We start from the raw sequence: 57,671 nt of genomic DNA on the forward strand, positions 1-57,671 counted from the left end.
CTTTTGTGGTTGATATTTTTTTGACCACGGATTGCACGGATTTTCACAGATGTTTATGGGTAATTATCCTGTAAAGAATCTTTGATTTTTTTAAGAACTTATGTGAGCTTTTTATACATGAAGCTTTAAGCTTAAAAAGCCACAGTGTTAAAAACTTTTGTGCCTTTTGTGGTTGTTTTTCTTACGGAGTTTAATAAATAATGAATTCGTACGGACTATCGGACTTACTTTTCTTTGCGGAGTTGCTTATAATAAGTTTTCTTGTGCAAATCGAGCTTTTCTGTCGCGTAAGAAAATGTAATTGCAGGCATTGTTTTCACATATTGATAGAGAAAACGGTATAGCCTTTCAGGATCTTTTTTTCCGGCTTCTCGTATCCAGCTTCCCACCGCTTTATTGACCAGTTCATGCGGATCGTGAACAAGGAGTTCAGCCATTTTAAACGTATCATCAATATCATTTTTCCGGATAAAAGCATGGGTACTCACGATGGCCGTTCTTCTCTCCCACGGATCATCGGATTCTGCCAGCGTGTATAAAATATCTCTAGGCTTGTCAACTAAATATTCTCCGATGATATTCCGGGCTCCGCGGTCTACAAAATCCCAGTTATTCAAACGGTCATGTCGTTTCAGATACAAATCAAAAAGCGCTTTTCTTCTTTCTTCTCCCGTCTTTTTATTGCCGGCCTGAAAATCCATGATACTCACTGCACCCATTCTTACTTCATAAAAATCACTGTCCAGAAGCTCATTAATTTCCTCCAAAGACATCGAAGAAAACTCTTTTGCTGTATTGAACACATCCCCAAATTTCACTCCGAAAGGTTTTGTAACGCCATCATTTCCCTTGAAAAATCTTTCAACCTTATCCATTTCTTTATCATTCCTGAAAGTAGATAGCTTCTCTATGAATTGTTGTGCAGTCATGGTTTTTGATTTACGGTGAAAAAAAATCCCGCAGATTAAACAGGTGAAAAATAATGTTCAACGGTCTGATCTGCGGGAGCGCTTATATTAAATATCTGCTACAGCTTTCAGCATTTTGTCTTCCCATTCAGGATCTTTCGGATCAAAGAACAGTCTTTTTCCTGTATCTAAAGAGCGAACGGTGTTCATCTCATCTTCTGTCAGCTCAAAATCAAATACATTAAAGTTTTCTTCAATTCTGGAAGGAGTTACCGATTTTGGAATCACCACAAAGCCTTCCTGAAGATGCCATCTTAAAATGACCTGGGCTACTGTTTTACCGTATTTTTCAGCCACTTTTTTTAATTCCGGATTCTCCAGAAGGGCTGCGTTTCCGTTCCCAAGAGGGCTCCAGGGCTGTGTGATGATTGTATTTTCTCTGTTGTATACCTGAAGTTCTTTCTGCTGGAAAACCGGGTGAAGCTCAATCTGGTTGATCACCGGAAGCACCGTTGAATTGGCTTTTAGTTCTTCCAGTTTCTCTACGGTAAAATTACATACCCCAATGGCTTTAATTTTCCCTTCATTATAAAGTTCTTCCAAAGCTTTCCAGGTTCCCAGGAAATCTCCGTAAGGCCAGTGAACAAGATACATATCCAGATAATCCATCTGAAGCCTGTCCAGCGTTCTCTGAAATGCTTTTTTTGTTTTTTCGTAACCATGATCCTGAACCCAAACTTTTGAAGTAATAAACAGCTCATCTCTGTTGACACCACCTTCTTTTACAGCCCTACCCACTGCAGTTTCATTCTGGTAAATAGCTGCTGTGTCTATCATTCTGTATCCGGTTTGAATGGCTTTTATTACCGCTTTTTTGCATTCATCCAGATTTTCCATCTGCCATACTCCAAATCCCAAAGCCGGGATATCTACTCCGTTATTTAAAGTTACTACAGGCTGCCCCGAGTACGTTTTCTTTTGCATAATTCTTTAATTTAATTTTTATGATCAATGTAAAGTCTAACAAATTTGCGATAAAAAAACGGGATTTCTGCTTACCATTTTTACTGTTTTTAAACTTATTTGAAGCTTTTGCTCATATTTTTACCACCCCGCCTTTTTACCATGCAAAAATCGCTCTAACTTCTAACCTCTAATTTCTAATCTCCAATTTTCCCTATTTTTACAGAAAATATCAAAACAATGTCATATTCCATCCGGTTAGCTCAGGCAGAAGATTACAACAGAATTATGGAGGTCTGGGAATCTGCTGTAAAGGCAACCCATAATTTTCTTGCTGAAGAGGATTTTAATTACTTTAAAGAAGTTATTCCGAGAGATTATCTTCCGAATCTGGAGGTGTATTTAATTACGAAAAACAATAGAACGGAAGGTTTTGCTGCCGTAGCTGAAGGCAATCTGGAAATGCTTTTTATTCATAATGATGTGCGTGGAAAAGGCTACGGCAGGCAGCTTTATGAGTTTATGAAGGAAAAAACGGGCTTAACGAAAGTTGATGTCAATGAACAGAATCCTCAGGCTTTAGGGTTTTATGAAAAAATGGGCTTCAGGCAGACTGGAAGATCGGAAAAGGATGGTTCCGGAAAAGAATATCCGATTATTCATATGAGTCTTTAGGATGAATCCGTTTACTTTTGAAAAAACAGCCACTGGTTCAGCCATTCCGTATGATCTTTTATTGCTGGCTGATGAAACCCGAGAAGCTATTGACCGGTATATCTTTAATTCAGAGATCTATCAGTTATATGATGATACAAGGGCTATCGCAGTGATTGCATTGCACCCCAACAGCACTACGGAGCTGGAAATTAAGAATATGGCTGTTGTTGAAAATTACAGAAACCGGGGAATCGGCAGTATTCTTATTGATAAAGCCAAAGCAATTGCTCAACAGAATGGTTTTACAATGCTGGTTGTAGGCACTTCGGATACGGGATTTCAGCAGCTCCGATTTTATGAAAAGAACGGTTTTGCAAAAAAGGGAATGCGTAAAGATTTTTTTATAGAAAATTACCCACTCCCTATTTATGAAAACGGATTACAGATGCGCGACATGATCGTTCTTGCTCATGACCTTTCTGAATAATCCTTTGATGTGATCGATCTCGGATTGGTAGTTTGTTTTTTTTCTGCACCCGAAATACAGGGTATTTTCCAGTATTTTCTCTCCTTCCCAGATCAGCTGGAGATCTCCGCTTTCTATCTCGTTTTTGCACAGAAAATCGGGAACCACGGCCAGCCCGCTTCCGCCTTTCAGACAGCGTATTATAGAATTTAAGTTCGGAACGATATAATTGGGGCGGAAATTCGGTTTATGCCCGAAATTCATGATCCAGAACTGAAACAGATGTTCCATATCACCTGTAGTTCCGTACCATTTTTCCTGCTTCAACCATTCTTCAATATGCTGAATTTCTTTTGTCTTAACGGTTTTTCTGAAGCTTTCTATATCTACATCTTTTCCTCCTACCAGAATAATTTTCTCGGAAGAAAATGCTTCATGTTCAATATTGGGTGAAACTCCTTTTTTGGGTGTAATGATCAGGTCCAGAATCCCTTTATCCAGCTGATCCAACATTTCGGGATATTCTCCAAAGCTGATAATCAGATTAAAAGGTAATGTAGACACATACTGTTCCAAAGTGGTCTGAAAGGTCTCGAAACACATTCCCACACTGATGGTCGGTGTAAGTTTTTCTGTGGATTTCTGAAAATTCTTCTCTACATCCTCCAGTCGGGCAATGGGTTCGCAAACGGCATTAAATAAAACTTTTCCTCTTTCGGTCGGGATCATTTTCCTGCCGGTCCTGTCAAATAATTTATAGCCTACATAAGCTTCCAGCGAGCTTAAATGAAGACTTACGCCGGGTTGTGAAATAAACAGGGAATCTGCAGCGCCCGTCAATGTTCCGGTTTTGTATATCGCTTTAAAAGTGCGGTACCATTCTAGATTGACCATAACTTTAATTATAAATATTCTGATACAAAATTACAAAATAATTATTATCCTGATATATTTTTAAATATTTCACCGAGCATGTCCTGCATATCTTTTGGTGTATTTTTACCACTTTGATTCGTAATGATGAAGACTCCGAGATGATGTTCAGGGATGATGTATATAAAGCATTGTGAACGATAAATACCGCCGTGATGCCTGTAAAAGATCCCTAATTTATCATCTTTAAAGATTCTCCATGCGTACCCGGAATTAGTTCCATTTTTCAGTTTGATCAAAGACCGGTGAGACTCCTGTATTTCAGCATTATTTTTGAGCTGATACCGGATATATTTTACCATATCTGGAAGTGTAGTCTTCACATTGGCAGAAGAACCCCACGGCAATTGCGGAGATCTGGGTGCAATGGTCTGGTTCTCGATATGATAGCCAACTGCCAGATTCTCTTCTTCCTTTTTGGGCAGATTCAGTTCAGAATGGTTCATTTTAATAGTTCCGGAAAGATAGTCTTTCAGTAAAACCTCAAACTTCTTATGGTATGCCTTTTCCAGAGCTGAAGCCAACAACTCTATTCCTGCGCTTGAATAGGAATATTTGTACCCCGGAATCGTATCTATTTTTACCGCATGTAAATCTCTTAGAAAATCCTTCTGCTTATAATTTTTCAAAGCCATGTTCACGCTTTCAGGCATTTTTTCATTGGCAAAATCTTTAAAAATTTCGTTTATATCTAATGGCAGCATATTGGGCAATCCGCTTGTATGCGTTACCAGATCCTTTATACGAACAGGATGGCCATTAAATTTTAAATTAGGATAGTCTTCGGATAAATACTTTTGGACGGGATCTTCAAGATTCATCTTTTTCTCCAAAACAGCTTTGGCCACTAAAGTTCCGGTCATCGTTTTACTGAGAGAACCAATTTCATAGACCGTTTGATCAGTAGGTGCATTTGATTTTCCTTTCTCCAGCTCCCCATAATGTCCGATAAATTCTTGTCCATTGTATACGATTCCTATTGACACAGCATTGATCAACGGTTTTTCAATCATTTTATTTGCCGCATTGTCAACGATGGATTTAAGATTGATATCTCTTTTAAATGAATTTTGAGCTGAGCAAAAGACCGACAATAATGATATAATGATGAGGCTTGTATTTTTCATGGTTTCTATGTTTTAATTTAATTTGGATGTATTATTCCAGGGTTTTGATGATATTTTTTTGAAACTCTTCCGGTTCGTCCTTATGGATCTGGTGCCCTGAGTTTTCAAAAAGAAATAAACCTTTCTTCGGTGCTTTTACTATTTCAAAATATTTTTTTGTAATAGGCGTGGAGGTCTGGATATCGTTTTTCCCCACGAAGAAATAAATAGGACAATTCACTTTCTTTAAGGTCTTTGGAAGATCCATTTTCATCACTTCGCCCCACGCCGTTGACCAGGTTTTGGACCATTGAAGGAAGCCTTTTTTGAAATCTTCACTGGTTACATTCTTTTTACCGTCTTTATAAAAAAGCCATTTTCTTAAATAAAACAGATCTTCATCCATCGTAAAAGGAATATGTACACTCGCCAGTTCTTTGCTGGCCACGGCATCGTCTTTAAAGTGATTTTTCAAAATAGAAAGCAATTCCTTTTCGCTTGCTAATTGGCTCACAACCGGATTTACAGCATAATAGGCGTGTAAAAGTTCAGGATGATTCCGGACCATATAGAATCCCAGCGCATTTCCCCATGAGCTTCCCAGTAAATAGATTTTTTCCTGCTTGAGCTGTTTTCTTAAGAAATTTATCACCTCATAAGTATCTTTACCCATCATCTCCACAGTAGGTGTAGCAGGCGAAGGATTTAATTCCAGTGTTTTTCCGGCATCTCTCTGGTCCCACTGAACAATGGTAAATTTATCCTTTAAAAGATGAGTAAATGAGTTCGCACTTTTCATCATCGAACTTCCGGGGCCGCCTGATAAAAAGAGAAGTACAGGTTTAGCGGAATTATCTGTTTTGATTTCTATGGCTTGCTTTATTCCTCCGATTTCAGGAGTAAGAAGGGTATCTATTTTTACGGTCTTCAATTGGGCAAAACAAAATGCTGATAATAGTAAAAAGAGAAGAAGGTTTGTCTTTTTCATGATTTCTAAATTTTAATTGGACTTAAATAATCTGATACAAATATGCTTCAGAGAATCCTCAGAAAAGACTGAATAAAAAAAGTCGTACTGATTTTATCTTATCAATGAGTACGAGTCGTTACAAACCTAAGTACGAATATTTACAAACAACTATAAAACAATGGCTTACAATTGAAATACGGCATTGATTTTCACAATCCTGCAGCGCTGTTTTGATTTATTTTTTGCTTGAAAAGAAGAAAAAAACTTCTTTTTTATGATAAGATTGTCTTTTCATTCTTTAAAAAATTGGCATAATAGTCAGGGATTCCACTTTCGTAAATTCCCCGGACCGTTTCTTCGGTGGGATAATTCAGTTGAATAATCTCAGGAGTCATCTTTTCTTCATCCAATGTGAGAATCAGGTAGGAAGCCATACGGTTTTCTTCTTTGGAACGGCCAACCGAACCGCAATTGATAGCCCATCTGCTATGATCAAGAGACTTTTTAAAAGATAAATGAGTATGCCCCATTACTATAATTTGAGATTGAGATTCCTTCAGCATATCCATAAAAACATTGTCATTCTCAGATTCATACAGATACATATCATTGCTGGAAAGATCCGAATGCACAAGCTGAATATTCCAATGCTTCTTCCCTATTTTATAGTTTAATTTTAAATGAAAAGGAAGTTCGGATAAAAATTGTTTGTTCGCTTCTGAAATATGTTTTTTGGAATGATCAATAGCAATGAATCTTGCTTCTGTTTCTTCTTCAGAATGTTTGGATAAAGGAACCACAGGAAAATCAAAAGCAATTCTTTCATCGTGATTTCCCATAAGGCAGGAAATATTCAGGTCTCTTATTTTTTCAATGACCTCATTTCCCCACGGAGCAAAATCCACCAGGTCTCCGAGACAGAATTTCTGCCGTATACCTCTCTTTTTCATATCTTCAAGTACTGCATCCAATGCCGGAAGATTTCCATGTACATCACTGAAAACCGCTATCTGTATCATATTCACTCAATTTTGGGCTTAACAAATTTACAAGAGAAGCCGGACAACCTACCAGTAAACCTTATGACATTTTACATGAATAGCAAAATTTAAACTATCATTATTATAATAGCTAATTATAATTCATACTATTTTTATTATAGAATAGCGCGACCTAACTTTGCATCATAAAATTTAAACAATCATCAAAAATGAAAAAAGTATTAATCATCAACGGAGGACAGAATTTCGGACATTCCGGAGGAAAATATAACGACACCATCGCAGAAAACACATTAGAAGTACTTAAAAAATTCGAAAATATAGAAGTAAAAACCACTCAGGTTTCCGATGGTTTCGACAAAGAGGAAGAGGTGAAGAAATTTGTCTGGGCAGATTACATTATTTACCACACGCCTATCTGGTGGTTCCAGCTTCCGAACGGCCTTAAAAAATATATAGATGAAGTTTTCACGGCTGGCCACGCCAAAGGAATTTATATGAGCGACGGAAGAAATGCTGAAAACCCGGAAATCAATTACGGAACCGGAGGAATGCTGGGCGGAAGAAAATACATGGTAACCACAAGCTGGAACGCTCCCGAAACCGCTTTTACCCTTCCCGGAGAATTTTTCAACGAAACAAGTGTAGATAACGGACCATTGTTTGGTTTCCACAGAATGAATGCCTTCGTTTCTTTAGAAAAAATGGAAAGTTTCCACTTCCACGATGTAGAGAAAAATGCCAATATAGAACGTGACATGAAGCTTTACAGAGAACATATTGAACATGTTTTTGAACAGGAATTAAAACCACAGCTGGTCTGATGAAAAATATATTAATAACCGGAATTACAGGATATATCGGCGGAACCGTCGCAAAAAAGCTTCTTGAAAAAAATTATACGGTTACAGGATTGGTTCGCAATGATACCCAAATAAAAGAACTGGAATCATTGGGAATACGATGGATAAAAGGAAGCATACATGATGAGGATATTTTAAAGTCTGCGATTGCTGATACCGATGCCATTATTCATACCGCAGATTCTGCTGATGACGCCTATGCTGCAGACAGTATAATCTCAGCATTGGAAGGAAGCAGCAAAACGTTTATTTTCACGTCTGGTTCAGCGATTTTCGGAGGAAAAGAAAACGGCGAAAAAAACGATTTTGTTTACACAGAAGACATTCCGCTTAATCCAAGACTCGAAATGGCTTCAAGGGTACTCATCAATCAGCATGTACTTCAGTCTGCCAGAAAAAATATAAGAAGCATTGTTATTGTTCCTACTATGGTTTACGGAACAGGTTTGGGACTGAAAAAAGACAGTATACAGCTTCCCGCTTTAATCAATTTTTCTAAGGAAAAAGGTTTTGGAACCTATTTTGGAAAAGGAGAAAATATCTGGTCCAATTTACACATCGAAGACCTTGCGAATCTTTATGTACTCGCTTTGGAGAAAGCAAAAGCAGGCTCGCTCTATTATGCAGAAAACGGTTCTTCCAACCTTAAAAATCTGGCTGAAAACATAAGTGCAAAGTATGATTTGAGGCCTGCACAATCAGTAAGTGTACAGGAAGCTGTCAACAAATTTGGTCCCGCAGGCGGTTATTTTGGATTTTCTTCAAACAGTCTGTGCAATGCAGACAAAGCCAGAACCGAGCTGGGATGGAAACCTCAGAATCACGCTATCGAAGCATTTATTTAACCTTAAAATTAAACGTATGAAAATATACCTTACAGCCATTATCAAAGCCAAAGAAGAATACAGAGACGAAGTTCTTGAAACGCTTCAGAATATGGTACAGCAAACCCGGAAAGAAGACGCCTCCGAGCTCTACAGCCTTCACCAGGGAATTGAAGACAAAAACCAGTTTATCTTCTATGAAATCTGGAAAAGTGAAGAAGGACTGGCACAGCATAACCAGCAGCCTTATATCCAGGCTTTTGGCGCTATTGTTGATGAAAAACTACAGGAAAAACCACAAATCTACACCACTCATATTCTTTAACATGAAAAAATTAGCCCTATTATTTTTAAGTCTGTTTGCTATAGGACTTATCCAGGCACAACACCAAAAATCCAAACCTATGAAAAAGAAAATTTTATTTGTAGTCACAAGCCATGATAAAAAAGGAAATACCGGAGAAGATACCGGTTATTATCTGGGTGAAGTTTCCCATCCCTGGGAAGTTCTTCACAATGCAGGATATGAAATTGATTTTGTAAGCCCAAAAGGCGGAACTCCTCCGGTAGATGGATTCGACTTAAAAGATCCTGTGAACAAAGAGTTTTGGGAAAATAAAGAATACAAAAATAAAATAGATCACTCATTCCAGCCGTCTCAGGTAGATCCAAAAAATTATACCGCTATTTTCTATGCAGGAGGCCACGGAGCCATGTGGGATCTGGCTGATAATACGGAATTGGCCAATATTGCTTCAAAAATTTATGAAAACGGAGGTATTGTTGCCGGAGTATGCCACGGTCCGGCGGGACTTGTCAACATTAAGCTTAACAATGGTACCTATTTAGTAGACGGCAAAAAAATCAATGCCTTTACCAATGAAGAAGAAGCCGAAGTAAAATTAACCAATGTAGTTCCTTTCCTTCTGGAAGATAAACTGAAAGAAAGAGGAGCGAAATTTGAAAAATCAGGACTTTGGAAAAATCATGTGGTAACGGACCAAAGAGTCATTACCGGGCAAAATCCGCAGTCTGCAAAAAGTGTGGGAGAAGCCATTTTAAAGGAGCTCAGTAAATAATTTTTTTTAACCACAAAAGTCACAAAAGCTTTTAACACCTTAGTTTTTTAAGATGAAAAATTCATGTATAAAAAGCTCACATAAGTTCTTAAAAAATCAAAGATTATTTACCGGATAATTACCCACAAACATCTGTGAAAATCTGTGCAATCTGTGGTCAAAAAATATCAACCACAAAAGGCACAAAAGCTTTCAATACTTTAGTTTTTTAAGATAAAAACTTAATGTATAAAAAGTTCACATAAGTTCTTAAAAAATCAAAGATTATTTACAGGATAACTACCCATAAACATCTGTGAAAATCTGTGGTCAAAAAATATCAACCACAAAAGGCACAAAAGCTTTCAATACTTTAGTTTTTAAGATGAAAACTTCATGTATAGAAAGTTCACATAAGTTCTTAAAAAATCAAAGATTATTTACTGAACATAAACATCTGTGAAAATCCGTGGTCAAAAAAATATCAACAAACATTCAAAACAAAAAATGGAATACAGAAAATTAGGAAATACAGAACTGGAACTGTCTGCAATTACTCATGGAGCATTTGCTATCGGAGGAAATATGTGGGGCGGCAATGAAAAAGAAGATTCTATCAATTCAATTCACGCTTCTTTAGATCATGGTGTAACCTCCATTGATACCGCTCCGTTTTATGGATTCGGACTTAGTGAGGAGATGATAGGAGAAGCCATTAAAGGGAAAGACCGTTCAAAAATTCAGTTATTAACCAAATTCGGTTTGGTTTGGGACGGCAGCAATAACGGAAAAGGAGAATTCTTCTTTGATGCTGAAGATGAAGGTAAAATTCTTCCGGTTTATAAATATGCGTCAAAAGCAAATGTCATCAAGGAAGTGGAAGAAAGTCTAAAAAGGCTGGGAACAGATTATATTGATCTTTTACAGCTGCACTGGCCGGACAGCACTACTCCAGTCTGCGAAACAATGGAAGCAATGGAACTACTTATTCAGCAGGGAAAAATTCGTGCAGCGGGAGTCAGTAATTACTCGGTTCCGCAGATGCAGGAAGGTAACAGAACACTCCATCTGGCCAGCAATCAGGTTGCTTACAGTATGCTGAACCGTTCTATTGAAACTGATCTGGTTCCTTACTCAGTGGAACACAATTCAGGAATAATTGTGTACAGTCCTATGGAAAGAGGTTTATTAACAGGTAAATACTTCAAAGAAGGCCAATTAAGGGACAATGATCACAGAAACGGATATTTTTCTCAGTTTGATTTAAATAAAGTAAAAACATTCCTTGAAAAAATAGAACCTGTTGCTCAGGAAAAAGGAGCTACTCTTTCACAACTGGTATTGAAATGGACTGCCATACAACCGGGAATTACAGTCGTTCTGGCCGGAGCAAGAAATGCACAGCAGGCCATTGAAAATGCCAAAGCAATGGCGATTGAAATTTCTCAGAACGAATTAGATTTCATTCATTCTGAATTATCAAAACTTGGTTAGGATATCTTGCGTCATTACAAACAAATCATCAATTTCTCAATCAACAAAAAGAGCTCTTCATAAACTGAGGAGCTCTTTTTAGTAAACAAGTTTAAACAGAAAACTATTTGGCAATAGGCAGATGCGTACTTACCGCAATTCTGTTCCATGCATTAATCGTTACAATCGCCATAATGATCTGTGCGATCTGTGCATCATCAAAGAACTGTTTTGCTTTCTGGAAAGTTTCTTCCGTAAGTCCGTTGTGGCTGATCAGCGTGATCTCTTCCGTCATAGCCAAAAGTGCCTGTTCTTCTTCTGTAAAAAACTCCTTCGCTTCTCTCCATCCTTCAAGAATAAAGATTCTCTGAGTGGTTTCTCCATATTTAAGAGCATCTTTTGTGTGCATATCAAGACAGAAAGCACATTTATTGATCTGTGAAGCTCTGATTTTGATTAATTCCTTTTGAATGTGGTTTAATGAAATGGTCTGAAGATATCCTTCCAATCCCATCATAGCTTTGTAAGCAGCTGAATCTACTGTGGCAATATTTAATCTTGCGCTCATACTATTATTTATTTTTGTTGGTTAAATGATCGATACTAAAAAAATACTTCGACTGAATGGCCAGCAAAAATGCTCCTGCACTTCCTACCCAAACAGAATAATCCAATGGAGCCTTCACTCCTAATGCCATAGTCATAGACAAAGCAAAGATCAGGAGAAGAAATCCCGCTCCGTAAGCTCCAATTCTGGTTTTCCAGCCCACAAGAAGCATCAGAGGAAAAAGTATTTCAAAAAAAGTTGCCATATAGGCGGAAAATATACTTAAACCCTCAGGAAGAAAAAAAGTAAGTTTTCGGGTATAAATTTCAAAATTCTCCCAATTTCCCCAGGCGGCATCTTTTCCCCAGAAACCGAATCTGTCTGCCACTGCGGAAAGCATAGTCACAGAAATGGCAAGTCTTAAAAATAATTGTGGAAACTGAACATTTTTATCTGTCATGATACTGGTTTTTAATAACATGACAAATCTCCGACTTTTAAACTGTAAAAATCTTAAACTGGTTTAAGAACGTAATTTCGCTCTTATTTCACTCAGATATTCCGGGGTAAGATTTAAGAAGGAAGCAATTAAATACTGAGGAATTCTTTGAATAAACCAGGGATACAACGTACTGAAATGTACATACAACTCTTCTCTTGACATTTCATACAGATAGCGGATCCGTCTTTCCGAAGCGGCATAAGCCCGCTGATAAATCATTCTGAAATACCTTTCCATAACCGGATGTTTCTGCAATAAAAGCTCCTGCTGCTGAAGATCAATCACAAGAACCGTGGAGCGTTCTACCGCCTGAATACAGAAATCTGACCGGATCTCTCTTTCGTAAGCAAAAGTATCCGTAATCCACCAGTTTTCTATTGCGAATTCGGTAGTCTGCTCTGCTCCTTTTTCATTCACAAAAAACTTTCTCAGACAGCCTTCGGAAACGAAGTACATACATCTGCAGATTTCTCCGCTCAGCATCAGACTCTGCTTTTTTTTCACTTCTATCTCTCTGAAAAAAGAAAATATGGAAGTGAATTCTTCATCGGTAACCTTAATAAATTTATCTAAATGTGCTTTAAAACTATCCATATTTGCGATTGAATACCCAAACTTAACTTTATTTTTTTAGTTTTACAATTACAAAATAGTAAATCATGGAACTTGTTGCTAAAATTCTCATTGCCCTTGTTGCACTGGAACATATTTATATCCTGTGGATGGAAATGTTCGCCTGGGAAACCAAAGGAAAAGAAGTATTCAAAGCTGCATTGCCGGCGGAAATGTTTAAACCTACAAAAGGTCTTGCTGCCAATCAGGGACTTTATAACGGATTCCTTGCGGCAGGACTCATCTGGTCTTTTTTTATAGAAGATCCGAAATGGCAGACCAATGTTTCACTGTTTTTCCTGAGCTGTGTGGCTATAGCCGGAATTTACGGAGCGATTTCTGCAACTAAGAAAATATTTTTTGTACAGGCATTGCCCGCAATATTTGCTATTATTGCTGTGCTTTTGAAATAATTTTATATTTCCCCATTCATCAACGCTCAATATATGGGATTCGAATTAATAGATTATAAAAATAAAGGATTTCAAACTTCTGATATTTTTATGCAGCTGGCTATATATTATATTAACGAAGAGTTTAAAAAGGAACAGTATATCTTTACGAATAAACATTCCCTTGAAGAATATCACAAAAGTGTAATAAACGGTCAAATGGCGGGTTGGTTTGCTTTCCTCTGGGATTTATATATAGCCAACGCTTCAGAAGAAGAGACCATGATTCAAATTCTTCAGGCTGTAAAAACCATTATTCATCACAAAGAAAATTATATTTCTGTAAACGAATTACAAGCTATCCCAACAGCAGACGGAGATTTTAAAATATTTTACAGAAAACCTTTCCAAACGGCAGAGTTGATCCGTATACTGGATGCTTTAATACAAATGCTTCAGGGAACCTGGAATGATACCAACTACGATATGGATATTAATTACCGATATTCAATAGATTAAAAAAAGGGACCTCCCAGATTATATTTCTTGAAGAAAAGAAGTAGACCCAAAAATCTTTCAATTTTTTAATCTTTCAACCTTTCATTTTTTTAAGTCCCTAACTCATCGACTCCCTAACCTTCTCCCTATGAATAATCCCCCATTTCACAAGGGTTTCCGTCACCGGAAAAACTGATTTTCCGTACTCTGTCACCGCATAAGTTACTGTGATTGGCTTTGTATCCTGAATAGTTCTTGTGATGAGAAGATTGATTTCCAGCTCTTTCAGTTCTTTGCTGAGCATTTTTGCAGAAATTCCTGTAATGCCGCGCTGCAATTTTTTGAAATGGATTTGCTGATCGGTTCTGTTTGTCAGATACCGGATAATCATCAATTTCCATTTTCCGCCCAAAACATCAAGACTGTCCCGCATAGCAAACAATTCTTCCGTACAGCTTGCTTCTCTTTCCACTCCGTTTTCTATAATTTTAGCCATAATAGTTTCATTAAGGTAACTGGTTACCAATTGTTAACTAGTAGCAAATATAAACTATTCCCGTTTTACATTTGTCTATCAAATTATTCTTATGAAAGCGATTGTATTAAACGAAAATTTCCGGCTTGAAGAAGCCGTGATTGAAAAGCCCCAACCCAAAAAACATGAAGTTGTAATCCAAATAAAAGCCAGTGGATTCAATCCAATTGATTATCAAATGATTGAAAATGAACTGGAACGTAAACTCATCAGTTCTCCTGTTCTAGGGCGTGAGTTATCAGGAATCATTGTTGAAAAAGGGAAAGATGCCCATCAGTTCAGTATCGGAGACGAAGTGTACTCCGGTAGTGGATCTATGGGAAGTAGCGGCACTTACACCGAATATATTTCCGTACCTGAAGCTATTGTTGCCCGCAAACCTAAACATATTCCTTTTGAACAGGCGGCAGCTATTCCTTCTGCAGGTCTTACCGCACTTCAAACCGTCCGGCGTTTAAAACTGAATCATGACAATAGCGTTCTGGTAACCGGAGCAGCGGGTGGAGTTGGTTCTTTTGTTATTAAATTTTTAATAGCCGGTCATTTTCAAAATATTACCGCTACGGTAGGAAGTGAAGAAAACAGACAGATTCTCCTCGGATTGGGTTTAAAGGAGCATCAGATTATTAATTATAAGCAGGAAAATCTTGCGGCAGCCCTTTTAAATGCTAATAATAATCAGCCTTTTGATTTTGGAATTGATCTCGTAGGAAATTACATGTCGGAAATTACAGCAGATGTCCTAAAAATCAATGGAACCTATGCGGATGTCACCGCACTTATCACGAAAAATGCTCATGAAATTCTTTTTAATAAAGGAACCGTGATTATGAATATTTCCAATTATTCCTACAGCATGAACAAAGATTATTCCTACTATAAAGGAAGCTTGGAGGAAATTTCGAAGCTTATTGAGGCCGGGACCATTACTGCGCCAAATTATAGAACAATAGGAGATCTTTCTCTCGAAACAGTTCTAAAAGCCCATTCTATACTTAAAAACAATCAGACCCAGGGTCATAAATTAATCATGAAACATTAATATACTCTATGAATACAATACCCAGACGCATCGTCACCGGAACTAAAAATGGAAAATCGGTTATTGTGGAAGATCAGCCAACAGAAAATGTTGTGGAACATCTTCCGGGCTTAATCATTTCAGACATCTGGAATACAAAAACAATGCCTGCAGAGCTTGATTTCGAAACCAGAATTCCCAATACCGGATTTCCTCAGACTCCCCAAAATGGCACCTATTTTCGTTATGTAGTGATCCCGCCGGATAAAGAACTCGGTGTCGAATTCAAACCCGGAGAACCACACCCAATGATGCACCAGACCCAAACGCTGGATTACATTATTATCCTGTCTGGAGAGCTGTATCTGATTATGGAAGAAGGAGAAACCCTTTTAAAACCGGGGGATATTGTTATTCAAAGAGGAACCAACCATGCATGGAGCAACCGCTCGAATGAACCGTGTATTCAGCTGGCGGTGCTTATTGATGCTAATGGCGGATGATTGAAAGATTAAAGGATTAAAAAATTGAAAGATTTTTGGGTCTACTTCTTTTTGTGAAAGGATCAAAATCCGCTTGATCTGAATAATCTGCGAGAGTTTTTTATATAAGCTGCATAAACGCAAGAAAGACATCAACTATAAAGCGGAAATCTCCAAAAGTTTCCGCTTCATGAGTTCAGGTGTTACCATTCCTTCATGGTAATATACCAGTTTCTGGTCCTTATCCAGAACAATCCACAAAGGATAAACCGGCTGATTTTTATTTTTAGACAAAGCCAGTGCTAATTCATGAATTCCCGAGCTTCCGTTGGACATATATCCAAAATCCCGGCCCTGAAAATGAATTTTCTCTTTCGTTTTTTCCGCTTCGAAATTGACCATATAAAAATGTTCATTAATCAGATCAACTGTTTCCCTGTCTTTATTCAGCGCATGCTTTTCCATTTTACAAACCGAGCACCAGTCCGTATAGAGATGGATAATAATAGGTTTCGGATCTTTTTTCATAGAGCTTTCAAGATCAGAAAAAGTGCCTGTCTTCATCTGAGACAGATAAAAACAGGGCACTAACATTAAAAATAAAATAAAAGTTTTCATTTCAAAGTATATTTTACGCCCAGAAAACCTCTGATTCTCTGCATCGGTGCATAGCCGTAAGCAGTATCAAAAGTATAATGGTTGGGATTGCTTATTGGATCATCCACATATTTATCAAACGGGTCAAACGGTCTCATCAAAGGATCTTTTGGCGTAAAGTTGAACAGATTCTTGATTCCGCAATACACCTCAAAGCCGGATCTGAAACTTTTCGAAACCTGAATATTGGCCAATGAATAGAACGGCGAATATTCCGGGCGGTAATCATTAGACAGTACCGGAAGTCGCATAGGTCCGTAGAACTGCCCTGTGAAATCTACGGTAAGATCATTCGCAAATTTATAGGAAAGATTGTAAGTCCCACTCCATTTCGGAGCATGAAGCTGTTGTGATTTCTCTCTTTCGTCATCAAATTTCTGATAAACATCCAGATAGGTTACTCCTAAATTGACACTCAAAGGAAAACTGAAGTTGAAATCCACATTCAGCGAAGCACCTCTTGAAATTCCGTATCCGTGGAGGTTGTCATAGATAATCTTATCCGGATCAGTTTCAAAATCTCCAACAATTTTATTGCTGAAATACGTATAAAAAGCAGAGGCATCTAACTGCAGCAATCTGCTACCCACAGGAATTTTCCAGATGTAATTTAAATTTCCGTTAACCGATTTCTCAGGCTTCAGATCTGATTTGATCAATACTTCCCGGGAACCTGTGAGTGCAGCGTGATCTTCCGTAAATAAGTTCACCACTCTGAATCCCGTTCCGAAATTGAAACGCAATGTATGATAAGGATTCGGTGAAAATTTCCACGCCAATCTTGGCGAATGAACTTCATGATGAATCTTGTCGTAATCAAAGCGATAGCCAACCAAAAGGGTATTTTTATCATTTATTTCCCATTGATCCTGTACAAAAACACCCCAGATCGGAGACTTCATCGGCGCATTGGTGATTCCGTCCGAAGATAAAGTGCCGGGAGTATTGTCATCATAAAATGTTCTTTTAAATGTAACACCTCCCGTAAGATCATGCTTTCCGAGTTTTTTACTCCAATAGGTTTGCGCGAAAGCCACTTTCTGAAGGGCATCATACGGATTGCTTCCATAGAAAGAATTCTGATCGTGATAATTGTAAGAGAATTGGGTAACAATGTATTCCTTTAATGGCCACTGATACAAGCCAAAAGCTTCAGCACGGTTGGTATAAATACTTTCTCCATACACATCTCCGCTTCCACGGTGAGACCTGTCCCACTGCATTTCCCCACCAAAACGGTCCTCATAAAGATACCTCAGGGCAAAACTGGCCTGGCGGTTCTCCTTTCTCTGAAAATTCCATTTATTAAAAACAGAAACCCTGCTCTGCAACGCACTATCTGTAAAATTGTCTTTATTCTGATCAATCTTTTCTTTAAAACTGAAATAATTTAAACTTAATAAGGAAGCTGCATTCTTCCCGACATTAAATTTCGTTGAAACATCAAAATTATTTTCACTCCAGGTACTCGTCATCAGATCAACGCTCAGTTTTGGAGCTGTCAAGGCATTTTTGGTAATAATATTAATCACACCTCCCATTGCTTCAGAACCATAGATAGAAGAAGCCGGACCTTTTACCACTTCAATTCTGTCGACAAGGCTGTTAGGAATTCCGCTCAGTCCGTATACAGTGGAAAGTGAGCTTACAATAGGCATTCCGTCAATCAGGATCATCGTATAAGGACCTTCCAGTCCATTGATATGAATATCTCCGGTGTTGCATACCGAACAGTTCAGCTGAGGTTTTACCCCGTTCACCATCGCAATGGCTTCAAAAATACTCGGTGTGGGATTCTTCTGAAAAAATTTCTGAGTGTAAACCTCTACGGCAACAGGACTTTTTGATCTGCTGAAAGGCTTTATATTTCCGGTAAGGACTACATCATCAATACTACTTGTTTTGATTTTTGCTTTTGAAACTGCTGAGGAATCGGTTTTTATATTTTGCTGTAAACTCAGGCTGTCGGTCTCCTGAGAAAAACAATAAGAGGATAAAAGGGTAATAGAAAATAATATTCGCTTCATGAAATTAAAATTGTTAGACAAATCTAACAATTATTTTTGAATTACAAAACACCATGATAAATGTTGTTGAAATCAATTCGTGAAAAATGACTAAATTTGAGAAACTACATATAAAAGTAAAATGAGATATCATCAAGCGGGAAACATCCCACAAAAAAGACATACGATCTTCAAATCTCCTGAAGATAAATTTTACTATGAACAGCTTTTCGGAACGGAAGGCTTTCACGGAATTTCATCACTGCTTTACCATACTCACCGTCCAACGCAGATCAAATCCATCGGGGAACCGAAAGATGTAACTCCGAAAATTGCTGTGGAAAAAAACATTGCTCCAAGAATGTTTAAAGGAATGAATGTAACTCCTGAAGACGATTTTATGGACAGCCGAAAGATTCTTCTGATGAACAATGACCTGAAAATGGGATTGGCCAAACCCAGAAAATCTATGGATTATTTCTACAAAAATGCGGAATGTGACGAACTTTTATATGTTCATCAGGGAACCGGAATTCTGAAAACTTTTGTAGGAGACCTGGAGTTTGTAACCGGGGATTATCTTATTATTCCAAGAGGAACTATCTATCAGGTAGAATTGAAATCAGATGACACCGTATTTTTTGTGCTTGAAAGCCACTCTCCTATTTACACGCCGAAGCGCTACAGAAATGAATTCGGGCAGCTTCTGGAACATTCTCCGTTCTGCGAAAGAGATATGATTGCACCTGTTTTCAAAGAACCAAAAGACGAAAAAGGAGAATTTTTAATCAAAGTAAAAAAAGAAAACCAGATCACAGACTTCATCTACGCAACACACCCGTTTGATGTGGTAGGATGGGATGGCTATTTTTATCCTTATAAATTCAATATCAAAAACTTTGAGCCTATCACCGGAAGAATTCATCAACCGCCTCCGGTACATCAGAATTTTGAAGGCCACAATTTCGTAGTCTGCTCGTTCTGTGCCAGAATGTACGATTACCATCCATTGGCTATTCCGGCTCCATATAATCACTCAAACATTGATTCTGATGAAGTTCTATTCTATACGGAAGGCGACTTTATGAGCCGTAATCACATCGATCTTATGGACTTTACCCTACACCCGGGAGGCATCGTACACGGACCTCACCCGGGAGCTATGGAAAGAAGCATCGGTAAAAAATTCACCGAAGAATATGCGGTAATGGTAGATCCTTTCCGTCCTTTGAAAATTACCGAAGAAGCTCTGAAAGTGGAAGACCCTTCCTACAAAACTTCGTGGCTGGAAGAATAAACACAGCCAAAAAAACATTCTCTGGAATAAAAACATTCATAAAAAAATTTCATTATGTACAATTATATAAGTGCAGAAGAAGCAATATATACTGTAAAAAGCGGAAACCGCGTATTTTTCCACGGAAGCGCATGTACTCCGAATTATCTTATTGACGAGCTGGCAAGACAGTCTCACCGTCTGGAAAATGTAGAAATGGTTTCCATTACCCAGCAGGGCAATGTGGAAATTGCAAAACCTGAATACAAAGACAAGTTTTTTGTTAATTCCCTATTTGTATCTACGCCTGTGCGTGATGCCGTCAATTCTGACAGAGGAGATTTCGTGCCCGTTTTCCTGAGTGAAATCCCTATTTTATTCAGAAAAAACATACTGCCTCTTGATGTGGCACTGGTAACAGTTTCTCCACCGGACAAACATGGTTTTTGTACTCTGGGAACTTCAGTAGATATAGCAAGATCTGCCGTAGATACTGCCAAACTCATTGTAGCCATCGTAAATCCTTTGATGCCCAGAACCCACGGAGACGGAATGATCCACATCAGCAGAATTCATAAGCTGGTATGGCATGAGGAAGAACTTCCCACTGTAGATTATGGCGCAAAAGTAGGCCCGGAAGAAATGCTTGTCGGGAAAAATGTAGCAGAGCTTATTGAAGACAGATCTACCATTCAGATGGGTATCGGAACCATTCCTGATGCTGTTCTGAAATGCCTGAACAATCATAAAGATCTCGGTATTCATACAGAAATGCTGAGTGACGGAGTCATAGACCTGATCCAGAACGATGTCATCAATAATAAATACAAAGGTTATAATGATAACAAAACGATCACAAGTTTCTGTTTCGGAACAAGAAAGCTGTATGATTATGTAGATGACAATACGGTTTTTGCATTCAAAGACGTAAGTGATGTGAACTTCCCGATCAATATCATGAGGAACAAAAAAATGGTAGCTATCAATTCTGCCATTGAAATTGATCTTACAGGACAGGTATGCGCGGATTCTATCGGAACATTGCAGTACAGCGGTATTGGCGGCCAGATGGACTTTATGCGAGGAGCTGCTTTGAGCGAAGACGGAAAGCCTATTATTGCCATTACCTCAAGAACGAAAAAAGGAATTTCCAGAATTGTTCCTTATCTTAAACAAGGGGCCGGTGTAGTGACCACAAGAGGACATATTCATTATGTGGTGACAGAATATGGTACTGCTTATCTGTATGGGAAAAATCTCCGTCAGAGAGCGCAGGAGCTGATCAGTATTGCACACCCGGATGACAGGGAAATGTTGGAAAGAGCTGCTTACGAACGTTTTAAACATTAAAAAAATAATTGAAAACTGAAAGAATAGCTTTTTTCTCTAAGTGAAATAAAAATATTCCTAAATAAAACAAAGTAAATCTTATAAAAGCTTTAACATTTTGGCAATGTTTTTGATAAACTCATTCAAAACCAAGGAAATTGAAAACTATATATAATTCAATACGTGAAGAAGTTGGAAAGCATTCTAAAGTAAAGAATTCTGTTTTGGGGAATGTGAATGAATGGAAAAGAAGCCATTATATAATTCTTTCCGAAATTATTAAAGACGAATTATCTGAAGCTGAAGAGCTAAAAGGCGGAAAAAAATTCGAAATAGGAAATACGATATCACACGTTACACTGCAACGATTTTTTGAGAACGATTATCAGGATAAAACCCACAATGATCTCAGATTTCTGAAAACCTTAGATAAAATATGCATTTTTCTGGGGTACAAAGACTTAAACGATTATATACAATCTGCAAAGTTTAACAATCAGGAAAATGAACCGGAAGACGGTCTTGAATTTCTTACGAAAATGGTCTACGATTACTGTGCTACCGCATTTAATTTTTACAAACATTTTCCGGAACATAAAACAGAAATATTTAAAGAACTTGTATTTGACGGTTCTCCGTTTTTGGAAAGAACTTCACAATTCAGCAGAGAATTGTGTGAGAGGGATTTTCAGCTGGTAACAAAAAACAACCGGTCAAACTATGAAGTTTTTGATATTCATCTTGTTACCGACGAGCCAGACAAAAAAATTCTGGAGACTCAGGAATTCTGGAATCTTTTATTCAAAGTGGGTGAAACCGGCGAGGAGCATTTTGTAAACCAGCTTAATACCCAGATCTATTTTATCCGGAAGATAGACGATACGTGGAAAATCTGGGACAACTACAATCCGGATGCCGGAAGACTGAACAAAAAAGTCGAAATACTATAAATAAGAAAGCCGCAGATGATTCTACGGCTTTCCTGTGTCGAAAATATTTTTTTTTTCACTTGTTCTTTGTGTAACAAATGTAGACATCCCATTTCATTATAAATAAACTTAACTATACTTAAATGAACTCTTCTTTAATATTATGTTAAGTATATGCAATGAATCCTCATGAATGTTTTCGCTATTTACAAGATTTTTGTAATTTGCATACCATTAAAATAAAAGTAAAAATAGAAATATGTCAACACTTACATTTGCCGAAAAAATTGCTCAAGCTGAGAATTTTTTACCGATCAACGGTACAGATTACATTGAGTTTTATGTAGGAAATGCTAAACAGGCTGCCCATTATTACAAAACCGCTTTCGGTTTTCAGTCTGTAGCATACGCGGGTCCTGAAACAGGAGTAAGAGACCGTGCTTCTTATGTTCTTCAACAGGGGAAAATAAGATTGGTATTAACAACAGGGCTTAAATCCGATTCACCTATCAGCGAACACGTAAAAAAACACGGTGATGGAGTGAAAATTTTGGCACTTTGGGTAGATGACGCGTACCAGGCTTTTGAAGAAACTACAAAAAGAGGTGGAAAGCCTTATCTGGAGCCTGTTACTTTAACAGACGAAAACGGTGAGGTAAGAATGTCCGGAATTTACACATACGGAGAAACCATCCACATGTTTGTAGAAAGAAAAAATTACAAAGGAGCTTTTATGCCAGGGTATGAAAAATGGGAAAGTGATTACAATCCGGAAGAAGCAGGGCTATTGTATGTAGACCACTGTGTAGGAAATGTAGACTGGAACAGAATGATTCCTACGGTAGAATGGTACGAAAAAGTAATGGGCTTTGTCAACATCCTTTCTTTTGACGACAAGCAGATCAATACTGAATATTCTGCATTAATGTCTAAAGTAATGTCAAACGGAAACGGATACGCCAAATTCCCTATCAACGAGCCTGCTGAAGGAAAAAAGAAGTCTCAGGTAGAAGAATATCTTGATTATTACGAAGGAGAAGGTGTACAGCATATCGCAGTAGCTACCAAAGATATTATCCACACGGTGACTGAACTGAAGAAGCGTGGTGTAGAATTCCTTTCCGCTCCACCGGAAGCTTATTACGACATGGTTCCTGAAAGAGTTGGCCATATTGATGAAGATATTAAAAAATTACAGGCTTTAGGCATCCTTATTGATCATGATGAAGAAGGATATCTTCTTCAGATCTTTACGAAGCCTGTGGAAGACCGTCCTACCCTATTCTTCGAAATCATTGAAAGACACGGTGCACAGAGTTTTGGTGCCGGAAACTTCAAAGCATTATTCGAAGCACTGGAAAGAGAGCAGGAAAGAAGAGGAAATCTTTAATAGTAACATAAAGTATAAGTTTTGTCAGGATGAGAAGTCTTGACAAAACTTTTTTATAAAAACACATTATATGAGAAAAATTTTAATTGGGATTTTATTTTTTGGAACACTGGGGCTAAAAGCTCAGTATGGAACCCTTAATGAAATCCTTAACCGATTGGAGGAAAGAAAAGGAATCAACCAGAATCTTGAAAACGTAAACATAGACAACAAAAAGTTTGTCTTCATTAAAGATGCAGAAGACCACACGGAAAGAGATTTTATCATCATCAAAGGAAACCAGGCTACCTATGTAGAAGTTTTTGATGACAAAGCAACCGGAGAAAGCAGTTCCAATGTTTTTACCGGAGATATTGTCAGAAAGAAAAATATGGTTTCCCTGCGGGCAGACAAGCTTGAAAATAAAAAAGTCCCGCTTCCTGTAACCAAAACTTTACTGCTTACCAGGCAGAAAGACATCCTGTACCTTATTGACGTCAACACAAGAGACAGATGGATAGATGAAGCCTCTTATTCCAAAAAGAAATAATTTCCCACAGACATTAAACAGGGATAGCAAATTGTAATAGATTCGTTATCTTACCTCTAATTTAATTACAAAAAATTATGAAATCATTTGTAGAATATTCTTCGGATTCAGACTTTTCTATACATAATATTCCTTTTGGAGTAACCGTTTTTAACAAAGAATACATCGGATGCTGTACAAGGATCGGAGATCAGATAGTAGATCTTGCGACCCTGTATGATCTTGGCTATTTTGAAGATATTCAGGGATTAGACGATAATGTCTTTGAAGCCTATACCATCAACGAATTTATCGAACTGGGAAAACCTGTAACCAATGCAGTACGTACCAGAATTCAGGAACTTCTTCAGGAAGGCTCAACCTTGTCAAAAGATGAAAAAACAATTGAAGATGCGTTTTATGATCTCGACAAAGTAAAAATGATGATGCCTGTACACATTCCTAATTATACCGATTTTTACAGCAGCATCGAACACGCTACCAACGTAGGAAAAATGTTCCGCGATCCGGAAAATGCATTACTTCCTAACTGGAAACACCTTCCCGTAGGCTACCATGGAAGAGCCTCTTCCATTGTAGTTTCAGGAACGGAAATCAACCGTCCGAAAGGCCAGACAAAACCTGCAGATGCAGAAAAACCTCTTTTCGGACCTAGCAAACAACTGGATTTCGAACTTGAAATGGCATTCATCCTCAACAAAAATACAGAGATGGGTGAAAGTATCTCTACAAAGGATGCCGAAGACGCTATCTTCGGAATGGTGGTATTCAACGATTGGTCTGCAAGAGATATACAGGCTTGGGAATATGTTCCGCTAGGACCTTTCCTTGCCAAGAATTTTGGCTCGTCTATTTCTCCGTGGGTAGTTACCCTTGAAGCACTGGAACCGTTCAGAACAGCTTCTCCAAAACAGGATCCTGAAGTATTAGACTATTTAAAATTTGAGGGTGATAAAAATTATGACATCAACCTTGAAGTCTATATCCAGCCTGAAAACGGAGAACAAAATCTTGTTTGTGAAAGCAACTACAAACACATGTACTGGAATATGACGCAGCAACTTGCTCACCATACCGTAAACGGATGCAACGTAGAAGTTGGAGATCTGTATGCCAGCGGAACTATCTCAGGAAGCGATCCCAAATCTTTCGGATCTATGCTGGAACTTACCTGGAGAGGACAAAATCCTTTACAGCTAAGCAACGGCCAGGAAAGAAAATTCATTGAAGACAACGATACCGTTACCATGAAGGCCTGGGCTGAAAAAGATGGTGTGAGAGTAGGCTTTGGTGAAGTTTCCGGTAAAATTATTCCAACGGTTTAATATATTTAAACACTTTAGTTTTAATTAAGTTAGTAAGAAATTAAACTTGATTAAAAGAATAGAATATTAAACCTCATAGGTTTCGAAAACCTATGAGGTTTTTTTTAAGACAAAAATTAAATAAGTGTTAAGCAAAACAATGAAAACAGTAATCCCTTCCGAATTATCCCCCGTACAGCTCCAAACGATTATGCAGACCGCCGTGTCTCCGCGTCCGATTGCTCTGGCTTCTACGGTAGATAAAAACGGAACCAGTAATTTATCGCCATTCAGTTTTTTTAATATGTTCAGTACCGTCCCTCCGATTTTGATTTTCTCACCATCGAGGAGAGTACGGGACAATACAACCAAACATACCCTGGAAAATGTTCTGGAAGTCCCGGAAGTCGTTATAGGAACCGTAAACTTTCCTATTGTACAGCAGATTTCTCTAGCATCTACCGAGTATGAAACCGGAGTCAACGAATTCATCAAATCCGGTCTCACGATGAAAAACGCGGATCTGGTACAGCCTAAACTGATTGAAGAATGCCCGGTTAACTTTGAATGTAAAGTTTTAGAAGTAAAATCTCTGGGAGATCAGGGCGGTGCAGGAAATCTTGTGATCTGTGAAGTTCAGAAAATCCACATCAGGGAAGAATATCTGAATGAAGCTGGAAACCTTGACCAGCAAAAACTGGATATGGTAGCCCGATTGGGAGGTAACTGGTATTCCAGAAGCAACGAAAACAGCCTTTTCGAAGTTCCGAAACCTTTGGTAACAAAAGGAATAGGTTTTGATATCCTGCCGGATTCCATCAAATTAAGCAAGATATTTACAGGAAATGATTTGGGAATGCTTGCCAATATAGAAGTGCTTCCTGCCGGAGATTTTCATGCAGATGAAAACGTTCACCTGAATGCTCAGAAATTACTCCTGGAAAGCAAAATTGAAGAAGCCTGGACGCTTTTAACAATATAAAAATTCCAAAAAATAAAACCAGCCTGCAATCTAAATCAGGCTGGCTTTTATTTATTTCTTAACTGTAAAATAGATCCTCTCACCTATTCCCCTTCATCAAATCAACAAGTTGATTTCCTCTTTGCTCTCCTAAATAAGGCATCACAATCAATTGAATACCGCCAGTCATTGCGAGGATCGAAGTGACGAAGCAATCTCAAAAAAGACTTTAGATTACTCCACCTAAAGGTTCATAATGACAAATAGGTTTTACAGTTTAAATTTTACTTAGACTTTAAAGCATCAGTAACCGTAATTTTTCCTTTTTCAGCAAAATCCGTTACTTTCCCGTTCTTATCAATAGACACATTCAAATTGTCATTTTTGGAGTCATAAAAAATAGAGGTAGAATATCCCGGGCAGTCGTGCTGCTTACATCCTGTTACTTTATAAATCCCGTTTTCAGATACAATCGGAGATTCTACGTTGAAATTTTTCAGCATTTCATCATATTGTGCTCCGGCAAGTTTTTTAACCCTGTCTGCAAAACTTTTATCTTCAAAAAGTTTAATATCATGAGGATATTTTCCTTCATTTTTAGTGATGATATTATCTGTTGAGGCGGTTGCCAGTGTTGAAGTAGCAGAATCTGTTTTTGGTGCTGCTGTGGAATCCTGAGTTACGGTTGTTAAAGAATCCGTAGCAGTAGTTGTTCCATCAGTTTTGGCTTCTTTTTTACATGAAGTCAGGGCAAGTAGTGAGAACGCAAAAGCGCTTACGATCATTTTTTTCATAATAATTTATTGAAGTGATTAATAATTGCAACACCAACATCCAAATTTCATTCCAAGATGAAGGCTATTTCATATTTTTATTAATAAAATCAATGCATTTTTCTGTTACAATATTCAGGTATTCCGGAAGCTCATTTCCGGTCCATGGCTCTTTTGATCCGAAGGTATGATCCGCTCCTTCCACCAGGAACAGTTCTGAGTTTGGGTTTAAGATATGAAGATGTTCGGCACTCTTTGCACTCACGCTTTCATCATGGGTTCCGTGAACAATCAGTACATAGGCTTTAGCCATTTCTGTGGCTCTTTCCACATCAAAACGATGCACATTATTTTGAAAATCTTCATAGAACTGGTAATAGTGAGGCATTTCCTGCTTGGTTCTTCCATTCAATACATAATAGACGCCTTCTTTTTTCCAGTGTTCCAGAGCTTCTTCTTTTGGAAACCGTTCCAGAGTATCTACACTGGCCAGGGTGATCAGTCCATTGATTCTTTCATCTTCGAAGGTCTTTATAATAGATATTCCTCCTCCTCTGCTGTGTCCGACCAAAATAATTTTCTGATCATCCACATGAGGATCTTTTACGAAATGATCAATTACAACACCCAGATCAGAAAGTTCTTTTGAATAATTATTATGTCCGAAAGCCTCCAGATCTCCGAAATTGTGAGGATCTTCCACGGTGGTTCCGTTATGAGAAGAATTGAACTTCACAAAAAAGAAACCTGCTTCTGCAAATTTCTCTCCCATCAGATTCCATGCTCCCCAGTCTTTGTACCCTTTATACCCGTGAACAAAAATCACAAGCGGTAATTTTTCATCAGTTTCCGGATAAAATGCGTCTGCCAGAAAATTCCTTGTTTCCGAATTATTCAGCTTTATATTACAATCTCTTATCAATTTCATAAAATAAAATAGTTTTATTTACTTCCTTTTAAATTAAACTTATATTTGTGATATCCACTTTAATTTAAATATATGAAAAAAACACTACTCCTTTTATTTTTAATTTCATTTTCACTCGGTTTCGGACAGATTACCAAAAATGTTTTTTTTGTTGGGAACAGCTATACCTACACCAATAATCTCCCTGAATTAGTGAAAAATATTGCTGCTTCTACAGGTGATATTTTAACTTATCAAACTCATGCAGAAGGTGGAGCGAGACTGAAGCAACATGCAGCTAATCCATTGGTAACCACAACAATAAACCAAGGAAACTGGGATTATGTTGTACTTCAGGAACAGAGCCAGATTCCGTCTTTTCCTGATACGTTTGTTCAGACAGAAATGCATCCGTATGCAAAGCAGCTTGCTGAACTTATCAAAAATTCCAATTCCTGTGGAAATCCCATGTTCTTCATGACCTGGGGCTATAAATCCGGTGATGCTACCAACTGTGCCAACGGAAACACAGCTGTGTGTACTTATGAAGGCATGGATGATCTTACGTATAACCGGTATATGGATATGGCTCTGCTTAATGAAAGTCTGGTTTCTCCGGTCGGAAAAGTCTGGAGAATGATCAGACAGCAGCATGCTGCCATGGATCTGTACTCCGCTGACGGATCACATCCCAGCTATATAGGTTCGATGGCTGCTGCCTATACTATCTATACTATTTTATTCAAAAAAGATCCTGAAATGGCTTCTTTCAACGGAAATTTAACCATCACAGAAGCCCAGGCTATAAAAAGTATTGTAAAAAATACGGTATTCGACAATCTGAATACTTGGCTTGTGGGAGCTAATGATGTTGCCAGCAGGTTTACCCACCAGATCACAGGAAATTCTACGGTTGAATTCACAAATCAAACCCAGAATGCCACTACTTTTTCATGGAATTTCGGAGACGGAAATACCTCAACTCTACAAAATCCAACGCACACTTACACTGCATCAGGAAGCTACGAAGTAAGTCTTACCACCAATGCATGCGGAACTAATTCCACCAAAACAAAATCTGTAACCATCAGCAGCCTTGGAACAAAAGAAGAGCCAATTAATCAAATTCAGCTCTATCCGAATCCTGTTCAGGATGCTATTCATATTATTACTGATCAAAAGTTATCCGCTACTTCTTTAACCGATGCCTCCGGACGTACAGTCATTTTTCAACTTGAAAAAACAGAATCAGGCTACACACTTCCTATGCATCATCTGTCTGACGGAGTTTATTTTCTGAAATATAAAACAGGAGAAAAGGATTACACTCAAAAAATTATCAAAAAATAACCTTAATTTTGCGGTATGCTGGATTTAAGAACAGTAACCGTGACGCGTTACATCCTACCCCTGAGAGAAGGCGGATCTCTTCCTGCTTTGGCGGAAGCTGATGATGATTTTAAATATGTACTGAAATTCCGTGGCGCCGGCCATGGCGTAAAAATGCTCATTTCTGAACTTTTGGGCGGCAAAATCACCGAGGCATTGGGACTGAGAATTCCCGAGCTGGTATTTGTGAACCTGGATGTAGATTTCGGAAGAACGGAAGCAGATGAGGAAATCCAGGACTTACTGAAATTTTCAGAAGGGCTGAATCTGGGGCTTCATTATCTTTCAGGCTCTATCACCTACGATCCGGGCGTAAAAGTTGATCCTCTTCTGGCTTCAAAGATCGTATGGCTGGATGCATTCATCACCAATATAGACCGTACTTTCAGAAACACCAATCTTCTGATGTGGCATAAAGAACTGTGGGTAATTGACAACGGAGCTTCTTTTTATTTCCATCATTCATGGCAGAATTTTGATACGGCGGCAAAAACTCCTTTCAAATATGTGAAAGATCACGTGCTGCTTCCGAAAGCAAAAATGCTGGATGAAGCGGACCGGTTTGCTCATGAAGTACTGAACGATACTCTTTTCAGAGAGATGGTCAATTTAATTCCTGAAGACTGGCTTCAATGGGATGATGCTGATGAACCCCCTGAAGAGATCCGTGAAATTTACTTTCAGTTCCTGAAAACACGATTAGAAAATTCTCAAATCTTTGTAAACGAAGCTAAAAATGCAAGAGGATAAAATATACGAATACGCTGTAATACGCCTGGTGCCGAAAGTTGAAAGAGAAGAATTTTTCAACATCGGGCTTGTGATGTTCTCCAAAAAAGAGAAGTTTATCCGTGTAGAATTTTATTTATGCCCTGATAAATTCAAATTAATGCACAGTAAGCTGGATTATGATGATGTGATCCAGAATCTGGAAAGCTTCCGGAAAATTGCAAACGGTGATAAAGAAGGAGGCCCCATTGCCCTGATGGAAATTCCTGAACGTTTCCGCTGGCTTACAGCTGTCAGAAGTTCTTCTGTTCAGACCTCAAGACCTCATCCGGGGAAATCCAAAGATCTGGAAAAGACATTTGATAAACTTTTTGAGGAATTAGTAAAGTAACATGCTCTCAAAAAAAAATTATATACATCTACAATCCAAAAACACACAACAACCTTATAATCAATGTTATAAATTACAAAATCAAGCATAATAATTAAAATTTGCTAGATTGATATACATATCATCATTTTTTATATCTAAAATAATTAACTTGGCTTTTGTTTAAATTATTCTTAACAAAATATCCAATATTTTTAATTATTCACTCTAAAAACCGATGATATGGATTTTCTGGATAACACTAATGCTTTAACTCTGATATTCGTATCGGTGCTGATATTTGCAATTGCCTATCGTTTTTATGGTATTTTCATCGCCAATAAAGTACTTCGGCTTAATGATAAAAACACAACTCCTGCCGTAGAATTTGCCGATGGTAAAGATTATGTAGCAACGAACAAAAATGTACTCTTCGGGCATCATTTTGCCGCTATTGCTGCTGCGGGTCCTTTGGTAGGTCCTGTTCTTGCCGCTCAGTTCGGCTATCTTCCCGGAGCATTATGGATTCTCATAGGATGCGTACTCGGAGGTGGTGTACACGATATGGTGGTTCTGTTTGCTTCCGTACGACATAAAGGGCAGAGTTTAGCAACTATTGCTTCTAAGGAAATCGGAAAAGCGACCGGAACCGTTGCAGGTTTTGCCATTTTATTCATCCTTATTCTTACGCTGGCGGGTTTATCACTGGCCTGTATCAATGCGATGCATGAAGCTTCCTGGTCTCTGTTTACCGTAGTGATTACCATGCCTATTGCAGTGATTATGGGACTGATTATGAGATACAGAAAAAACAGCGTGCTTTTCGCCAGCATTTTAGGCGGAATCCTTTTAGTAGCCGGAATTATCGGCGGACACAGTCTGATGCAGAACGAAACCATGAACAACCTGTTTACCTGGGATATAAAAACCATCTCGATTGCCATTCCGCTTTATGGTTTTCTGGCTTCCGTACTTCCTGTCTGGCTTCTTCTGGTACCGAGAGATTATCTTTCTACTTACTTAAAAATAGGAACCATCATTATGCTTGCCGTAGGGGTTATTGTTATTCACCCGACTATACAGATGCCTGCCCTTACTGATTTTGTAAAAGGAGGCGGTCCCGTGATAGGCGGTCCTGTACTTCCGTTTATCTTCATTGTAATAGCCTGCGGAGCGATTTCCGGTTTCCATGCCGTAATTGCAACAGGAACAACTCCTAAAATGCTTAACAAAGAAAAAGAAATCCTTTTTGTAGGGTATGGAGCGATGCTGGTGGAAGGCTTTGTTGCTTTAATGGCTTTAATTGCAGCCTGTACACTAATGCCCGGCGATTATTTTGCGATCAACACTCCTAAAGAATCTTATGATGCCTTCCTGGCAGCACATCCGTCTCTGCATGGTGTAGACATTGATTATTACTCTCAAAAAATAGGCATAGAGCTTCATGGAAGAACCGGCGGAGCTGTATCGCTGGCCGTAGGAATGGCTCATATTTTCAATAAAATCCCATACATGGATCAACTCACCGCTTATTGGTATAATTTTGCCATCATGTTTGAGGCCGTATTCATCCTTACCGCCATTGATGCGGGAACAAGAGTGGGAAGGTTCTTTTTACAGGAAATGCTGGGATCTGTTATTCCAAAATTCAATGATAAAAACTGGATTCCGGGAATTATTATCAGCAGCCTCTTATTTACTTTCGCTTGGGGATATCTCGTATTCACAGGAAATGTAAGCAGTATATGGCCGCTCTTCGGGATCAGTAACCAGCTGTTGGCAGCCTGCGGACTTATTGTCTGTACAACGATGCTCATCCGGATGAACAGAGGAAAATATGCTTTATGTTCGGCTATTCCGGGAGTTTTCATGGCCGGAATTACGTTCTGGGCAGGTTATATTCAGGTCACGGCCATCTATCTTCCCAAAGAACAGTATCTCCTGGCGGCCCTGGCGGTAACAGCCATGGTTCTGATGCTTGTGGTATTTATTGGAGCTTTTATGAAATGGTATCAGCTTCTGAAGATCAAAACCACAGAGATAGACTATTATGGTGAACCTGTAAAAGAACTGGTGGAAAGATAGAGAACACATCTTCAAAATCCGTTGGGTGTTTTTTTGCCTGCTGTGATAATTTTTATACATTTGTTTTGCTTTAGGGGTATTCTGAAAAAGAATTGAGAGAGTCCCTTCGAACCTGATACGGCTTACACCGACGTAGGGAAAAGCAAAACTACATTACGAATAATGTACCTTTTGTTTTGGATTTTTCCTGAAGCTATTTTTATTTTAAATGATAACAATGGAAAATATTCTTTGGGAACAGGTACAGCTTGTCCGGCAAAAATCTCCCCTGGTTCATAATATCACCAATTATGTGGTGATGAATAATACAGCTAATGCTCTTTTGGCAGCAGGAGCTTCTCCGATCATGGCGCACGCAAAACCCGAAATCACGGAAATGATTGGGATTGCCCATTCTGTGGTGATTAATATTGGTACACTGGATGAATACTGGTCGGAATCTATGATTATGGCAGCTGAAACCGCCCATTCAGTGAAAAAACCATGGATTTTAGATCCTGTGGGAGCAGGCGCAACTTCTTTCCGCAATGAAGTCTTAAACCAACTCTTACCCTATAACCCGACGGTGATCAGAGGAAATGCTTCTGAAATTATGGCGTTGGCTAAGGCCAATACAACCGCTACAAAAGGAGTTGACAGTACTGCGGAAAGTAACGAAGCCATTGATGCTGCGCGTTATCTTGTCAACCAGTACAATACCATAGTCTGTATCTCCGGTGAAACTGATATTATTCTGGATACTCATCAGGAAATTTCTATTAAAAACGGACATCCGCTGATGACGAAAGTGACAGGTCTCGGATGTTCTGCCACTGCACTAGTCGGGGCTTTTATCGGGGTTTCCGAAGATAAAACAATAGCTGTAGCTGCTGCAATGGCTTTAATGGGTATTGCCGGGGAATTAGCGGCTGAAGAAAGTAAAGGACCGGGAAGTCTTCAGGTCAATCTTATTGATAAGCTGTACACAATGACGGAACAGGAATTCATCAACCGTTTAAAGATTGAACGAAAATGATCCTGAATTCTTTTCCCTACAAACTTTATCTCGTTATTTCCGAAGCTGACTGTATGGGCCGAAACTTCCTGCAGGTGGCTGAACAGGCTATCCTGGGAGGAGTCGATGTGATTCAGCTGAGAGAAAAAAACAGCAGTACGGAATCCTTCCTTCAAAAAGCTCAGAAACTTATTGAAATTACCGATAAGCATTCTATCCCGTTGATCATTAACGATAATGTAGAGGTTGCAGAACATGTAAATGCAGCAGGCATTCACGTGGGTAACACTGATGCTCCACCCGATTTTCTAAGACAGCGGCCTCTTCTTCATCAAAAAATCATCGGCTACTCTATTGAATATCTTTCCCAGCTTGATAATGAGCAAACATTGGTTTCCGATTATCTTGGCATCAGCCCCGTATTCAGAACCGACACGAAAACAGATACCATAACGGAATGGGGACTTGAAGGTATAAAAACAATCAGACAGCTTACAGAAAAGCCTTTGGTAGCTATAGGACATATTCATAATGGAAACGCAAGAGAAGTCATTGATGCAGGAGCCGATTGTCTTGCCGTCGTCTCTGCCATCTGTAGTGCTCAGGATCCTCAAAAAGCTGCCTATCAATTAAAAAATGAAATTTTAAAATGAAAAAATACACCTATCCATCGGTATTGACCATAGCCGGATTTGACGGAAGCGGTGGCGCAGGCATTCAGGCTGATATCAAAACAGCTTCTGCCTTAGGCTGCTTTTCAACCTCCGTATTAACAGCATTACCCGTACAAAATACACAAGGCGTAAGGAAAATTTACCCGGTTCCTGTAGAAGCTGTAGCCGATCAGATCGAAGCTATTCTGGATGATATTTTCCCGGATGCGATAAAAATCGGAATGGTTCATACGCCGCAACTGGTAGAAACCATTGTTTCAACATTGGGGAAATACAAAAAAATACCTCTTGTGTTTGATCCCGTTATGGTAGCAACAAGCGGTCACCGCCTGATTGAAGAAGATACCATAGCCGCTATTACAGAAAAACTTTTCCCCATTGCCGACGTGATTACTCCCAATATGGATGAAGCCGCTATTCTGGCAAAAATGGACGTTATTACCCTTGAAGATCTCTACGCCGCAGGAAAGAAAATAAAAAAACTCGGCTGTAAAAGTATACTTCTCAAAGGCGGGCATCAGGAAACCTCAACCATCACCTCTTTATTTTATGATGAACATGAGAATTTCCATTCTTTTGAAACTGTAAAATTCGATACGAACAATACCCACGGTTCCGGATGTACCCTTTCTTCTGCCATAGCAGCCTATCTGGCTCAGGGAAAGACTTTATATGATTCTGTTTCTCTGGGACAGCAATACGTCTATCAAGCTATAGAAAACGGAAAAGACGTACAAACAGGACTTGGAAACGGTCCGCTTAATCACTTTTTTAATCCTCAAAAACTTATTAAAAATGAAATGGTCTGAACAAACCTGGCAAGCTATAGAAAAACGTTATCAGTCTATTCTGGAAATGCCGTTTATCAAAGAATTATCAGACGGTTCCCTGCCGCAAGATAAATTCAGATTTTACATGGCTCAGGATTCGTTATATCTTGAACATTTCGGCAGGACGCTTTCGCTGATCGCTGCAAAAATTCAGGATCTTCAGGATGTACTGGCTTTTATGCGTTTTGCTGAAAATGCTATTGTCGTTGAAAATGCACTGCATGAATCTTATTTTGTTGATTTTGGAGTGACTGATAAAGGCGTATTAGAACCTGCCTGCCATCATTACATTCACTTCCTGAGAAGTACCGCTGCTCTGGAATCTGTAGAAATAGCCGTAGCCGCAGTTCTTCCCTGCTTCTGGATTTACAGGGAGGTCGGGGATTATATTTTTAACGATCAAAACACCATCAACAATCCTTATCAAAAGTGGATTGAGACGTATGGCGGTGAAGAGTTTTCCGTTGCCGTAGATCAGGCCATTGCTATTTGTGACCTACTGGCAGAGAACAGCACGGAGGAGATCAGAGAAAAAATGACTGAGGCTTTCATCATGTCAACCCGGATGGAATTTCATTTCTGGGAAGGTGCTTATGATTTAAAAGTCTGGAAATAGATGAACCTATGTTGTACGGGTTCGTGATTCGGGTTCTAAATTGAGTGTTGAAGAGTGGTTAATCCGGAAACATTGAATGAATGACAAATACCTTGTGGCTGAGGCCCTCGAAGCCACCAGGTATAAAATATAAAAAGCGGATTCAAATTTTTGAATCCGCTTTTGGTATCATTTAAAAATTAAAATTGAGTCGTGAAAACACATACCTTCCGTTCTGCCCGAACTGTGATGTGGAACGCGAGTAAATAAACTGGTCATTATTCGTAGAAGCTGTAAGGTTTTTATCAGGATAAATATCAAAGAGGTTATTTACGCCTACCGTTAACCCTATATTTTTTGTAAACTGGTAAGCTAATGATAGATCGGTAATAATTTTGTCTCCAATCTGCTGGTGCTCATTGAATCCGATGATTCCGTCACCATTGGCATCAATCACATCTGCACCCGTTACCTTTCCGAAATAGGTATTTCTCAAATAAACACTTGCTTTTTTCCATGAAAGTGTGTGTGATAAACTTGCTTTTACTCTTGGAACAGCTTCTTCCAGATACACTCTTGATTTTTCAGAAAAATAGATTTTTTCAAGACTCGGGGACTGCAATAATCCTGAAGAGTGGATATCTCCTACTTTTCTGGTCTCGCTTATATTCGCCGCAAAACTGTTATCCAGTTTGAAACCTGAAAATCTTGCATTGTGAGAGATCACAAGGTCGATTCCTTTTGTTTCCGTGTCAATGGCATTGGTAAAGAATTGGGCTCCATTAATATCCTGATTATCAAATTTAATCTGTGCGGCTAAAGGTACATCAGCCCGCAGGAACTGGTCTGTAAGGATAATCCTGTTGTTGATTCTTGTAAAATACCCATCAGCCGTAAAGGTAAGCCCTGCGGAAGGAATTCTGTAGGTAAATCCTAAGCTGGCGGATTTTGAAGTTTCCTGCTTCAGTTTAGGAATTCCCAGTTCTGCTGCAATTTCTGAATCATTACTGAATGTTCCCACTTCCAGAAGCTGATTGTTGGTGAACAGTGTAGAAGTTACATTATAATAAATCTGATGAATAGAAGGCGCTCTGAACCCTGTAGAACCTGCCAGTCTCACATTAAAATCGGGAGTTACTTTGATTCTTGAAGCCAGTTTATAATTGAACGTAGACCCGAAATCTGAATAATTTTCATACCTCGCCGCTGCATCTACCAATAACCAGTTAGTAAAATTGAATTCTACATCTGCATAAGCAGCTACTGCCTGTCTGTTTTTATCTATTGCATTCGCAGGTTTAAATCCTCCGAAAACCTGTGAACCTCCAGGAAGTGCATTCCCAAAGAAATCCGTTGCTCTCGGACTTGTATTATTCCATACGCTTCCTGCGGCATCATAAGTGGTATAGGAAGCTGCATCACCCTGTGTTATTTTGAAATTTTCATAACGGTGTTCTGCTCCGAATGCTACGTTGATTCCATTCCACACATCATATTTTTTAGAGAAATCTAAATTAATGGTGTTCTGTGAAAACCTTAAACCTCCCGCATTAAACTCATTCGGTGATGCAAAACGCAGTGAAGTGTTCCCTGTATCCTGAATATTATAATTGAATGAATTCTGCCCGAAAGTATTACTGAAATCAATATTCCAGCCGTCCCAATCTCCTTTAATCCCTGCAGAAAGTGATAAATCCTGAATATCTGTACCAATCTGAGGTAGATAACCGTCTGAATAAATCCCAGTAAACGTTCTGCTCTGATTAGGTTTTCTGTAAAATCCTCCGGAAGTTCCATGTCTGAAGCTGTAGCCACCGAAAGAATATACTTTCCAGTTATCATTAATCGGAACTTCAATGTTGGCAAAAAGCTGATGATTGTTCAGTTTAGACTGCCCTACCTGCATATTGAAATCTTTTCTGTTCTGCCCTCTGTAAGCCAATTCCTGATCTGTAAAATCTCCTTTCAAAAGCCCTTGCAGAGCACTGATGGTATTGGCCCCCTGAATCTGATTCTGAAGATCCTGAGAAAAATAACTTACCCCTTGTGCATACTGGTGAATATAATTAACAAGCTGTTGGGAATTGGGTACATTATTGATATTCGAAAAAAGAGAAGAAAGGTTCACTCCATCATTCAGAGCTCTTCTTTCGATAGCATTATAGGCATTATAAATAGATCCGCTTTCGGTTCCGGCTCTTGAAGTTGGGTTTCTGAACTGTGAAGACCAGGTAATATTATAAAAACCGCCCTTATTTCCGATTTTGTTTCCGTAATTAAGGTCGATCTGGATATTCTGTCCGTCAAAATTTCCGGTATGATCATTGGCTGCCGGAGTCAGATTTCCGCCGTAGCTTACCTGTCCCGTTAATTTTCCGATATCTTTTTTAAGTTCTAAATTGATCACGCCTGCAATAGCGTCTGAGCCGTACTGAGCTGAAGCACCATCACGCAAAACCTCAATTCTGTTTAAAGCAAACGAAGGAATCGAGTTCAAATCCGTTCCTACCGTTCCTCTTCCGGGAGTTCCGTTTACATTGACCAATGCAGAGGTATGTCTTCTTTTTCCGTTCACCAAAACCAATACCTGATCCGGTCCCAGCCCTCTCAGCTGTGCAGGATCCAGGTGATCTGTCCCGTCTGAATTCGTCTGAATCGTGGAAGTAAATGAAGGCGCTACCGCATTCAAAATCTGTCCTATACTGGATTGAGGAAGCACCACCGAAGATTCTTTTATATTGAAGACATCCACAGGAACCGGGCTGTCTATTTTGGATCGGGCACCGGCTCTTGAGCCTAATACCACAACTTCTTCTACATTATTGGTTTTTACGCTGTCTTTTACTTTTTCCTGACCGGAAGCATAGGTTCCGAGGAAAAATAAAACAGAAGCGGATAAAATAGTCTTTTTATTTTTCATACCCTTACATCAATTTATAGTTTATGTTTTTTTGAGTGGCAAATGTAAAGTAAATTTATTAGTCTACAAAATCAATAGACTTTTGTTTTATGAAAATTTAAGATAGTTTTCGTCTATTGCGTTTTTAAACACGAATAGCAAGAATACTTTCACAAATGACACAAATGCGTAAAATGTATTCTTGCTGTTGGTATTTTGAGAGGTTATTTTTTTTAACACGAATGACACTAATATTTTCCAAAAATGCCACTAGGAAAGTGAAAGATATTCGTGTTATTCGTGAAAAACATTTGTGAAATTTGTGTTTCAATATTTCAATAAAAAAAACGGAGCCCAAAAATGGAATCCGTTTTAAAAGTAGTATCATCAGCTTTCTCCGCTGAAAATAATCTGTTATATTTTCGTAAGCTTAGCGTATTTCAGGATAAGGTTTTTCTCTCCTTCATGAACGAAAATTACTTTCGCTTTGATATTCTGCGGATCTGTTCCGTCCAGGAAAGAAACTTCCCCGATCCCGAAACGGTCGTGTCTTACTTTGTCTCCTACTTCAATATCCTGAGAAGAAGCTCCGCTTGGATTGATGATTTTTGCGGTACTTACCGGCTTTAGTTTTCTTACTTCCGGTGCAGGTTGAGAATTATCTCCTCTGTCAATCGTTTTCTTTTCAACCTTTCTGAAAGACCTTTGTTCCGAAGGATGTTCATCAAAAATATTGGATTTGATTCCGGTATTATTGATAAATCTTTTTTCCAGAACCGGATTCAAAAATTCAATATATTCTTCATCAATTTCACTTAAAAATCTTGAAGGTTCCGCATCCGTAATTTTTCCCCACTGAAAACGGGAAACGGCATAAGAGAAAAATACTTTCTTTTCAGCTCTTGTGAGCGCCACATAAAAAAGACGTCTTTCTTCTTCCAGATCTTCTCTGGTTGCAGAACTCATAAAGCTCGGGAAAAGGTTTTCTTCAAGCCCTACTAGGTGTACCACCGGGAATTCAAGACCTTTTGAAAGGTGAATGGTCATTAACGAAACCATATCTTCCTCCGTATCTTTATCCTGGGTATCTGCAGAAAGAGCAATATTCTCCAGGAAATTCGGAAGGCTCGGATCTCCGTCTTCCAGCTGGATCTGTTCCTCAATGAATCCCTGCATAGAGTTCATCAATTCCTGAACGTTTTCCACACGGGAAATTCCTTCCGGAGTCTGGTCATCTTTCAGGAACTTGATCAGTCCGCTTCGTTTTGCAACTTCCATGGCCACACTGTAAACCGTATCGGTTTTCAGCAATACCTGGAATGCTTTGATCATGGACCAGAAGTCATTCAATTTGGTTAAAACACCATTATTCAGTCCTAACTGAGGAGCATACATCGGGATATTACTCAGCACCTGAGAAATAGTCAGATTGTGGGAATCTGCAAATACAATCAGTTTGTTCTGAGTGGTCTCTCCAATCCCTCTTGCCGGATAATTGATAATTCTCATTAACGCTTCCGAATCATTTTCATTGACCAGTAAACGCAGATAAGCAATAAGGTCTTTTACTTCTTTTCTCTGATAGAAAGAAAGCCCACCGTAAACCTTGTACGGAATATTTTTACGTCTCAGCGCATCTTCAAATGCTCTGGTCTGAGAGTTGGTTCTGTATAAAATGGCAAAATCACTGTATTTTCTCTGCTCGGTATTTCTGAGTTCCCAGATATTTCCGGCCACAAAATTGGCTTCATCCGCATCGGAAAGTGAGCGGTAAATTTTGATCTTATCCCCTTCTTCATTATCACTGAAAACATTTTTCTTAAACTGCTGAAGGTTTTTTGCAATCACCACATTGGCTGCATTCACAATATTCTGAGTCGAACGGTAATTTTGTTCAAGAGAAACCGTTATGGCATCAGGATAATCTTTTTTAAAGTTTAAGATATTGTAAATATTGGCTCCACGGAAGGAATAGATAGACTGCGCGTCGTCTCCTACCACACAGATGTTTTCAAATTTTGAAGCTAATGCTTTTACAATAAGGTATTGTGAATGGTTGGTATCCTGGTACTCATCTACCATGATGTACCTGAACCGGTCCTGATATTTCGCCAATACTTCCGGGAAACGGGTCAATAATTCATTGGTTTTCAGCAATAAATCATCAAAATCCATGGCTCCGTTTTTGAAACAGGCTTCCACATATTTCTGGTAAATTTGCCCGATGAATTTCATATTTGCTTTTTCATCAGCTTCCATAAGTTCAGGATTGTTGAAATAGGCTTTTACGGTAATCAGGTTGTTCTTGTAAGTTGAAATTCTTGCCTGAACTTTTTTAGGTTTATAAAGATCGGCATCGAGGTTCATATCTTTCAATACTTTTCTGATAACATTCAGGGCATCCTGCATATCATAGATGGTAAAATTGGAAGGATAGCCCAGATAATGTGCTTCAATTCTCAGGATTCTTGCAAAGACTGAGTGAAAAGTTCCCATCCATAAGCTTCTTGCATTGCTGTCTCCCACCACTTTAGCGATACGGTCTTTCATTTCGCGGGCGGCTTTATTGGTAAACGTCAGGGCCAGAATATTGAAAGGGTCAATTCCGTTGTGGATCAGGTGGGCAATACGCATGGTAAGCACACGTGTTTTTCCGGAACCGGCTCCTGCAAGCACCATTAAAGGTCCTTGTATAGAAGTAACGGCTTCATATTGTGGTTCATTGAGTCCTTTCAGATAATCCATACTGCAAAAAATTTTGGGAACACAAAAATAATGTATTCGGAGGAGAATTCAAATTATGAGCCTAATTTATAGGAAGTAAAATATGGAGATGTCTTTTCTGCAGGATCAGGCAGGCCTTAGTCATTAAAATTCTTCGTCACTGTCCATTTTCCGCTTTCGTATTGATAATATTTCACAGGTTGTGAAAAGTATCCGGATTTAGGATTTGAGAAACTAAGCATAACAAGGAACCCTAATTTTAAATCCTTATCATATTTTGCCGCCACAGAAATTCCAAAAATGAACTCTTGAAGATCAGTGAATTTATTATCCTTTCTGGTTAAAGACAATTCTTTTGCAGGCTTTTGTGGTGAAACGTAATAAAAACTATTTTCCTGTCCGTCATCAATGATTTTTCCTTTGTAAAAAGGTGTGTCTCCCGTAGTCACGAAAAAATTATTTTCATCATTTTCCCAGCCAAAAAAGAATTCTCCACCACCAAACGGAGCCGATATAGGAATAATAATCCCGTTTCCAGTTTTCTTTCTGAATTTGGCAAAATTACTCTTGCTCCAAAGTTTATTAAAAATCTCCGGACCTATTTCTTTTTCATAGTGTTTACAGTTATAATAAGCATCATTTCCACATTCAGGTCCGCGACTATTCCTGGATTTTCGCAGAAAAAGAATTTTTTTAGGTTTTAAAAAGAATGCTTTAAAATCCGGATCTTCGCAGATCACATCAAAAAGACTATTGAAATTCATTTCACTGAGCTGTTCAACATCCTTTTCGTAACGTATTTTTTCTATTTCATACAGGTTTCCGCAGTCTCTGTTACGTAAAGGACAGCCCTGATTTTCTGCCATTCCCGGCTGCGTAGGACATGCATCATCTTTATCCAAAATTCCGTCTCCGTCTGTATCAAGCCACGGACAGCCATTATTTTCAGCGGGTCCGGCTACATCCCGGCATTGATCATCCTTATCCATAATGCCATCCTTATCTTCATCCGGCCAGGGACAGCCACTATTTTCAACAGGACCTTTCTCCTTAGGGCACTTATCCAGATAAAAAAGAATTTCATCCCCGTCTTCATCAGAAAGACAGGTCTTTTTGTTCAATTCTTTTCTGCATTTCTTTAATCCTTCCTGATCAACGGCTTCCTGTGCCTGCATCATTAAAAAGGAAAAAAGAAAAAGTAAAGTATAATAAATTCTCATGTTGGGGCTCAATAGTTTTACAAATGAACAAAAAAGTAGAGTAATTATGTAACAAATACTGTGTTTTTGCTACTAATTGATGCAAAACAATTTCTACTTTATGAAAAAGCGACTTCTTTCTGTTGCGGCAGCATCTTTTTTCGGAATGGTTCTGAATGCACAGCAAATTAAATTCGAAGAATATGACCTGCCAAACGGCCTTCACGTAATTCTTCATCAGGATAATTCTGCACCTGTAGTCACCACCGGCGTTATGTACCATGTAGGTGCGAAGGATGAAGTAAAAGGAAGAACGGGTTTTGCCCACTTCTTCGAGCATCTTTTATTTGAAGGAACCCCCAACATCAAAAGAGGTGAATGGTTTAAAATCGTTTCTTCAAACGGAGGACAGAACAACGCGAACACTACGAATGACAGAACGTATTACTACGAAACATTCCCTTCCAACAACGAGCAGCTTGGTCTTTGGATGGAAGCTGAAAGAATGCGTCATGCTGTCATCAATCAAGTGGGAGTAGATACCCAGAGAGAAGTTGTAAAAGAAGAGAAAAGATTAAGAATGGACAACCAGCCTTATGGAAATCTTTTCCCAACCATTCAGAAGAATCTGTTTACCAATCACCCGTACAACTGGCCTACGATCGGTTCTATGGAAGATCTTAATTCTGCAAAGCTTGAAGAATTCCAGGCTTTCTATAAAAAATATTATGTTCCGAACAACGCGACATTAGTGGTTGCAGGAGACATCAAGCCTGAGCAGACCAAAAAATGGATTCAGGAATATTATGGAGGAATTCAGAAAGGAACTCTTTATCCGAAAGATTTCCCGAAAGATGCTCCAATCACTCAGGAAAAAGAAGTAACGGCTACAGATCCGAATATCCAGCTTCCTGCTTATATTTTTGCTTACAGAACTCCTGCTAATAAAGAAAAAGATGCCTATGTTCTGGATATGCTTTCTTCTTATCTGAGCAATGGTAAATCTTCTGTTTTATACAAAAAACTGGTAGATCAGGATAAAAAAGCGCTTGCTGTACAGGCTTTCAACCAGGGGCTTGAAGATTACAGTATTTTTGCCTTTTTTGCTATCCCGATGGGACAAACAACGAAACAGACTTTACAGACTGACATTGATGCAGAAATCAAAAAGCTACAAACAACTCTGATCTCTGAAGAGGATTATCAGAAGCTTCAGAACCAGTATGAGAATCAGTTTGTGAATGCCAATTCAAGTATTCAGGGAATTGCTGCTTCATTGGCTACCAACCATGTATTGATGGGTAATACCAATTTAATCAACAAGGAAATAGACATCTACAGATCTATCACAAGACAGGATCTGCAGAACGCAGCGAAAAAATACCTGAACTCCAATCAAAGAGTGATTATTAATTACGTTCCTGAAAAAAAGTAATCATTTAAAAACTTCAGGTTTAAAAAATGATTATTAAAATTAAATTTTTACAAATGAAAAAGCAATTAACATATATAGCTGCAGCGTTTTTTTTCGCAGGAACGATTTCAGCACAAAAAATAGATCTTAACGCAATGCCAAAGCCGGGACCAACTCCTGCGATCAACATTGCAAAACCTAAAACTTTCCAACTGAGCAACGGTCTTACGGTAATGGTTGTGGAAAACAATAAATTACCAAGAGTAAATACCACTCTATCTATGGACAGACCTCCATTTAACGAAGGAGGAGTAACCGGAGTAAGCTCTGTCATGGCAGAACAGTTCGAAAACGGAACAACTAATTTAAGCAAGGATGATTTCAACAAAAAAGTAGATTATCTGGGTGCTAATCTGAGTTTTTCTTCAAACGGTGCTTTTGCTAATTCTCTTTCCAAATATTTCCCTGAAGTATTGGGTTTAATGGCAGACGCTATCATTAATCCTAAATTCTCTGCGGAAGAAATTCAAAATTCAAAAGAAAGAGCTTTAGAAGGATTAAAATCCGGAGAGAAAAATGCTTCCGCTATTGCTTCAAAAGTTTCTAATGCCTTAATGTACGGTAAAAATACAGCAAGAGGTGAATTTGAAACTGAGGAATCTATCAACAAAATCCAATTAGCCGACGTACAGAATATTTATAAAAAGTATTACGCTCCGGACAATGCTTATCTGGTTATTGTAGGAGATGTAAAATTTGATCAGATAAAACCATTGGTTGAAAAAGCTTTCAGCGGATGGAAAAAAGCCAATACCCCTGCAACAGCTCTGGAGCCGGCTTCCAATGTAGCCAAAACAGAGATTAATGTAGTGGATGTTCCTTCAGCTGTACAGTCTGTGGTTTCAGTAAGCAACCTGAACAATCTTAAAATGAAGGATCCTAATTATTTTGCAGCTACTATGGCCAACTACATTTTAGGTGGTGGCGGTGAAGCAAGACTTTTCATGAATCTTCGTGAGAAAAACGGATTCACGTATGGAGCTTATTCCAGCATGAGTGCCGATAAGTATTCTTCAGAATTCTCAGCTGATGCCAGTGTAAGAAATGAGGTTACCGATAAGGCTGTTAAGGAATTCATGAATGAGCTTAATGCTATTTCTTCTGTAAAGCCTGAAGAGCTGGAAAATGCCAAGGCCAAGCTGAAAGGTTCTTTCATTATGTCTTTGGAAAAACCGGAAACGATTGCAAAATTCGCTCTGAATCAAAAAGTTCAGGATCTTCCTTCTGATTTTTATACCAATTACTTAAAATCAATTGATAAAGTAACTGCCGCTGATATTTCCAATGCAGTGAAAGCTACTATTCTTCCTAACCAAAGCAGAATTTTCATTGCCGGTAAAGCTTCCGATATTTCTGAAGGTTTGGAAAAACTGGGATATCCTGTAAAATATTTCGATAAAGAAGCCAATCCTGTTGTTAAAGCAGCCGCACAAAAAGTAGATGCAGCCGTAACTACCGCTTCTGTTGCGGACAAATATATCAATGCCATCGGAGGTCTGGCAGCCGTTCAGAAAGTAACTTCTGTGAGCATGGATGCTACAACCAAAGTTCAGGGAATGGAAATGAACATGAAACTGGTTCAGGCTAAGGGCGGAAAAATGCTGATGGATATGAAAATGATGGGTAATACTTTACAGAAAATTGTTTTCGATGGTAAAGACGGGCGCGTAGAAGCACAAGGTCAGAAAATTCCTTTAACTGACAAGCAGAAAGCCGATATGGTGAACCCTGAAATCTTCCCGGAACTTACTTTTGCAAAATCTACAGAGTACAAAGTAACCGGAATTGAAAAGTACAACAACGAAGATTCTTATGTGGTAAAAGGGCCTAAAGAAACTTATTATTACAGTGTAAAAACAGGGCTTAAAACAGGTGAAACGAAATCTGGCGAAGGAGGCTCAATCCCTACAAGCTTTGCAGATTACAAAGACGTTTCAGGGGTAAAACTTCCATTTACCATTATCCAGAATATGGGTGGAATGGATATTAACCTGACTGTACAGTCTTATCAGCTGAACCAGGCTAAAGATTCTGATTTTAAATAAGAGAAGAGTCTTTTATTATAGAAAAAACGGCAGCAGACGCTGTCGTTTTTATTTTTAATAACATTTACCACGATCTTCTTTGCCATTCGGTAAAAAAAGATTAAATTTGCCCATTCAAAAAGATATCAAAATTAATGGATACTATATTTATACTATTGATGGTTCTTATTATGATCGCCAGCATCTTACTGGTAATCATTGTTATGGCTCAAAATCCAAAAGGAGGAGGCCTTTCCAGTACTTTCGGGGGTGCATCATCTGCACAGTTCGGAGTACAGAGAACCAATGACTTCATGGAAAAAGCAACATGGACTCTTGGAGCAGTAATCATCGTTCTTATCCTTATAAGCGTTGTGATCACTGGTAAACCTACAGTAGCAGCTCCGACGCAGCAGCCTGTAAAGAAAGAAGCTCCGGCTAAACAATCTACTCCGGCAGCTACTACAACGACTCCGGCTCAGACAACTCCGGCAGCTCCGGCTAAATAATAATAGACCTATCTTATATAAGACAAAAGCAGTTCAAATTGAACTGCTTTTTTATTTTAATTTGATCTTCTCAATCTTATGGCGAAGCTTTAATCCTGTTTTTAAAAAGGAATACTGCACCGGCTTGGATTCTTTGTAATATTTGTCAATAAAGATCTGCATGGCCCCATAAAAACGGTCAAGATACACTTCATCTTTAATGGTACTCTCCCCTTTATGATGCAGAAGAGAAGCCTTCCCGTAATAATAGTTCTTGTAACCGTTTCTCAATAATGTATAACAAAGGTCGATATCTTCACCGTACATAAAATACGTTTCATCGAGACCTCCTATTTTTTCGTAAACATCTTTTTTAACTAACAGAAATGCTCCTGTAACCACTTCTACCTCAGCAACAGCATCTTCAGCAATATCACTTCTGTAGTAAGATTTTGAAGTATTTCGTTTAAAAGTCGTAAATAATTTTTCAAAAGAATTGAACATATCCGGAACAGATCTTTTACTCTCGGGAAGAAAAACACCTTTTGCATCGTGCATTCTTACCCCCAAGCCGCCAAAGTTCGGCTGTGAATCCGCAAAATCCAGAATTTCCTTCATATAATATCCTTCCAGTTCCGTATCCGGATTCAAAAGGAGAACATATTCTCCGGTTGCAGCTTTTATGGCTTTATTATTGGCAATGGCAAAGCCGTCATTATGTTGAGAAGCTATAAAATGTACTTCCGGGAATTCCGGAATAAGATCTCCCCAGGAGGCATCTGTAGATGCATTGTCTATCACGATGACTTCATGCTGTGTTTCGCCTGCATATTTCCGGATAGACAGAAGACAGTCTCTTAACAACTGGGCTACATTATAATTAACAATAATTATGGACAGCTTCATATTTAATCTTTTTCGTTGTAGGGTAACCTGTTGATAATAGATCGTCCCAAAGATACTTCGTCTGCATATTCCAGCTCATCTCCTACTGAAATTCCTCTCGCAATACTTGAAAAATTAACATTGAAGTTTTTAAATTTCTTGTAAATGTAATAAGCAGTTGTATCGCCCTCCATAGTAGCACTCAATGCAAAAATAAATTCCTTGACCCCTCCTTCATTTACTTTTCTTTCAATACTTGGAATATTAAGCTGATTGGGGCCAACGCCTTCCATAGGTGATATTTTTCCTCCTAAAATCAGATACTTGCCTGTAAATTTCCCTGTATTTTCGATAGCAATTACATCACGTACATCTTCTACAATACAGATCAGTTCACTGCTCCTTTTTTCGTTGCTGCAGATCTCACAGATATCGAAATCTGAAAAGTTGTGACATTCTTTGCAGTATTTTATTTCATTAACAAGATTGATGAGTGAGTTTCCAAGACTTACCGCTCTGGAACTAGGCTGTTTCAGTAAATGCAATGCTAATCTCAAAGCTGTTTTTCTGCCAATCCCGGGCAGCCCGGAAATTTCGTCTACGGCTTTTGCCAAAACTTTGCTAGGGTAATCCATAGGTACAAAAATAGGGAATATTGTTGAGAATTGGTGTGTGTTTCGAGGTGCGAGATTCGGGGTTTGAGGGTTTGAGAGTCGGAGTGTTTGAGATGCGTGTTTCGGGATTCGGGATTGTGAATACGGAAATATTGAATGAAGGACTAATATACGATGACTACTATCTGGTGGCTGAGGCACTCGAAGCCACCAGTACAATTTCCGGAAACATTAAATGAAATACAGATCTCCTCCGGTGGCTTCGAGTGCCTCAGCCACCGGATGCTATATCCCACATCTGACATCTGATGTCTCATATCTTCGATCTCACATCTTCCCTCTCGATTCTAAAAAAACCTTTATCTTTGAGGTTTAATATGAAAAAAATAAACTAAATGGTCCTAAAAAATCTAAACTATCCTCTAGATTTTAAATTCAAAATCTCAACTTTATCGAGTGACTTCAATATTACAGACAGAAACGGAAACTATGTGGCCTATGTTCGTCAGAAAATGTTCAAACTGAAGGAAGATGTTATTGTTTTTAATGATGAGAGCAAATCTAAGGAGCTTTTCAGAATCAGAGCCAATCAATGGATTGATTTCAATGCTTCTTATTCCTTAAATGATCTTACTGACAACAAAAACTACGGAAGACTGGCCAGAAAAGGGATGCGCTCACTTTGGAAATCCAGTTATGATATTCTGGATTCAAACGATCAAACCAAATTTACCGTAACAGAAGATAATGCATGGACAAAATTCTTTGATGGAATGGTCAGTGAGATTCCACTTATTGGAATGTTTACAGGTTATTTCCTCAACCCCGCCTATACGGTAAAAGGTATGGATGGAAAGGAATATTTTAAACTAAAAAAAATGCCCTCATTCTTTGGAAGAAGATTCCAGCTTGACAGAGTAATTGATATAGATGACGAAGACGAAAGTTTAGTGATCTTATCATTATTGATGATGGTTCTTCTGGAAAGAGCAAGAGGCTAAAAAATAAAAACCGCAGACAATGAAATATTTAATAATTTTCTTTTCAGCGTTTCTCTTAACTGCTTGTAAAAAAGATAAGGAAACCGTTCAAAATTCAACTTCAGCAGATTCTTTAAATATCGTAAAAGATTCTGCAAAAACAGAAGCAGCATCAGGAAAAGTACAGGTGGACATTATCCCTTTCCCGAAAGAGATCAAAGAATGTTCATGCTATTTTGCCAGAAATAAGGCTGATTTTGAAGCAGAAAAATACATTTATGCAGACGATGCCGGAAAAACAGCTTATATGAAACTGGACGGCAAAAGGCTAGCCATGAATCTGATCTCATCAAGTGATATGGAAGTGGATGAAGAGCTCACCAAAGAGATTGAAAGTGACAACTATAAGATCTCTGTAAAAGGCAAAAAAATAAAACATGAAGAGGCATTATTATTCGAAGGTACACTGACGATTGAAAAACCGGACGGCAGTGTAGAAACGATGCCTATTTATGGGGAATGTGGGTGCTAGAAAAACGAAAGGGCTAAAAAATAAGTTTTACCCCTGTACCCCTTATAAAAAATGCTTTCGGATTCACGGAAGCATTTTTTATTTCGTAATTTTGATAAAAATAAAAGTTCATGGAATTATCTAATATAGAACCGCAGATTATCTGGAAAAACTTCTCCAAATTAAATGCTGTTCCGAGACCCTCTAAAAAAGAAGAAAGAGTGATAGCTTTCATCAAAGGATTTGGTGAAAACTTAGGGTTGGAAACTACTGTAGATGAAGTAGGAAATGTGATCATCAGAAAACCTGCTACTGCGGGTATGGAAAACCGTAAATCCATTGTGATTCAGTCACATCTGGATATGGTATGCCAGAAGAACAGCGATACCAATTTTGATTTCGATACAGAAGGAATCAAAATGGAGGTTGACGGAGACTGGGTAAAAGCAAAAGGAACCACTTTAGGGGCTGATAACGGATTAGGAGTAGCAACCATTATGTCTATTCTTGAGAGTTCAGATATTCCGCATCCTGCTATGGAAGCTCTTTTCACCATTGATGAAGAGACAGGAATGACCGGTGCTTTAGGCTTAAAACCTGGACAGCTGACTGGAGAAATCCTGTTGAACCTTGACACAGAAGAAGACGATGAGATCGATATCGGTTGTGCAGGTGGTGTAGATGTAACCATTACTCAAAATTACGGTACAGAAGCAGCGAACGGACAGATTGTAAGAATTGAAGTGAAAGGCCTTCAGGGAGGACATTCAGGAATGGATATCCACAAAGGTTTCGGAAACTCCAATATTATTTTAGGCAGACTTCTTTACAAAGGTCTTGAAAAACAAAATATCCAACTGATCTCTGTTGATGGAGGCGGATTGAGAAATGCTATTCCAAGAGAAGCTGCAGCATTGGTTTCTGTGAGAAATGCTCAGGAATTTATTGAAGCGGCTACGGTTCTTAAAAAAGAAATTTTAGAAGAATTCGCTACAGTAGAACCGGGTATCCACATCAATATTGAAAACTCTACAACTTCTGATAAAGCTATTTCCGAGCAGGATTCAAAGAAGATCATTCTTACTTTAAAATCTCTTCACAATGGAGTTTACAGAATGAGTCCGGACGTGAAAGACCTTGTAGAAGCTTCCAACAATGTAGCCAGAGTGGAATTGAAAGGTGGAGAGCTTAAAATTTTAAACCTGACCAGATCATCTGTAGATTCATCTAAATATTCTGTAGCAGAACAGTTAAAATCTGTGGCAGAATTAGCAGGAATGAATGTAGAATTCAGTGGTTCTTATCCGGGATGGAAACCAAAACCGGGTTCTGAGATCGTACAGCTGATGGAAAAAATCTATACGGAAAAGTTTGGCGAAAAACCTCACGTAGTAGCGTGTCATGCAGGACTGGAATGTGGTATCATCGGAGCCAATTACCCTGAAATGGAAATGGTAAGCTTCGGACCAACGATCAGAGGAGCACACTCACCTGACGAGAAAGCGAATATCCCTTCTGCACAGAAATTCTGGAGTTTCACTAAAGATATTTTAGCGAATATTCCTTTAAAATAAGAAGATAAAATTACTATATTGAATATCCAAAGTCGTATGATTTTGGATATTTTTAATTTGAACCGTTTTTAAACCATTAAGATTTTATTTAAGCTGTTAAGATAATTAAGAAAATACATGCTTCACCCTTAAAAATTTCTTCGATGTTGATCTTAGCTACTTATATCTTCATTCATCTTAATGGTTCAAAAATCATTTAAAAAGATTGATTATAATGAAAAATATAACCGTATTCTGCGGCTCAAGTTTCGGCGCAGATGATATTTATAGGGAACAGGCTTTCCTGCTTGGCCAAACATTAGCTAAACAGCACATACAGTTGATTTACGGCGGCGCAGACACAGGTCTGATGGGAGCTGTTGCAGATGGAGCCTTACACGAAGGAGGAAAAGTTACGGGAGTTCTCCCCCACTTTCTGCAGTCTAAAGAAATTGCTCATAAAAACCTCACTGAGCTCATCCTCGTAGAAACCATGCACGAAAGAAAAACAAAAATGAATGATCTCTGTGAAGGCGTCATTGTTCTTCCCGGAGGCTTTGGAACGCTGGAAGAGTTTTTTGAAATGATCACCTGGGCACAGCTGGGACTACATAAAAAACCAATCGGAATTTTGAATATTGACGGGTTTTATGATGATTTAATAAAATTGGTTCAGACCATGGTTGATAAAGGATTTTTAAAGCAGGTGAACCGGGATATGCTTTTGATCAGTAGAAGCATTGATGAGCTTTTAGAAAAAATGAGGAATTATGATGCGCCTACGGTGGGGAAATGGATTTCGAAGGATGAAATATAGACTATAAAAAAATTTCTTCTACTTTCAATACTGATATTTGGAGTTTCTAATTTGTATTCTCAGAATACAGATGAAGACTTCTGTCAATACTTCATTAAAAATCTAAAAGAAAAGCCATTAAAATGTATCAATAGCTCAAAGCTTAAAAATGATGAAGTAATTTATCAATTTTTTAAATGGTCTGCATTTAAGGAAGATTATCTCATACGGATTGAAAAAAATCGGAATATAAAAACGATTGTAAAGAAAAAAATTTACAAAAGTGTATACAATCAGGAAACGGGAGAGTATCAGGAGTCTCGAAGTGAAGTTTTAAAAGAAAAGAAACTTACGGATAACCAATTTAACAGATTCTCATCATTAATAAGAAAATATAATTTTTGGCAAAAAGCTGATTACAAAGTAGAACCACTATGCTCAGATGGAGGAATATTAGTATATGCCATACGCAAAGATCAATATTTAGAAATTGATAACGACAACTGCTCACCTAGTTCAGAATATTTAAATCAGCTATATCAGGAACTTGTTACCCTATTTAATTTCTAATTCTTACTAGTAAAAAATATCTCAATATAAATCTTAACACTTAAATTAAATTGAGAAAAGAAACTATTTTACAGGTATAAAAACTGATTTGCGCAATTTTGAGTATCTTTTTTTTCCTCTTAAAAAGATATTTTTGTAAAATAATAATTATTTGTATGGGATTTAACCTAAGTGTTAAATTAATGTTTGTTTTTACATTTCTACCCTTCCTGGGTTTTGGGCGGGCTAAAGTTACAGATAGAGACAGCTTGAAAACATTAATTTTAGCCAATTATAACAAAGACATATTTGATAATCATAAAGATGTTCTCCGCTATAGTACAGAATTATATTATCTGGCCAAAAATAAAAATGATCAGGAAAGCATTATGTTTTCTTTATTTGAGCAATCCCGTATTTATTTTATGGAGAATAAGTATGGGGTTACCTTGAAAAAGCTTTATGAAGGGATCTGTCTTGCCAAAAAAATGAAAGATTACAATATGCTTTGCAGATTCACGCTTATCTATCAGAAAGTTTTGACACATCTTGATTATAACAATAGCGAGATCAAAATCTTTATTGATAAATGTAATGAGTTCAATACTCTTGTAAAAAGTAAAGACGACCAACATATCAATACCATTTATATCCTTGTTGCGACAGCCGACTCTTATCTCGATAATGAAGGATTATGCGACAATATGGATAAGGTAATTGCCTTAAAAACCCAAGCGTACAAAGAATCTCTTAAAATAAAGAATAATAACCCGTTAAAAACATTTACTCAAATTTATGCACTGCAATCATTATACTGGTCATGTGCATTATCCCGAAACTTTAATAAAGCTAATTATTACCTGGCTATTACTGACAGTTTACTCGCAAAAAACCCCAATTATTATTTTAATGTAGATTGTCTTATCACTAAAGGGGCTATTGAAAACATACAAAGAAACCATCAGAAGGCAATTTATTATTTTAAACAAGCAATTGATAAAGCAGAAAAATCCCAAGCGATCTATCAACTGTATACCGTATTCCCTATGATTTCGGCTTCCTATGGCGAATTGAATGATTTCCGGGAAGGAATGGAATATTCATGGAAAGCAAAAGATATGAATGAACAGCTCCGACAGTTGAGAATAGAAGGACATAATGCCACAATTATCACAAATATTAATACGGAGATTCATAATATGAATTCTAAACAGGAAATTCCCTATAACTTTATAGCCATCGGTATTCTAATAGGATCCAGTAGTTTATATTATTATTTCAACAAAAAGAAAGTAAGCCGAAGAAATCTTTTGATTTCTTTAGAAGAGCCACAGCAAAACTATTCCGAGAATTATTTAGAGAAGATTATTACAGAAAGTGATGCGGAGGATAATAAAAAATTGGTCAATCTTGCCAAAGAAGATATCAATACATTCTATATAGAGTTTGAAAAAACTTATCCAGCTTTTCAAACCATATTAAAAGAAAAACATTTTGAACTGAATTTATCAGATATTAATTTCTGTTCCTTAATCAAAATGAAATTCGATATGAAACAGATCGCTACCTACACGAATACCACATTAAGATCTGTAGAAAGCAGAAGATACCGGATCCGGAAGAAAATGCAGCTTAAAGGGCAGGATGATCTGTACATTATCATTTCCAACATTAACTGATAAATATTCTTGTTACATAAGAAAAGTAAATAATCTGTTTTCAGAGAAGGTGACCATTTGATTATAACAGAATTCTTATTTTTTTTCATCCATAGTTGAGACAGATCATCAGTATAATGATCTGTCTTTTTTATTGTATTAAAAAAGGCATTTTTCTAAACAACATTATTATAAAACATTCAAAACATCAAAAAAGCCATTATAAAGATATTTTGAAGCTATATGAGTTTATTTGCGTATTGCTTTTACTACTTCCTTCCTATAAATTTGCCAGCAAGATATTTCATTGTACCCCCAACAACGCTAGCTAGCTTGGGTTCTTAAAGACTAATAAAGATAAATGATCAATTTTATTAGCAGGTCTTTTAATAATTAGGTGAAACATCTTGAAGATTCTAAATACACAACCCCTTAATTTTTGATTAAAAAAAATTATTTATGAAAAAGAACATTATTTTCGCGTTTTCTCTTACAGCAAGTTCTCTGCTGTTTGGACAGGTAGGAATAAACACCTCATTACCACAAGCCACGTTGGATATTGTTGGAAAGAAAGGAGCTACAGATAAGGATGGACTCACTGCTCCCCGTCTTACCAGAGCTGAACTTACTGCAAAAGGAAATAATCTTTATGGCGCTGGTCAAAACGGAACCCTTATTTACATAACAGATGTATCAGGAGGTGATAATGTTTCACAAAGAATTAACATTACAGATTCCGGTTATTATTATTTTGATGCTACTAACAATATCTGGGAAAAAGTAGCAACCAAAGGAGAAGAACCTTGGCAAATCGCTGGTACTACGAATAAAGCAACAAGGAATAATCAAAATATTTATCAAACAGGAAAAATTGGAATATTCACCAATAATCCCTTAGAAAATTTATCTATCGGACAGTCAGGCGTAACTTCAAATCTGGCTAATTCTTATATAAGTACAGGGCTTGTAATTTCAGGATCCAGCACCTCTGATTCAGAAGGAATTGGTGCCTACTATGAAAACTTAGGTGCCCCATCCGGAGCGCGCGTTGTAAAACATGAATTTTCTGTACAAAATGGGAATTCATTTTTTGGATATATAAACACAAATGATAATGCTACTTACCCTAATTTGACTCTTTTTGGTACTAATTTACCAAGTGGAAATTTTTCGATCGGCCTTTACAGAGGTGCAGGTGCAACTGAAAAGCTGGATGTAAATGGAAATGCCAGAGTAAGAGGGCTGGCAGACGGGGATCCTATCAATTATCCCTATAAAGTAGTAGCCAAAGCAGATGGAACCTTCGGTAAGGAAACAGATATTACTGGTGCAGTACAATTTGCTACAGGTGGATTTCAAAATCTGGATCTTACTAATGTAACAAGAGCTAACCTTAAAGACATCTACTTTTTCAGTCATGGAGCAACCATAACATTACCTGTAGCCAGCAATCAGCTAGTAGGTGTAGAACTATCATTTTATATTTCCGGAGGGGCTGCAGATTCATTTACTACAGGATTAACACAGGAATTCAGTGTAAGCAGGCCTGCTACAGATGTAGCTACTAATTCTTTTCTTTTTGATTCTGGATCTACAAGTCCATATACCAACTTAATTTCTTCATGGACTGGCAATAAAATTACTTTTATCAACACAAAATTGCGAACATTCAGAGCTCTTAATTTTAAACTGGTAAGTAACGGAGCCGGAGTATACAGATGGATGTTCTGGGCAAGCGGAGTTTAACGATAGTTTTTAGTTTTATCATAATTTAATTTCACCCAGATTTCTTATGAGCAGTCTGTACAGGTTTCTCTTTTATGTCCTCTACAGCTGCTTTTAAGATTCTTATAAAATAAAAATGACAAATAATTTTAAAAACATTCATATTGGAGAGATGATCAATAATGCTGTAAAAAATCAGGATTTAGATTCTGCAAGAATATGCTCGTTTTTTAAATGCTCAATAAACGAAATTGAACACATGTATGAATGCGAAAGCCTTGAAGCTGATCTTTTGCTGAAGTGGAGTAAATTGCTTGAGTATGACTTTTTTCGAATTTATTCCCAGCATCTGATATTATATTCACCCCATTCTCTTGTAAATAATGAAAAAAAGGATTTACATTCACCCTTACCTCAATTCAGAAAAAATCTTTATACCAAAGAAATTATAGAATTTATATTGGGGCTTATCAAATCTGGAAAAAAAACTAAAATACAGGTAATAGAAGAATATAGAATACCCAAAACCACTTTATACAAATGGCTGGATAAGTATAATTAACCAATACAACTATTTATCAATTCCCTATACATATGAAAAATTTAGCTCCCGATTATGTACGAATCTATCGTGATATCATACAGATGAATTATCCTGAAAAAGAAATTCTTACCAGAGATATATTAAATAAAAAAAGCAAGCTTACTTTCCTTGAGGTTGTAAAGCTTAATACCATAATTTTTGGATCGATTACCAATGGGAGCATAGAAAACCAAAAACATAGATCCTATAATAAAAAAACAATACACTATATTTTAGAGTATCAGATAAAAAACAATTTAAATAATATGCAGACTGCCCAACATTTCAAGATGAGCAGAAATACCATCTCCAAATGGAAAAAACTGTTTGAAAAATAAAATTTCGTCCTCGTATTTTTTTTCACATTTGTGTTTTGGAATCAACAGATTTTATCTGTTGGTTCCTTTTTTAATAGAATTTGGCTTGACTTGAACTTCTCTTAAAAAAATCCTCCTGAAAAATAATTTTCAGGAGGATTGTATATTAATTAAATTTAATATGTTTTAAGGATAAGGAGCAATTGCCACTTCAAGACCTTCCATGGAATCCATCATATGCAGCTGGCAGCCTAGTCTGCTGTTGTCTTTTACGTGGTAAGCTTCCGCCAGCATGGCATCTTCTTCATCTCCCATAGGCTCAAGACCCGGATCATTAATTACATATACCTGACATGAGGCGCACATGGCCATTCCTCCACAAACTCCGATAGTTCCCTCTTCCGCCAATTCATAAGAGCGGATGATCTCCATCAGGTTCATAGACATATCTGTAGGTGCTACAACATCATGGGTTACCCCTTCCCGATCGGTGATCTTAATATTAATATCTGACATAATAGTGCAAAATTAGTCAATTTTTTTCACAACTGCCTTTTCTGCTTCTTTACGGCTACCGTCAAATCCGTCTACACCGCTTACTGTCGTATATTTAAGTACAAATTTCTTACCTGGATTCAGTCTGTTGTAAACACTCTGACACATCAAAGTAGCTTCGTGGAAACCGCAAAGGATCAACTTCAGTTTACCCGGATAGGTATTGATATCTCCAATTGCGTAGATTCCATCAATGTTGGTTTGATAATCAAGTGCATTGTTTACAACGATTGCATTTTTCTCGATATTCAGTCCCCAGTTTCCGATTTCACCCAATTTTGGAGTCAGTCCGAATAAAGGAATGAAATAATCCGTTTCAATATCGTAGGCATCCTGCCCTTCAATTTCTACGGTGATTGCTTCCACTTTTCCGTCACCTTTGATTCCGGTAACCTCAGCAGGAGTAATCAATTTAATTTTTCCTTCGTTTTTAAGATCCTGAACTTTTTCTACGGAATCCAAAGCGCCTCTGAATTCATTTCTTCTGTGAATCAAAGTCACTTCACTGGCTACATTAGAAAGGAAAACACTCCAGTCCAGGGCAGAATCTCCTCCTCCTGCAATCACTACTCTTTTGTTTCTGAAATGCTCAGGTTCTT

General features: G+C 38.0%; 58 protein-coding genes, 1 pseudogene and 1 riboswitch (1 of these 60 running past the window's edge). Of the genes and pseudogenes, 38 read left to right on the plus strand and 21 right to left on the minus strand.

Annotated elements, in window-relative coordinates:
• Positions 1-224: 224 nt before the first annotated feature.
• Both ACM46_RS22085 and ACM46_RS22090 read right to left on the minus strand, forming a co-directional pair.
• Positions 225-929, minus strand: a complete 705-nt coding sequence (locus ACM46_RS22085) for a DNA alkylation repair protein (RefSeq protein ID WP_048508843.1) — start codon at positions 927-929, stop codon at positions 225-227.
• Between the two features lie 87 nt (positions 930-1,016).
• On the minus strand, positions 1,017-1,892 hold the full coding sequence (locus tag ACM46_RS22090; RefSeq protein ID WP_048508844.1) for an aldo/keto reductase: 876 nt from the start codon (positions 1,890-1,892) through the stop codon (positions 1,017-1,019).
• Positions 1,893-2,111: 219 nt separating this feature from the next.
• On the opposite strand from ACM46_RS22090, the gene ACM46_RS22095 reads away from it, so the two are divergent.
• Positions 2,112-2,546, plus strand: coding sequence for a GNAT family N-acetyltransferase (locus tag ACM46_RS22095; RefSeq protein WP_048508845.1), 435 nt, complete (start codon positions 2,112-2,114; stop codon positions 2,544-2,546).
• Position 2,547: 1 nt separating this feature from the next.
• Positions 2,548-3,015 (plus strand): GNAT family N-acetyltransferase, encoded by a 468-nt coding sequence (locus tag ACM46_RS22100; RefSeq protein WP_048508846.1) that lies wholly within the window; start codon positions 2,548-2,550, stop codon positions 3,013-3,015.
• Here the strand turns inward: ACM46_RS22100 and ACM46_RS22105 are convergent.
• The 4 genes from ACM46_RS22105 to ACM46_RS22120 all read right to left on the minus strand — a co-directional run bounded on the left by ACM46_RS22105 (position 2,968) and on the right by ACM46_RS22120 (position 7,022).
• Positions 2,968-3,888, minus strand: a complete 921-nt coding sequence (locus ACM46_RS22105) for a LysR family transcriptional regulator (protein WP_048508847.1) — start codon at positions 3,886-3,888, stop codon at positions 2,968-2,970. The genes ACM46_RS22100 and ACM46_RS22105 overlap by 48 nt on opposite strands.
• A 44-nt stretch (positions 3,889-3,932) precedes the next feature.
• Entirely contained in the window at positions 3,933-5,054 is a 1,122-nt protein-coding gene (locus ACM46_RS22110; protein WP_048508848.1) for a serine hydrolase domain-containing protein, read from the minus strand.
• Positions 5,055-5,085: 31 nt separating this feature from the next.
• A complete protein-coding gene (locus tag ACM46_RS22115; protein WP_048508849.1) occupies positions 5,086-6,021 on the minus strand; it encodes an alpha/beta fold hydrolase in 936 nt (311 codons plus the stop codon).
• Positions 6,022-6,275: 254 nt separating this feature from the next.
• Complete coding sequence (locus ACM46_RS22120; RefSeq protein ID WP_048508850.1) at positions 6,276-7,022, minus strand: metallophosphoesterase family protein; 747 nt, start codon at positions 7,020-7,022, stop codon at positions 6,276-6,278.
• 191 nt (positions 7,023-7,213) lie between these two features.
• Between ACM46_RS22120 and ACM46_RS22125 the strand changes: the two genes are divergently transcribed.
• From ACM46_RS22125 to ACM46_RS22145, 5 genes are all read left to right on the plus strand, one after another.
• Positions 7,214-7,828, plus strand: coding sequence for an NAD(P)H-dependent oxidoreductase (locus tag ACM46_RS22125; protein WP_048508851.1), 615 nt, complete (start codon positions 7,214-7,216; stop codon positions 7,826-7,828).
• Positions 7,828-8,712 (plus strand): NAD-dependent epimerase/dehydratase family protein, encoded by an 885-nt coding sequence (locus ACM46_RS22130; RefSeq protein WP_048508852.1) that lies wholly within the window; start codon positions 7,828-7,830, stop codon positions 8,710-8,712. Before ACM46_RS22125 ends, ACM46_RS22130 begins: the two co-directional genes overlap by 1 nt.
• A gap of 16 nt (positions 8,713-8,728) precedes the next feature.
• The gene (locus ACM46_RS22135; protein ID WP_048508853.1) at positions 8,729-9,016 is read left to right on the plus strand and encodes a putative quinol monooxygenase; all 288 of its coding nucleotides are present in this window, start codon (positions 8,729-8,731) and stop codon (positions 9,014-9,016) included.
• A gap of 79 nt (positions 9,017-9,095) precedes the next feature.
• The gene (locus ACM46_RS22140; RefSeq protein ID WP_048508944.1) at positions 9,096-9,770 is read left to right on the plus strand and encodes a type 1 glutamine amidotransferase domain-containing protein; all 675 of its coding nucleotides are present in this window, start codon (positions 9,096-9,098) and stop codon (positions 9,768-9,770) included.
• Positions 9,771-10,256: 486 nt separating this feature from the next.
• Positions 10,257-11,243, plus strand: coding sequence for an aldo/keto reductase (locus tag ACM46_RS22145; protein WP_048508945.1), 987 nt, complete (start codon positions 10,257-10,259; stop codon positions 11,241-11,243).
• A gap of 103 nt (positions 11,244-11,346) precedes the next feature.
• Here the strand turns inward: ACM46_RS22145 and ACM46_RS22150 are convergent, their stop codons facing one another.
• The 3 genes from ACM46_RS22150 to ACM46_RS22160 all read right to left on the minus strand — a co-directional run bounded on the left by ACM46_RS22150 (position 11,347) and on the right by ACM46_RS22160 (position 12,865).
• Positions 11,347-11,790, minus strand: a complete 444-nt coding sequence (locus ACM46_RS22150; protein WP_048508854.1) for a carboxymuconolactone decarboxylase family protein — start codon at positions 11,788-11,790, stop codon at positions 11,347-11,349.
• Positions 11,791-11,794: 4 nt separating this feature from the next.
• Positions 11,795-12,229: a DoxX family membrane protein gene (locus ACM46_RS22155; protein ID WP_048508946.1), complete on the minus strand. Its 435-nt coding sequence runs from the start codon at positions 12,227-12,229 to the stop codon at positions 11,795-11,797.
• A 63-nt stretch (positions 12,230-12,292) separates the two neighbouring features.
• Positions 12,293-12,865, minus strand: coding sequence for a Crp/Fnr family transcriptional regulator (locus tag ACM46_RS22160; protein ID WP_048508855.1), 573 nt, complete (start codon positions 12,863-12,865; stop codon positions 12,293-12,295).
• Positions 12,866-12,930: 65 nt separating this feature from the next.
• On the opposite strand from ACM46_RS22160, the gene ACM46_RS22165 reads away from it, so the two are divergent.
• Positions 12,931-13,296, plus strand: coding sequence for a DUF1304 domain-containing protein (locus tag ACM46_RS22165; protein WP_048508856.1), 366 nt, complete (start codon positions 12,931-12,933; stop codon positions 13,294-13,296).
• 33 nt (positions 13,297-13,329) lie between these two features.
• Positions 13,330-13,794, plus strand: a complete 465-nt coding sequence (locus tag ACM46_RS22170) for a hypothetical protein (RefSeq protein ID WP_048508857.1) — start codon at positions 13,330-13,332, stop codon at positions 13,792-13,794.
• Positions 13,795-13,891: 97 nt separating this feature from the next.
• Here ACM46_RS22170 and ACM46_RS22175 read toward each other — a convergent pair whose 3' ends face one another.
• Positions 13,892-14,269, minus strand: coding sequence for a winged helix-turn-helix transcriptional regulator (locus ACM46_RS22175; protein ID WP_048508947.1), 378 nt, complete (start codon positions 14,267-14,269; stop codon positions 13,892-13,894).
• 91 nt (positions 14,270-14,360) lie between these two features.
• Here ACM46_RS22175 and ACM46_RS22180 point away from each other — a divergent pair, with 91 nt between their 5' ends.
• Positions 14,361-15,350, plus strand: coding sequence for an NADP-dependent oxidoreductase (locus ACM46_RS22180; RefSeq protein ID WP_048508858.1), 990 nt, complete (start codon positions 14,361-14,363; stop codon positions 15,348-15,350).
• Between the two features lie 8 nt (positions 15,351-15,358).
• Complete coding sequence (locus tag ACM46_RS22185; RefSeq protein WP_048508859.1) at positions 15,359-15,832, plus strand: cupin domain-containing protein; 474 nt, start codon at positions 15,359-15,361, stop codon at positions 15,830-15,832.
• A 135-nt stretch (positions 15,833-15,967) separates the two neighbouring features.
• On the opposite strand, the gene ACM46_RS22190 is transcribed toward ACM46_RS22185, so the two are convergent.
• Both ACM46_RS22190 and ACM46_RS22195 read right to left on the minus strand, forming a co-directional pair.
• A complete protein-coding gene (locus ACM46_RS22190) occupies positions 15,968-16,375 on the minus strand; it encodes a thioredoxin family protein (protein ID WP_241486076.1) in 408 nt (135 codons plus the stop codon).
• Positions 16,376-16,425: 50 nt separating this feature from the next.
• Positions 16,426-18,495 (minus strand): TonB-dependent receptor plug domain-containing protein, encoded by a 2,070-nt coding sequence (locus ACM46_RS22195; RefSeq protein WP_048508861.1) that lies wholly within the window; start codon positions 18,493-18,495, stop codon positions 16,426-16,428.
• Between the two features lie 121 nt (positions 18,496-18,616).
• Between ACM46_RS22195 and ACM46_RS22200 the strand changes: the two genes are divergently transcribed.
• From ACM46_RS22200 to ACM46_RS22230, 7 genes are all read left to right on the plus strand, one after another.
• Positions 18,617-19,771: a homogentisate 1,2-dioxygenase gene (locus ACM46_RS22200; protein WP_048508862.1), complete on the plus strand. Its 1,155-nt coding sequence runs from the start codon at positions 18,617-18,619 to the stop codon at positions 19,769-19,771.
• Positions 19,772-19,825: 54 nt separating this feature from the next.
• Positions 19,826-21,100, plus strand: coding sequence for an acetyl-CoA hydrolase/transferase family protein (locus ACM46_RS22205; protein WP_048508863.1), 1,275 nt, complete (start codon positions 19,826-19,828; stop codon positions 21,098-21,100).
• 137 nt (positions 21,101-21,237) lie between these two features.
• Positions 21,238-22,029 (plus strand): hypothetical protein, encoded by a 792-nt coding sequence (locus ACM46_RS22210; RefSeq protein ID WP_048508864.1) that lies wholly within the window; start codon positions 21,238-21,240, stop codon positions 22,027-22,029.
• 238 nt (positions 22,030-22,267) lie between these two features.
• Positions 22,268-23,398: a 4-hydroxyphenylpyruvate dioxygenase gene (gene hppD / locus ACM46_RS22215; RefSeq protein ID WP_048508865.1), complete on the plus strand. Its 1,131-nt coding sequence runs from the start codon at positions 22,268-22,270 to the stop codon at positions 23,396-23,398.
• Positions 23,399-23,468: 70 nt separating this feature from the next.
• Positions 23,469-23,927, plus strand: coding sequence for a hypothetical protein (locus tag ACM46_RS22220; protein WP_048508866.1), 459 nt, complete (start codon positions 23,469-23,471; stop codon positions 23,925-23,927).
• 77 nt (positions 23,928-24,004) lie between these two features.
• A complete protein-coding gene (fahA, locus tag ACM46_RS22225) occupies positions 24,005-25,252 on the plus strand; it encodes a fumarylacetoacetase (RefSeq protein ID WP_048508867.1) in 1,248 nt (415 codons plus the stop codon).
• A 139-nt stretch (positions 25,253-25,391) separates the two neighbouring features.
• Complete coding sequence (locus ACM46_RS22230) at positions 25,392-26,213, plus strand: flavin reductase family protein (protein ID WP_048508868.1); 822 nt, start codon at positions 25,392-25,394, stop codon at positions 26,211-26,213.
• Positions 26,214-26,476: 263 nt separating this feature from the next.
• Here the strand turns inward: ACM46_RS22230 and ACM46_RS22235 are convergent, their stop codons facing one another.
• The gene (locus tag ACM46_RS22235; protein ID WP_048508869.1) at positions 26,477-26,986 is read right to left on the minus strand and encodes a hypothetical protein; all 510 of its coding nucleotides are present in this window, start codon (positions 26,984-26,986) and stop codon (positions 26,477-26,479) included.
• A 64-nt stretch (positions 26,987-27,050) separates the two neighbouring features.
• Positions 27,051-27,893 (minus strand): alpha/beta hydrolase family protein, encoded by an 843-nt coding sequence (locus ACM46_RS22240; RefSeq protein WP_048508870.1) that lies wholly within the window; start codon positions 27,891-27,893, stop codon positions 27,051-27,053.
• A gap of 72 nt (positions 27,894-27,965) precedes the next feature.
• On the opposite strand from ACM46_RS22240, the gene ACM46_RS22245 reads away from it, so the two are divergent.
• From ACM46_RS22245 to tenA, 8 genes are all read left to right on the plus strand, one after another.
• On the plus strand, positions 27,966-29,222 hold the full coding sequence (locus tag ACM46_RS22245) for a PKD domain-containing protein (RefSeq protein WP_048508871.1): 1,257 nt from the start codon (positions 27,966-27,968) through the stop codon (positions 29,220-29,222).
• A 15-nt stretch (positions 29,223-29,237) separates the two neighbouring features.
• Positions 29,238-30,011 (plus strand): HipA family kinase, encoded by a 774-nt coding sequence (locus ACM46_RS22250; protein ID WP_048508872.1) that lies wholly within the window; start codon positions 29,238-29,240, stop codon positions 30,009-30,011.
• Positions 29,998-30,381, plus strand: a complete 384-nt coding sequence (locus ACM46_RS22255) for a DUF3037 domain-containing protein (RefSeq protein WP_048508873.1) — start codon at positions 29,998-30,000, stop codon at positions 30,379-30,381. Before ACM46_RS22250 ends, ACM46_RS22255 begins: the two co-directional genes overlap by 14 nt.
• A 222-nt stretch (positions 30,382-30,603) precedes the next feature.
• Positions 30,604-32,445 carry a carbon starvation CstA family protein gene (locus tag ACM46_RS22260; protein WP_048508874.1) on the plus strand — a complete coding sequence of 614 codons (1,842 nt, stop codon included), beginning with the start codon at positions 30,604-30,606 and terminating at the stop codon, positions 32,443-32,445.
• Between the two features lie 62 nt (positions 32,446-32,507).
• A riboswitch (TPP riboswitch) is annotated at positions 32,508-32,601 on the plus strand.
• A 61-nt stretch (positions 32,602-32,662) separates the two neighbouring features.
• Positions 32,663-33,460, plus strand: coding sequence for a hydroxyethylthiazole kinase (gene thiM / locus ACM46_RS22265; protein ID WP_173426514.1), 798 nt, complete (start codon positions 32,663-32,665; stop codon positions 33,458-33,460).
• A complete protein-coding gene (thiE, locus tag ACM46_RS22270) occupies positions 33,457-34,092 on the plus strand; it encodes a thiamine phosphate synthase (RefSeq protein ID WP_048508875.1) in 636 nt (211 codons plus the stop codon). The genes thiM and thiE overlap by 4 nt, the downstream gene beginning before the upstream one ends.
• Positions 34,089-34,922, plus strand: coding sequence for a bifunctional hydroxymethylpyrimidine kinase/phosphomethylpyrimidine kinase (gene thiD, locus ACM46_RS22275; protein WP_048508876.1), 834 nt, complete (start codon positions 34,089-34,091; stop codon positions 34,920-34,922). Before thiE ends, thiD begins: the two co-directional genes overlap by 4 nt.
• Complete coding sequence (tenA, locus tag ACM46_RS22280) at positions 34,909-35,559, plus strand: thiaminase II (protein WP_048508877.1); 651 nt, start codon at positions 34,909-34,911, stop codon at positions 35,557-35,559. Before thiD ends, tenA begins: the two co-directional genes overlap by 14 nt.
• A gap of 172 nt (positions 35,560-35,731) precedes the next feature.
• Here tenA and ACM46_RS22285 read toward each other — a convergent pair whose 3' ends face one another.
• From ACM46_RS22285 to ACM46_RS23755, 3 genes and pseudogenes are all read right to left on the minus strand, one after another.
• Positions 35,732-38,458, minus strand: a complete 2,727-nt coding sequence (locus tag ACM46_RS22285) for a TonB-dependent receptor plug domain-containing protein (RefSeq protein ID WP_048508878.1) — start codon at positions 38,456-38,458, stop codon at positions 35,732-35,734.
• Between the two features lie 393 nt (positions 38,459-38,851).
• Positions 38,852-41,182, minus strand: coding sequence for an ATP-dependent helicase (locus tag ACM46_RS22290; RefSeq protein WP_048508879.1), 2,331 nt, complete (start codon positions 41,180-41,182; stop codon positions 38,852-38,854).
• Between the two features lie 821 nt (positions 41,183-42,003).
• A pseudogene (locus ACM46_RS23755) lies at positions 42,004-42,258 on the minus strand (thrombospondin type 3 repeat-containing protein); the annotation flags it as partial.
• Positions 42,259-42,481: 223 nt separating this feature from the next.
• On the opposite strand from ACM46_RS23755, the gene ACM46_RS22300 reads away from it, so the two are divergent.
• The 3 genes from ACM46_RS22300 to secG all read left to right on the plus strand — a co-directional run bounded on the left by ACM46_RS22300 (position 42,482) and on the right by secG (position 46,367).
• Complete coding sequence (locus ACM46_RS22300) at positions 42,482-43,795, plus strand: M16 family metallopeptidase (protein WP_048508881.1); 1,314 nt, start codon at positions 42,482-42,484, stop codon at positions 43,793-43,795.
• Positions 43,796-43,848: 53 nt separating this feature from the next.
• A complete protein-coding gene (locus ACM46_RS22305) occupies positions 43,849-45,879 on the plus strand; it encodes a M16 family metallopeptidase (RefSeq protein WP_048508949.1) in 2,031 nt (676 codons plus the stop codon).
• A 134-nt stretch (positions 45,880-46,013) separates the two neighbouring features.
• The gene (gene secG, locus ACM46_RS22310) at positions 46,014-46,367 is read left to right on the plus strand and encodes a preprotein translocase subunit SecG (protein ID WP_048508882.1); all 354 of its coding nucleotides are present in this window, start codon (positions 46,014-46,016) and stop codon (positions 46,365-46,367) included.
• A gap of 51 nt (positions 46,368-46,418) precedes the next feature.
• On the opposite strand, the gene ACM46_RS22315 is transcribed toward secG, so the two are convergent.
• The gene (locus tag ACM46_RS22315) at positions 46,419-47,252 is read right to left on the minus strand and encodes a glycosyltransferase family 2 protein (protein ID WP_048508883.1); all 834 of its coding nucleotides are present in this window, start codon (positions 47,250-47,252) and stop codon (positions 46,419-46,421) included.
• Positions 47,253-47,254: 2 nt separating this feature from the next.
• On the minus strand, positions 47,255-47,866 hold the full coding sequence (gene recR / locus ACM46_RS22320; protein WP_048508884.1) for a recombination mediator RecR: 612 nt from the start codon (positions 47,864-47,866) through the stop codon (positions 47,255-47,257).
• 374 nt (positions 47,867-48,240) lie between these two features.
• Between recR and ACM46_RS22330 the strand changes: the two genes are divergently transcribed.
• From ACM46_RS22330 to ACM46_RS22370, 9 genes are all read left to right on the plus strand, one after another.
• Complete coding sequence (locus tag ACM46_RS22330) at positions 48,241-48,846, plus strand: LURP-one-related family protein (RefSeq protein WP_048508886.1); 606 nt, start codon at positions 48,241-48,243, stop codon at positions 48,844-48,846.
• Positions 48,847-48,865: 19 nt separating this feature from the next.
• Complete coding sequence (locus ACM46_RS22335; RefSeq protein WP_048508887.1) at positions 48,866-49,357, plus strand: hypothetical protein; 492 nt, start codon at positions 48,866-48,868, stop codon at positions 49,355-49,357.
• A gap of 110 nt (positions 49,358-49,467) precedes the next feature.
• Positions 49,468-50,910 (plus strand): aminoacyl-histidine dipeptidase, encoded by a 1,443-nt coding sequence (locus tag ACM46_RS22340; protein WP_048508888.1) that lies wholly within the window; start codon positions 49,468-49,470, stop codon positions 50,908-50,910.
• A 214-nt stretch (positions 50,911-51,124) separates the two neighbouring features.
• On the plus strand, positions 51,125-51,706 hold the full coding sequence (locus ACM46_RS22345; RefSeq protein ID WP_048508889.1) for an LOG family protein: 582 nt from the start codon (positions 51,125-51,127) through the stop codon (positions 51,704-51,706).
• 51 nt (positions 51,707-51,757) lie between these two features.
• Positions 51,758-52,255, plus strand: coding sequence for a hypothetical protein (locus ACM46_RS22350; protein ID WP_048508890.1), 498 nt, complete (start codon positions 51,758-51,760; stop codon positions 52,253-52,255).
• Positions 52,256-52,437: 182 nt separating this feature from the next.
• Positions 52,438-53,913, plus strand: a complete 1,476-nt coding sequence (locus ACM46_RS22355; RefSeq protein WP_048508891.1) for a helix-turn-helix transcriptional regulator — start codon at positions 52,438-52,440, stop codon at positions 53,911-53,913.
• A gap of 438 nt (positions 53,914-54,351) precedes the next feature.
• On the plus strand, positions 54,352-55,638 hold the full coding sequence (locus ACM46_RS22360) for a hypothetical protein (RefSeq protein WP_048508892.1): 1,287 nt from the start codon (positions 54,352-54,354) through the stop codon (positions 55,636-55,638).
• Between the two features lie 115 nt (positions 55,639-55,753).
• Positions 55,754-56,179, plus strand: a complete 426-nt coding sequence (locus ACM46_RS22365; RefSeq protein ID WP_048508893.1) for a transposase — start codon at positions 55,754-55,756, stop codon at positions 56,177-56,179.
• Between the two features lie 32 nt (positions 56,180-56,211).
• Positions 56,212-56,538: a hypothetical protein gene (locus ACM46_RS22370; RefSeq protein ID WP_048508894.1), complete on the plus strand. Its 327-nt coding sequence runs from the start codon at positions 56,212-56,214 to the stop codon at positions 56,536-56,538.
• A 165-nt stretch (positions 56,539-56,703) separates the two neighbouring features.
• On the opposite strand, the gene ACM46_RS22375 is transcribed toward ACM46_RS22370, so the two are convergent.
• On the minus strand, positions 56,704-57,033 hold the full coding sequence (locus ACM46_RS22375; RefSeq protein WP_048508895.1) for a 2Fe-2S iron-sulfur cluster-binding family protein: 330 nt from the start codon (positions 57,031-57,033) through the stop codon (positions 56,704-56,706).
• Between the two features lie 12 nt (positions 57,034-57,045).
• A protein-coding gene (locus ACM46_RS22380) for an NAD(P)/FAD-dependent oxidoreductase (protein WP_048508896.1) crosses the window boundary here: on the minus strand, positions 57,046-57,671 show its 3' portion. The gene runs 430 nt beyond the window's last position; 626 of the gene's 1,056 nt are visible here — the last part of the coding sequence; its start codon lies off the right edge, out of view; its stop codon occupies positions 57,046-57,048.

The sequence above is a fragment of the Chryseobacterium angstadtii genome, assembly GCF_001045465.1.
In the GTDB taxonomy this organism is placed as follows: Bacteria; Bacteroidota; Bacteroidia; order Flavobacteriales; family Weeksellaceae; genus Chryseobacterium; species Chryseobacterium angstadtii.

Bases quoted from the DNA above. Each gene is read 5' to 3' on its own strand.
- ACM46_RS22085 (WP_048508843.1), bottom strand. From the start codon at position 929: ATGACTGCACAACAATTCATAGAGAAGCTATCTACTTTCAGGAATGAT.
- ACM46_RS22090 (WP_048508844.1), bottom strand. From the start codon at position 1,892: ATGCAAAAGAAAACGTACTCGGGGCAGCCTGTAGTAACTTTAAATAAC.
- ACM46_RS22095 (WP_048508845.1), top strand. From the start codon at position 2,112: ATGTCATATTCCATCCGGTTAGCTCAGGCAGAAGATTACAACAGAATT.
- ACM46_RS22100 (WP_048508846.1), top strand. From the start codon at position 2,548: ATGAATCCGTTTACTTTTGAAAAAACAGCCACTGGTTCAGCCATTCCG.
- ACM46_RS22105 (WP_048508847.1), bottom strand. From the start codon at position 3,888: ATGGTCAATCTAGAATGGTACCGCACTTTTAAAGCGATATACAAAACC.
- ACM46_RS22110 (WP_048508848.1), bottom strand. From the start codon at position 5,054: ATGAAAAATACAAGCCTCATCATTATATCATTATTGTCGGTCTTTTGC.
- ACM46_RS22115 (WP_048508849.1), bottom strand. From the start codon at position 6,021: ATGAAAAAGACAAACCTTCTTCTCTTTTTACTATTATCAGCATTTTGT.
- ACM46_RS22120 (WP_048508850.1), bottom strand. From the start codon at position 7,022: ATGATACAGATAGCGGTTTTCAGTGATGTACATGGAAATCTTCCGGCA.
- ACM46_RS22125 (WP_048508851.1), top strand. From the start codon at position 7,214: ATGAAAAAAGTATTAATCATCAACGGAGGACAGAATTTCGGACATTCC.
- ACM46_RS22130 (WP_048508852.1), top strand. From the start codon at position 7,828: ATGAAAAATATATTAATAACCGGAATTACAGGATATATCGGCGGAACC.
- ACM46_RS22135 (WP_048508853.1), top strand. From the start codon at position 8,729: ATGAAAATATACCTTACAGCCATTATCAAAGCCAAAGAAGAATACAGA.
- ACM46_RS22140 (WP_048508944.1), top strand. From the start codon at position 9,096: ATGAAAAAGAAAATTTTATTTGTAGTCACAAGCCATGATAAAAAAGGA.
- ACM46_RS22145 (WP_048508945.1), top strand. From the start codon at position 10,257: ATGGAATACAGAAAATTAGGAAATACAGAACTGGAACTGTCTGCAATT.
- ACM46_RS22150 (WP_048508854.1), bottom strand. From the start codon at position 11,790: ATGAGCGCAAGATTAAATATTGCCACAGTAGATTCAGCTGCTTACAAA.
- ACM46_RS22155 (WP_048508946.1), bottom strand. From the start codon at position 12,229: ATGACAGATAAAAATGTTCAGTTTCCACAATTATTTTTAAGACTTGCC.
- ACM46_RS22160 (WP_048508855.1), bottom strand. From the start codon at position 12,865: ATGGATAGTTTTAAAGCACATTTAGATAAATTTATTAAGGTTACCGAT.
- ACM46_RS22165 (WP_048508856.1), top strand. From the start codon at position 12,931: ATGGAACTTGTTGCTAAAATTCTCATTGCCCTTGTTGCACTGGAACAT.
- ACM46_RS22170 (WP_048508857.1), top strand. From the start codon at position 13,330: ATGGGATTCGAATTAATAGATTATAAAAATAAAGGATTTCAAACTTCT.
- ACM46_RS22175 (WP_048508947.1), bottom strand. From the start codon at position 14,269: ATGGCTAAAATTATAGAAAACGGAGTGGAAAGAGAAGCAAGCTGTACG.
- ACM46_RS22180 (WP_048508858.1), top strand. From the start codon at position 14,361: ATGAAAGCGATTGTATTAAACGAAAATTTCCGGCTTGAAGAAGCCGTG.
- ACM46_RS22185 (WP_048508859.1), top strand. From the start codon at position 15,359: ATGAATACAATACCCAGACGCATCGTCACCGGAACTAAAAATGGAAAA.
- ACM46_RS22190 (WP_241486076.1), bottom strand. From the start codon at position 16,375: ATGAAGACAGGCACTTTTTCTGATCTTGAAAGCTCTATGAAAAAAGAT.
- ACM46_RS22195 (WP_048508861.1), bottom strand. From the start codon at position 18,495: ATGAAGCGAATATTATTTTCTATTACCCTTTTATCCTCTTATTGTTTT.
- ACM46_RS22200 (WP_048508862.1), top strand. From the start codon at position 18,617: ATGAGATATCATCAAGCGGGAAACATCCCACAAAAAAGACATACGATC.
- ACM46_RS22205 (WP_048508863.1), top strand. From the start codon at position 19,826: ATGTACAATTATATAAGTGCAGAAGAAGCAATATATACTGTAAAAAGC.
- hppD (WP_048508865.1), top strand. From the start codon at position 22,268: ATGTCAACACTTACATTTGCCGAAAAAATTGCTCAAGCTGAGAATTTT.
- ACM46_RS22220 (WP_048508866.1), top strand. From the start codon at position 23,469: ATGAGAAAAATTTTAATTGGGATTTTATTTTTTGGAACACTGGGGCTA.
- fahA (WP_048508867.1), top strand. From the start codon at position 24,005: ATGAAATCATTTGTAGAATATTCTTCGGATTCAGACTTTTCTATACAT.
- ACM46_RS22230 (WP_048508868.1), top strand. From the start codon at position 25,392: ATGAAAACAGTAATCCCTTCCGAATTATCCCCCGTACAGCTCCAAACG.
- ACM46_RS22235 (WP_048508869.1), bottom strand. From the start codon at position 26,986: ATGAAAAAAATGATCGTAAGCGCTTTTGCGTTCTCACTACTTGCCCTG.
- ACM46_RS22240 (WP_048508870.1), bottom strand. From the start codon at position 27,893: ATGAAATTGATAAGAGATTGTAATATAAAGCTGAATAATTCGGAAACA.
- ACM46_RS22245 (WP_048508871.1), top strand. From the start codon at position 27,966: ATGAAAAAAACACTACTCCTTTTATTTTTAATTTCATTTTCACTCGGT.
- ACM46_RS22250 (WP_048508872.1), top strand. From the start codon at position 29,238: ATGCTGGATTTAAGAACAGTAACCGTGACGCGTTACATCCTACCCCTG.
- ACM46_RS22255 (WP_048508873.1), top strand. From the start codon at position 29,998: ATGCAAGAGGATAAAATATACGAATACGCTGTAATACGCCTGGTGCCG.
- ACM46_RS22260 (WP_048508874.1), top strand. From the start codon at position 30,604: ATGGATTTTCTGGATAACACTAATGCTTTAACTCTGATATTCGTATCG.
- thiM (WP_173426514.1), top strand. From the start codon at position 32,663: ATGGAAAATATTCTTTGGGAACAGGTACAGCTTGTCCGGCAAAAATCT.
- thiE (WP_048508875.1), top strand. From the start codon at position 33,457: ATGATCCTGAATTCTTTTCCCTACAAACTTTATCTCGTTATTTCCGAA.
- thiD (WP_048508876.1), top strand. From the start codon at position 34,089: ATGAAAAAATACACCTATCCATCGGTATTGACCATAGCCGGATTTGAC.
- tenA (WP_048508877.1), top strand. From the start codon at position 34,909: ATGAAATGGTCTGAACAAACCTGGCAAGCTATAGAAAAACGTTATCAG.
- ACM46_RS22285 (WP_048508878.1), bottom strand. From the start codon at position 38,458: ATGAAAAATAAAAAGACTATTTTATCCGCTTCTGTTTTATTTTTCCTC.
- ACM46_RS22290 (WP_048508879.1), bottom strand. From the start codon at position 41,182: ATGGATTATCTGAAAGGACTCAATGAACCACAATATGAAGCCGTTACT.
- ACM46_RS22300 (WP_048508881.1), top strand. From the start codon at position 42,482: ATGAAAAAGCGACTTCTTTCTGTTGCGGCAGCATCTTTTTTCGGAATG.
- ACM46_RS22305 (WP_048508949.1), top strand. From the start codon at position 43,849: ATGAAAAAGCAATTAACATATATAGCTGCAGCGTTTTTTTTCGCAGGA.
- secG (WP_048508882.1), top strand. From the start codon at position 46,014: ATGGATACTATATTTATACTATTGATGGTTCTTATTATGATCGCCAGC.
- ACM46_RS22315 (WP_048508883.1), bottom strand. From the start codon at position 47,252: ATGAAGCTGTCCATAATTATTGTTAATTATAATGTAGCCCAGTTGTTA.
- recR (WP_048508884.1), bottom strand. From the start codon at position 47,866: ATGGATTACCCTAGCAAAGTTTTGGCAAAAGCCGTAGACGAAATTTCC.
- ACM46_RS22330 (WP_048508886.1), top strand. From the start codon at position 48,241: ATGGTCCTAAAAAATCTAAACTATCCTCTAGATTTTAAATTCAAAATC.
- ACM46_RS22335 (WP_048508887.1), top strand. From the start codon at position 48,866: ATGAAATATTTAATAATTTTCTTTTCAGCGTTTCTCTTAACTGCTTGT.
- ACM46_RS22340 (WP_048508888.1), top strand. From the start codon at position 49,468: ATGGAATTATCTAATATAGAACCGCAGATTATCTGGAAAAACTTCTCC.
- ACM46_RS22345 (WP_048508889.1), top strand. From the start codon at position 51,125: ATGAAAAATATAACCGTATTCTGCGGCTCAAGTTTCGGCGCAGATGAT.
- ACM46_RS22355 (WP_048508891.1), top strand. From the start codon at position 52,438: ATGTTTGTTTTTACATTTCTACCCTTCCTGGGTTTTGGGCGGGCTAAA.
- ACM46_RS22360 (WP_048508892.1), top strand. From the start codon at position 54,352: ATGAAAAAGAACATTATTTTCGCGTTTTCTCTTACAGCAAGTTCTCTG.
- ACM46_RS22365 (WP_048508893.1), top strand. From the start codon at position 55,754: ATGACAAATAATTTTAAAAACATTCATATTGGAGAGATGATCAATAAT.
- ACM46_RS22370 (WP_048508894.1), top strand. From the start codon at position 56,212: ATGAAAAATTTAGCTCCCGATTATGTACGAATCTATCGTGATATCATA.
- ACM46_RS22375 (WP_048508895.1), bottom strand. From the start codon at position 57,033: ATGTCAGATATTAATATTAAGATCACCGATCGGGAAGGGGTAACCCAT.